Origin of the sequence: Mycobacterium sp. DBP42 (assembly GCF_005924235.1) — a bacterium.
GTDB classification, from domain to species: domain Bacteria; phylum Actinomycetota; class Actinomycetes; order Mycobacteriales; family Mycobacteriaceae; genus Mycobacterium; species Mycobacterium syngnathidarum.
Map to the genome: position 1 here is coordinate 1 of NZ_VCMY01000042.1, position 52,214 is coordinate 52,214.

General features: G+C 66.9%; 53 protein-coding genes and 2 riboswitches. Of the genes, 27 read left to right on the forward strand and 26 right to left on the reverse strand.

Going from position 1 to position 52,214, the window contains the following annotated elements:
* The 4 genes from E0T84_RS26065 to E0T84_RS26080 form a co-directional block, all read right to left on the reverse strand.
* On the reverse strand, positions 1-547 hold a 547-nt coding region (locus E0T84_RS26065; protein ID WP_138745915.1), incomplete at its 3' end, for a transglycosylase family protein.
* Between the two features lie 8 nt (positions 548-555).
* Positions 556-771, reverse strand: a riboswitch (cyclic di-AMP (ydaO/yuaA leader).
* A 216-nt stretch (positions 772-987) separates the two neighbouring features.
* On the reverse strand, positions 988-1,251 hold the full coding sequence (locus E0T84_RS26070; RefSeq protein ID WP_138745916.1) for a MoaD/ThiS family protein: 264 nt from the start codon (positions 1,249-1,251) through the stop codon (positions 988-990).
* Positions 1,252-2,328: a GTP 3',8-cyclase MoaA gene (moaA, locus tag E0T84_RS26075; RefSeq protein ID WP_138745917.1), complete on the reverse strand. Its 1,077-nt coding sequence runs from the start codon at positions 2,326-2,328 to the stop codon at positions 1,252-1,254. It abuts the gene before it with no gap.
* Entirely contained in the window at positions 2,325-2,717 is a 393-nt protein-coding gene (locus E0T84_RS26080; protein ID WP_070184578.1) for a YccF domain-containing protein, read from the reverse strand. The genes moaA and E0T84_RS26080 overlap by 4 nt, the downstream gene beginning before the upstream one ends.
* Positions 2,718-2,879: 162 nt before the next feature.
* Between E0T84_RS26080 and E0T84_RS26085 the strand changes: the two genes are divergently transcribed.
* Both E0T84_RS26085 and E0T84_RS26090 read left to right on the forward strand, forming a co-directional pair.
* Positions 2,880-3,290, forward strand: a complete 411-nt coding sequence (locus E0T84_RS26085) for a cold-shock protein (protein WP_003884584.1) — start codon at positions 2,880-2,882, stop codon at positions 3,288-3,290.
* 25 nt (positions 3,291-3,315) lie between these two features.
* Positions 3,316-4,332: a glutathione S-transferase family protein gene (locus E0T84_RS26090; protein ID WP_070184577.1), complete on the forward strand. Its 1,017-nt coding sequence runs from the start codon at positions 3,316-3,318 to the stop codon at positions 4,330-4,332.
* Here E0T84_RS26090 and E0T84_RS26095 read toward each other — a convergent pair.
* Both E0T84_RS26095 and E0T84_RS26100 read right to left on the reverse strand, forming a co-directional pair.
* On the reverse strand, positions 4,329-4,841 hold the full coding sequence (locus E0T84_RS26095; protein WP_138745918.1) for a DUF2771 domain-containing protein: 513 nt from the start codon (positions 4,839-4,841) through the stop codon (positions 4,329-4,331). The two genes, E0T84_RS26090 and E0T84_RS26095, sit on opposite strands and share 4 nt — an antisense overlap.
* On the reverse strand, positions 4,838-6,451 hold the full coding sequence (locus E0T84_RS26100; protein ID WP_249383753.1) for an MFS transporter: 1,614 nt from the start codon (positions 6,449-6,451) through the stop codon (positions 4,838-4,840). The genes E0T84_RS26095 and E0T84_RS26100 overlap by 4 nt, the downstream gene beginning before the upstream one ends.
* A gap of 141 nt (positions 6,452-6,592) precedes the next feature.
* Here E0T84_RS26100 and E0T84_RS26105 point away from each other — a divergent pair, with 141 nt between their 5' ends.
* Positions 6,593-7,387: a DUF3027 domain-containing protein gene (locus E0T84_RS26105; protein ID WP_171055182.1), complete on the forward strand. Its 795-nt coding sequence runs from the start codon at positions 6,593-6,595 to the stop codon at positions 7,385-7,387.
* Between the two features lie 3 nt (positions 7,388-7,390).
* Here E0T84_RS26105 and E0T84_RS26110 read toward each other — a convergent pair whose 3' ends face one another.
* Positions 7,391-7,843, reverse strand: coding sequence for an SRPBCC family protein (locus tag E0T84_RS26110; protein ID WP_070184574.1), 453 nt, complete (start codon positions 7,841-7,843; stop codon positions 7,391-7,393).
* Between the two features lie 9 nt (positions 7,844-7,852).
* Positions 7,853-8,116, reverse strand: coding sequence for a DUF2530 domain-containing protein (locus E0T84_RS26115; protein ID WP_138745919.1), 264 nt, complete (start codon positions 8,114-8,116; stop codon positions 7,853-7,855).
* 85 nt (positions 8,117-8,201) lie between these two features.
* Here E0T84_RS26115 and E0T84_RS26120 point away from each other — a divergent pair, with 85 nt between their 5' ends.
* From E0T84_RS26120 to E0T84_RS26130, 3 genes are read left to right on the forward strand one after another with little or no spacing between them, the layout of a single operon-like run.
* Entirely contained in the window at positions 8,202-8,633 is a 432-nt protein-coding gene (locus E0T84_RS26120; RefSeq protein WP_138745920.1) for a MarR family winged helix-turn-helix transcriptional regulator, read from the forward strand.
* A complete protein-coding gene (locus E0T84_RS26125) occupies positions 8,630-9,451 on the forward strand; it encodes an RNA methyltransferase (RefSeq protein ID WP_138745921.1) in 822 nt (273 codons plus the stop codon). Before E0T84_RS26120 ends, E0T84_RS26125 begins: the two co-directional genes overlap by 4 nt.
* Positions 9,452-9,471: 20 nt before the next feature.
* A complete protein-coding gene (locus E0T84_RS26130; RefSeq protein ID WP_070944754.1) occupies positions 9,472-9,747 on the forward strand; it encodes a DUF2537 domain-containing protein in 276 nt (91 codons plus the stop codon).
* Positions 9,748-9,751: 4 nt separating this feature from the next.
* Here E0T84_RS26130 and E0T84_RS26135 read toward each other — a convergent pair whose 3' ends face one another.
* Positions 9,752-9,940, reverse strand: coding sequence for a hypothetical protein (locus tag E0T84_RS26135; RefSeq protein ID WP_138745922.1), 189 nt, complete (start codon positions 9,938-9,940; stop codon positions 9,752-9,754).
* On the opposite strand from E0T84_RS26135, the gene E0T84_RS26140 reads away from it, so the two are divergent.
* Positions 9,933-10,868 carry a type IV toxin-antitoxin system AbiEi family antitoxin domain-containing protein gene (locus E0T84_RS26140; protein WP_138745923.1) on the forward strand — a complete coding sequence of 312 codons (936 nt, stop codon included), beginning with the start codon at positions 9,933-9,935 and terminating at the stop codon, positions 10,866-10,868. The genes E0T84_RS26135 and E0T84_RS26140 overlap by 8 nt on opposite strands.
* Before the next feature lie 75 nt (positions 10,869-10,943).
* Here E0T84_RS26140 and sepH read toward each other — a convergent pair whose 3' ends face one another.
* The 3 genes from sepH to E0T84_RS32600 all read right to left on the reverse strand — a co-directional run bounded on the left by sepH (position 10,944) and on the right by E0T84_RS32600 (position 13,111).
* Positions 10,944-11,762 carry a septation protein SepH gene (gene sepH, locus E0T84_RS26145; RefSeq protein ID WP_138745924.1) on the reverse strand — a complete coding sequence of 273 codons (819 nt, stop codon included), beginning with the start codon at positions 11,760-11,762 and terminating at the stop codon, positions 10,944-10,946.
* Positions 11,763-11,842: 80 nt separating this feature from the next.
* On the reverse strand, positions 11,843-12,949 hold the full coding sequence (serC, locus tag E0T84_RS26150; RefSeq protein ID WP_138745925.1) for a phosphoserine transaminase: 1,107 nt from the start codon (positions 12,947-12,949) through the stop codon (positions 11,843-11,845).
* 30 nt (positions 12,950-12,979) lie between these two features.
* Complete coding sequence (locus tag E0T84_RS32600) at positions 12,980-13,111, reverse strand: hypothetical protein (RefSeq protein WP_256366558.1); 132 nt, start codon at positions 13,109-13,111, stop codon at positions 12,980-12,982.
* Between the two features lie 178 nt (positions 13,112-13,289).
* On the opposite strand from E0T84_RS32600, the gene E0T84_RS26155 reads away from it, so the two are divergent.
* Positions 13,290-14,306: a diiron oxygenase gene (locus tag E0T84_RS26155; RefSeq protein WP_070184566.1), complete on the forward strand. Its 1,017-nt coding sequence runs from the start codon at positions 13,290-13,292 to the stop codon at positions 14,304-14,306.
* A gap of 30 nt (positions 14,307-14,336) precedes the next feature.
* Positions 14,337-15,995: an FAD-dependent oxidoreductase gene (locus E0T84_RS26160; protein WP_138745926.1), complete on the forward strand. Its 1,659-nt coding sequence runs from the start codon at positions 14,337-14,339 to the stop codon at positions 15,993-15,995.
* Here the strand turns inward: E0T84_RS26160 and E0T84_RS26165 are convergent.
* The 6 genes from E0T84_RS26165 to E0T84_RS26190 all read right to left on the reverse strand — a co-directional run bounded on the left by E0T84_RS26165 (position 15,992) and on the right by E0T84_RS26190 (position 21,229).
* Positions 15,992-16,552: an AAA family ATPase gene (locus E0T84_RS26165; RefSeq protein WP_138745927.1), complete on the reverse strand. Its 561-nt coding sequence runs from the start codon at positions 16,550-16,552 to the stop codon at positions 15,992-15,994. The two genes, E0T84_RS26160 and E0T84_RS26165, sit on opposite strands and share 4 nt — an antisense overlap.
* Positions 16,539-17,285, reverse strand: a complete 747-nt coding sequence (locus E0T84_RS26170) for an energy-coupling factor transporter transmembrane protein EcfT (protein WP_171055183.1) — start codon at positions 17,283-17,285, stop codon at positions 16,539-16,541. Before E0T84_RS26170 ends, E0T84_RS26165 begins: the two co-directional genes overlap by 14 nt.
* Positions 17,282-18,766 (reverse strand): ABC transporter ATP-binding protein, encoded by a 1,485-nt coding sequence (locus E0T84_RS26175; protein ID WP_070184562.1) that lies wholly within the window; start codon positions 18,764-18,766, stop codon positions 17,282-17,284. The genes E0T84_RS26170 and E0T84_RS26175 overlap by 4 nt, the downstream gene beginning before the upstream one ends.
* The gene (locus tag E0T84_RS26180; RefSeq protein ID WP_070184561.1) at positions 18,763-19,380 is read right to left on the reverse strand and encodes an ECF transporter S component; all 618 of its coding nucleotides are present in this window, start codon (positions 19,378-19,380) and stop codon (positions 18,763-18,765) included. Before E0T84_RS26180 ends, E0T84_RS26175 begins: the two co-directional genes overlap by 4 nt.
* Before the next feature lie 55 nt (positions 19,381-19,435).
* Positions 19,436-19,888, reverse strand: coding sequence for a VOC family protein (locus E0T84_RS26185; protein ID WP_070184560.1), 453 nt, complete (start codon positions 19,886-19,888; stop codon positions 19,436-19,438).
* Positions 19,889-20,110: 222 nt separating this feature from the next.
* Complete coding sequence (locus E0T84_RS26190) at positions 20,111-21,229, reverse strand: citrate synthase 2 (RefSeq protein WP_070184559.1); 1,119 nt, start codon at positions 21,227-21,229, stop codon at positions 20,111-20,113.
* A gap of 95 nt (positions 21,230-21,324) precedes the next feature.
* Between E0T84_RS26190 and pdxH the strand changes: the two genes are divergently transcribed.
* From pdxH to E0T84_RS26220, 6 genes are all read left to right on the forward strand, one after another.
* On the forward strand, positions 21,325-21,960 hold the full coding sequence (gene pdxH, locus E0T84_RS26195) for a pyridoxamine 5'-phosphate oxidase (RefSeq protein ID WP_083283844.1): 636 nt from the start codon (positions 21,325-21,327) through the stop codon (positions 21,958-21,960).
* Entirely contained in the window at positions 21,960-23,276 is a 1,317-nt protein-coding gene (locus E0T84_RS26200) for an MFS transporter (RefSeq protein WP_138745928.1), read from the forward strand. The genes pdxH and E0T84_RS26200 overlap by 1 nt, the downstream gene beginning before the upstream one ends.
* Positions 23,277-23,356: 80 nt before the next feature.
* A complete protein-coding gene (locus E0T84_RS26205; protein WP_083284542.1) occupies positions 23,357-24,028 on the forward strand; it encodes a TetR family transcriptional regulator in 672 nt (223 codons plus the stop codon).
* 93 nt (positions 24,029-24,121) lie between these two features.
* On the forward strand, positions 24,122-25,426 hold the full coding sequence (locus tag E0T84_RS26210) for a citrate synthase (RefSeq protein ID WP_070189280.1): 1,305 nt from the start codon (positions 24,122-24,124) through the stop codon (positions 25,424-25,426).
* Positions 25,427-25,520: 94 nt separating this feature from the next.
* Positions 25,521-26,975, forward strand: coding sequence for an MFS transporter (locus E0T84_RS26215; protein WP_138745929.1), 1,455 nt, complete (start codon positions 25,521-25,523; stop codon positions 26,973-26,975).
* On the forward strand, positions 26,965-27,387 hold the full coding sequence (locus tag E0T84_RS26220; protein ID WP_138745930.1) for a MarR family winged helix-turn-helix transcriptional regulator: 423 nt from the start codon (positions 26,965-26,967) through the stop codon (positions 27,385-27,387). The genes E0T84_RS26215 and E0T84_RS26220 overlap by 11 nt, the downstream gene beginning before the upstream one ends.
* On the opposite strand, the gene E0T84_RS26225 is transcribed toward E0T84_RS26220, so the two are convergent.
* Together E0T84_RS26225 and E0T84_RS26230 are read right to left on the reverse strand one after the other, a co-directional pair.
* Complete coding sequence (locus E0T84_RS26225; RefSeq protein WP_138745931.1) at positions 27,384-28,940, reverse strand: NAD(P)/FAD-dependent oxidoreductase; 1,557 nt, start codon at positions 28,938-28,940, stop codon at positions 27,384-27,386. The genes E0T84_RS26220 and E0T84_RS26225 overlap by 4 nt on opposite strands.
* Positions 28,941-28,955: 15 nt before the next feature.
* The gene (locus E0T84_RS26230; protein WP_070944766.1) at positions 28,956-29,204 is read right to left on the reverse strand and encodes a DUF2630 family protein; all 249 of its coding nucleotides are present in this window, start codon (positions 29,202-29,204) and stop codon (positions 28,956-28,958) included.
* A 31-nt stretch (positions 29,205-29,235) separates the two neighbouring features.
* On the opposite strand from E0T84_RS26230, the gene E0T84_RS26235 reads away from it, so the two are divergent.
* The 4 genes from E0T84_RS26235 (at position 29,236) to E0T84_RS26245 (ending at position 31,557) form a co-directional block, all read left to right on the forward strand.
* Positions 29,236-29,598, forward strand: a complete 363-nt coding sequence (locus E0T84_RS26235; RefSeq protein WP_070189275.1) for an FKBP-type peptidyl-prolyl cis-trans isomerase — start codon at positions 29,236-29,238, stop codon at positions 29,596-29,598.
* A 119-nt stretch (positions 29,599-29,717) separates the two neighbouring features.
* Positions 29,718-30,770, forward strand: a complete 1,053-nt coding sequence (locus tag E0T84_RS26240; RefSeq protein WP_138745932.1) for an OmpA family protein — start codon at positions 29,718-29,720, stop codon at positions 30,768-30,770.
* Between the two features lie 11 nt (positions 30,771-30,781).
* Positions 30,782-30,937 (forward strand): hypothetical protein, encoded by a 156-nt coding sequence (locus tag E0T84_RS31975; protein ID WP_165617771.1) that lies wholly within the window; start codon positions 30,782-30,784, stop codon positions 30,935-30,937.
* Positions 30,934-31,557, forward strand: coding sequence for a hypothetical protein (locus tag E0T84_RS26245; protein WP_138745933.1), 624 nt, complete (start codon positions 30,934-30,936; stop codon positions 31,555-31,557). The genes E0T84_RS31975 and E0T84_RS26245 overlap by 4 nt, the downstream gene beginning before the upstream one ends.
* Positions 31,558-31,618: 61 nt before the next feature.
* Here the strand turns inward: E0T84_RS26245 and E0T84_RS26250 are convergent, their stop codons facing one another.
* Positions 31,619-32,959 carry a HAMP domain-containing sensor histidine kinase gene (locus E0T84_RS26250; protein WP_138745934.1) on the reverse strand — a complete coding sequence of 447 codons (1,341 nt, stop codon included), beginning with the start codon at positions 32,957-32,959 and terminating at the stop codon, positions 31,619-31,621.
* Positions 32,960-32,996: 37 nt separating this feature from the next.
* Positions 32,997-33,707 carry a two-component system response regulator PrrA gene (gene prrA, locus E0T84_RS26255; protein ID WP_003884623.1) on the reverse strand — a complete coding sequence of 237 codons (711 nt, stop codon included), beginning with the start codon at positions 33,705-33,707 and terminating at the stop codon, positions 32,997-32,999.
* Positions 33,708-33,801: 94 nt separating this feature from the next.
* Between prrA and E0T84_RS26260 the strand changes: the two genes are divergently transcribed.
* The 3 genes from E0T84_RS26260 to E0T84_RS26270 are packed head-to-tail and all read left to right on the forward strand — an operon-like array spanning position 33,802 to position 39,527.
* On the forward strand, positions 33,802-35,712 hold the full coding sequence (locus E0T84_RS26260; protein ID WP_138745935.1) for an ABC transporter ATP-binding protein: 1,911 nt from the start codon (positions 33,802-33,804) through the stop codon (positions 35,710-35,712).
* Between the two features lie 36 nt (positions 35,713-35,748).
* Entirely contained in the window at positions 35,749-37,686 is a 1,938-nt protein-coding gene (locus tag E0T84_RS26265) for an ABC transporter ATP-binding protein (RefSeq protein ID WP_171055184.1), read from the forward strand.
* Positions 37,683-39,527, forward strand: a complete 1,845-nt coding sequence (locus E0T84_RS26270; RefSeq protein ID WP_138745937.1) for an ABC transporter ATP-binding protein — start codon at positions 37,683-37,685, stop codon at positions 39,525-39,527. Before E0T84_RS26265 ends, E0T84_RS26270 begins: the two co-directional genes overlap by 4 nt.
* A 92-nt stretch (positions 39,528-39,619) precedes the next feature.
* Here the strand turns inward: E0T84_RS26270 and E0T84_RS26275 are convergent, their stop codons facing one another.
* A complete protein-coding gene (locus E0T84_RS26275; protein WP_138745938.1) occupies positions 39,620-40,726 on the reverse strand; it encodes an epoxide hydrolase family protein in 1,107 nt (368 codons plus the stop codon).
* A 93-nt stretch (positions 40,727-40,819) separates the two neighbouring features.
* Positions 40,820-41,659: a LuxR C-terminal-related transcriptional regulator gene (locus tag E0T84_RS26280; protein ID WP_138745939.1), complete on the reverse strand. Its 840-nt coding sequence runs from the start codon at positions 41,657-41,659 to the stop codon at positions 40,820-40,822.
* A 58-nt stretch (positions 41,660-41,717) separates the two neighbouring features.
* Between E0T84_RS26280 and E0T84_RS26285 the strand changes: the two genes are divergently transcribed.
* Both E0T84_RS26285 and E0T84_RS26290 read left to right on the forward strand, forming a co-directional pair.
* Entirely contained in the window at positions 41,718-43,415 is a 1,698-nt protein-coding gene (locus E0T84_RS26285) for an AMP-binding protein (protein ID WP_138745940.1), read from the forward strand.
* 8 nt (positions 43,416-43,423) lie between these two features.
* Positions 43,424-45,040, forward strand: a complete 1,617-nt coding sequence (locus E0T84_RS26290; RefSeq protein WP_138745948.1) for an AMP-binding protein — start codon at positions 43,424-43,426, stop codon at positions 45,038-45,040.
* A gap of 10 nt (positions 45,041-45,050) precedes the next feature.
* Here E0T84_RS26290 and E0T84_RS26295 read toward each other — a convergent pair whose 3' ends face one another.
* Complete coding sequence (locus E0T84_RS26295; RefSeq protein WP_138745941.1) at positions 45,051-46,130, reverse strand: asparaginase; 1,080 nt, start codon at positions 46,128-46,130, stop codon at positions 45,051-45,053.
* A 100-nt stretch (positions 46,131-46,230) separates the two neighbouring features.
* Between E0T84_RS26295 and E0T84_RS26300 the strand changes: the two genes are divergently transcribed.
* The 3 genes from E0T84_RS26300 to E0T84_RS26315 all read left to right on the forward strand — a co-directional run bounded on the left by E0T84_RS26300 (position 46,231) and on the right by E0T84_RS26315 (position 50,443).
* The gene (locus E0T84_RS26300; RefSeq protein WP_138745942.1) at positions 46,231-46,671 is read left to right on the forward strand and encodes a hypothetical protein; all 441 of its coding nucleotides are present in this window, start codon (positions 46,231-46,233) and stop codon (positions 46,669-46,671) included.
* A gap of 624 nt (positions 46,672-47,295) precedes the next feature.
* Positions 47,296-47,468, reverse strand: a riboswitch (M-box (ykoK) riboswitch).
* Between the two features lie 225 nt (positions 47,469-47,693).
* Positions 47,694-48,434 (forward strand): hypothetical protein, encoded by a 741-nt coding sequence (locus E0T84_RS26310; protein WP_138745943.1) that lies wholly within the window; start codon positions 47,694-47,696, stop codon positions 48,432-48,434.
* A 14-nt stretch (positions 48,435-48,448) separates the two neighbouring features.
* Positions 48,449-50,443: a YhgE/Pip domain-containing protein gene (locus tag E0T84_RS26315; RefSeq protein ID WP_171055185.1), complete on the forward strand. Its 1,995-nt coding sequence runs from the start codon at positions 48,449-48,451 to the stop codon at positions 50,441-50,443.
* Between the two features lie 95 nt (positions 50,444-50,538).
* Here the strand turns inward: E0T84_RS26315 and E0T84_RS26320 are convergent, their stop codons facing one another.
* Positions 50,539-52,011: a carboxyl transferase domain-containing protein gene (locus tag E0T84_RS26320; protein WP_138745945.1), complete on the reverse strand. Its 1,473-nt coding sequence runs from the start codon at positions 52,009-52,011 to the stop codon at positions 50,539-50,541.
* Positions 52,012-52,214 lie beyond the last annotated feature (203 nt).

Sequence of the window (52,214 nt, forward strand, 5' to 3'; positions counted from 1 at the left end):
CCTCAGGGGCCGGCGGCAGGTTCTCGGGGGCCGGCGGCAAGTTTTCTGGAGCCGGCGGGGCGTCGGCCGGCAGCGGTGCGTCGAGCGGCGCGGCGTCGGGGGGCGGCGGCAGTTCACCGTTGACCGCAGGCACGTCCAGCGGAGCAGGAGCGGGCTCGGCGACGACGTTGCGCGGGCTGGCGCCCGAGAGGCCGCGACCGCAGGTGGGCCAAGCGCCCTTGCCCTGGCTGGCCAGAACGCGCTCGGCGACGGCGATCTGCTCTTCCTTGGTGGCCATGAAGGCGGTGGGCGCGTACTCGCCGCCGCCGTGGGAGGCCCACGTGCTCGGGGAGAACTGCAGACCGCCGTGGTAGCCGTTGCCTGTGTTGATCGCCCAGTTGCCACCGGACTCGCAGCGGGCTACCTGGTCCCACTCGCCGTCAGTGGCAGCCATGGCCTGACCGGCCATGGCGAGGCCGCTTCCACCGAGCACAGCGCCGGTAAAGGCGATCTTGGCGACATTCTTTGCTGAAGATGAGGAAGCAGGCTTGCGATGCCGTCCACTCATAAGCGTGAAGGTCCTCTCGTATGCGCCCACGAGGTCAGCTGTCGGGTTCGGGTGGGAGAGGTCACCCGGCCGGCGTCGTCGAAACGGCGACGGCTTCACCCCAAGGGGCCGCAAGCGGCTCCTGGTCCTGAGATAAATCGGTGGACCGGTTGGGTCCCCCGCCTCCATCCTTGTTGTTCGTCGTTAACCCCTGCCCGATGGATGGAGCTCGGCGCTACCGGTTGGGGTAGGTCAACTGATTAGGGTCGGTTGACTTGGGAATGAACGGTAACGGCTTCCCGCTATCCCGTCACTTTTGGCGGCCTCGGGCGTTTTGGCTCTGAGCAAACTCTAAAAGTTGTTTAAAGGTGCAGGTTATTTCGGCGTTCTCGCAGGTGGGCGAAGGGCTCCACCGCGCTGTAGCCAGCTCGTGACCATTTCGTTATGTGATGCAAATCACGTTAGCCGCCGGCGAAGGGCGGTAACACATCGACGGTCTCCGACGTTGAAAGCGGCTTGTCCATATCGCGGACCGCCACCCCGTCCAACAGGTATGAGCAGCGCTTTAGTACCCGGGCGAGTTCCGCGTCGCGACCGCTGAGCTGATCCACGAGCGTCGCGACGGTGGAATCCTTTGCCAAATCTAACGTTTCCGTATCAACTCCGGCTGCGGCTGCCACAGCGGCGAAATAACGGACCGTTACGGCCGTGGTGGGCTCTGTCATCTACCCGCCGATCGCACTCATCGGCCGGACCGGCTGCACGAAATCGGGGTCATTGATGCCGTGCCCCGCGGGCTTGGCCCACATCGCCGTACGCCAGGCCGCCTCGATGGCGTCGTCATCGGCGTCCCCGCGCAACAGCGCGCGCAGGTCGCTCTCCTCCGTGGAGAACAGGCAACTGCGGATCTGGCCGTCGGCGGTCAGCCTGGTGCGGTCACAGGCCCCACAGAATGCGTGCGACACCGAGGCGATCACGCCGACAGCGCCTGCGGGGTGATCGGCGCTCTCGGCGACCTGCCACAGCTCGGCCGGCGCGGAACCGCGCGGCGACGGATCGGGCCGCAGGTCGAAGTGGCGACGCAACGTGGTCAGGATGGCCTCGGCGTCGATCACGGTGCCGCGCTGCCAGGTGTGCCCGGCGTCGAGCGGCATCTGCTCGATGATCCGCAGCTGGTATCCGTGATCCAGGCAGTAGGCCAGTAAGCCCACCGCGTCGTCGAGGCCCGAAACCGGGTCGAGTACCGCGTTGACCTTCACCGGCTCCAGGCCGGCCGCTTTGGCGGCCGCCAGACCGTCGAGCACGTCGCCCAGCCGGTCCCGGCGGGTGATCCGGGCGAAGTGGGCGGCGTCGACGCTGTCCAGTGACACGTTGATCCGGTTCAGCCCGGCTTGTTTGAGCCCTGCCGCGCGCCGCGCCAAACCGATGCCGTTGGTGGTCAGGGTGATCTCCGGCCGCGGCTGCAATGCTGCAGCGGCGGACACCACATCCTCCAGATGGCGGGTGACCAACGGTTCGCCGCCGGTGAACCGCACGCTGGTGATGCCGAGCCGGGTGACGGCGATGCCCAACAACCGGCTCAGTTCCTCGGCGCTGAGCAGCGCCTCGCCGGGCAGCCAGTCCAGGCCTTCAGCGGGCATGCAGTACGTGCACCGCAGATTGCACTTGTCGGTCAGGGAGACCCGCAGGTCGGTGGCGATCCGGCCGTAGGTGTCCACCAGCGGGCCGGTGGTGGGGGCCGGAGCATGCGGCGCGCCACCCGACCTGTTGACGGCGGGCAGCCCGAGCGGGGTCAGCGTCATACCGCGGCCTTGAGTGAGTCGACCGGGACGATCTCCTTGCCCAGCGGCACCAGCGAGACCGGGATCATCTTGAGGTCGGCGAGCGCCAATGGGATTCCGATGATGGTGACGGCCATGGCCGCCGCGCTGACCAGGTGGCCGATGGCCAACCAGATGCCGAACAACAGCACCCAGATGACGTTGCCGATCAGGGCGCCGGGCCTGGCGCCGGGCTTCTCCACGATCGTGCGGCCAAAGGGCCACAGGGCGTAGGAGGCGATGCGCAGCGAGGCGAACCCGAACGGGATCGTGATGATCAGGACGAAGCAGATGAGCGCGGCCAGCAGGTATCCCAACGCCAGCCACAGGCCGCCGAAGACCAACCAGATGATGTTCAGAATCACTCGCATTACCGGCGTATCTCTCTTCCAGAGGTGGTTTCCAGCCTACCGAGTAATAGGGGTGAAGCACCGAGGGAGGGCCGAGTAAGATCGCTCCATCGCGTCCCGGCGCTGACGGGACGCGAGCTTTATGTGTGTAGGCAGTTCTGACAAGACGAGCGGGTGAGTGCAGTGCCGACCGGCAAGGTGAAGTGGTACGACGCCGAAAAGGGCTTCGGCTTTGTGTCCCAAGAGGACGGTGAGGACGTCTATGTGCGGTCCTCGGCGTTGCCCGCGGGTGTCGAAGGCCTCAAGGCCGGTCAACGCGTGGAATTCGGCGTGGCTGCCGGTCGTCGTGGCCCGCAGGCGTTGAGCCTCAAGCTCATCGACCCGCCCCCGAGCTTGAGCCGGGCCCGGCGCGAGGCCGAGCGTCCCGAGCACAAGCACACGCCCGACGAGTTGCACGGCATGGTTTCGGACATGATCACGCTGCTCGAGGACATCGTCCAGCCCGAGCTGCGCAAGGGCCGCTACCCCGACCGCAAGGTCGCGCGCCGGGTGTCCGAGGTGGTCAAGGCTGTGGCGCAGGAGCTCGACGCCTGACGCTGTCTGCGGGCATGCTGGGGATATGGCCCAGGGCTCGTACGTCGCAACCGGCAGCGGTGAGTTCAACCGCGATACCAACTACATCACCACCAGGATCACGGCCGATGGCCGTGACGGCTTTCCCGTCGAACCGGGCCGGTACCGGCTGATCGTCGCGCGGGCCTGCCCCTGGGCCAACCGCACGATCATCGTCCGGCGCCTGCTGGGCCTGGAAGATGTTCTGTCCATTGGCTTTTGCGGGCCTACGCACGATGCGCGCAGTTGGACCTTCGACCTCGACCCCGGCGGTCTCGATCCGGTGCTCAAGATCCCGCGGTTGCAGGACGCGTACTTCAAGCGTGACCCCGAGTATCCGAAGGGCATCACCGTGCCCGCGATCGTCGAGATCGACACGGGTGCGGTGGTCACCAACGATTTCGCCCAGATGACGCTGGACTTTTCCACCGAGTGGACGGCCTATCACCGCGAGGGTGCCCCGCAGCTGTATCCCGAGCCGCCGCGTGCCGAGATCGACGAGGTGGCCAAGCGCATCTACACCGAGATCAACAACGGGGTGTACCGGTGTGGTTTCGCCGGCTCACAGCAGGCCTACGATGCGGCCTACGACCGGTTGTTCGCCGCGTTGGACTGGCTGACCGACCGGCTGAGCACTCAGCGATTTCTGGTGGGCGACACCATCACCGAGGCCGACGTGCGGCTGTTCACCACACTGGCCCGGTTCGACCCGGTCTATCACGGGCATTTCAAGTGCAACCGGTCCAAGCTCGCCGAGATGGACGTGCTGTGGGCGTACGCGCGGGATCTGTTCCAGACGCCGGGATTCGGTGACACCATCGATTTCGTCCAGATCAAACAGCACTACTACCTCGTGCATTCGGACATCAATCCGACGCAGATCGTGCCCAAGGGTCCGGATCTGGCCAACTGGCTCACGCCGCATGGTCGGGAATCATTGGGCGGCAGGCCTTTCGGCGACGGCACCCCGCCGGGGCCGACGCCCGAGGGCGAGCGCGTACCGTCCGGACACTCAGCCGGTTAGCGCGGGTCCGCGTGCTCGCGGTCCGGCCATATCGTGCTGACCGACCACTCGGCGTGCGGCAGCGCGAACTCCTCGCCGTTTTGATCCTGGACCAGGGTCAGCAGCTGGACCGCCAGCCCGGTCAGCCGGCCCCGGTTGGGGTCGACCGTGGGGATGGTGACGGCCAGCGTGGTCTTGGGTGCGTAGTACGTGACGGTTGTGTCGATCGGATTCTCGTAGACCCGCAGCAGGCGCCACGGCGCCCGGGCGACCGCGCTGGGCACGGAGAGCTGCACCGGGCTGTCCTCGGTGACCCGCAGCTCACCCGTGTCGCGCGGTTCCTGGCAGTCATCGAGGTTGAGCACCTCGCAGTACTGGAACGGTTCGACTCGCACCGAGTGCCCGTGCGAGTACGCACTGATCTGCGGCAGCCGGTCGCCGTGTGAACTGTGCAGGCGCCAGACCCCGACCGCGGTGCCGGCGATCGCCAGCACGACCACGGCCGCCAGGACCGCCAGAGCACGCTTCATCGGGACTCCCACTGTGCTGTCGTCGGGGCGGCGGAGCGACGGCTGCCGCCTTCTCGTGCGGCATGGACCGGGCGGTTGCCGCCCAGGCCGGGAATCAGTGATTCGCCGCGGTAGCTCACGATCGTCTGCGCCAGGCCCAATATCAGCACGGCCGTGATCGTAGTGAACCCGACTGTGAGGTCTGTGTAGATCAGCACCCCGGTGGCGCCGCCGGCCACCCAGGCCAGCTGCAGCACCGATTCGGACCGGCCGAACGCCGAGGCCCGTGAGGCTTCGGGCAGATCGTCCTGCAGGGACGCGTCCAGCGAGGCCTTGGCGATGGCGCTGGCGGCCGAGGTGACGAGCGTAGCCCCGGCAGCCACCAGAAGATTTCCGGTCAGTGCGGTGGCCAGGGCGACGACGGTGACCGCCCCGGCGGCCCGTACCACCAGCTGGGCGGGGTGGCCGAGTTTGAGCCGGGCCGCGGTGATGTTGCCGCCGAAGTTTCCGATGCCGGCCGCGGCGCCGATCAGCCCGAGGATCAGCAGCTGTTCCCAACCGCTGGCATCGTGGGACTTGGCGACGAATGCGGGGTAGAGGAACAGGAACCCGACCATCACCTTGATGGTGCAGTTGCCCCACAACGCGGTGATGGTGTTGCGGCCCAACGGCTGACGTTCGGCCTTGGGTTTGTCGGGGTGCCGACGCAGCTCGTCGGCCCGGCCCGCCGATTGACCGTGGTAGCTGAGCGTGGTGGGCACCTCACCCTCGGTCACCTCGACCCATTTCGGGATCCGCATGGACAGCACGGCGCCGGCGACGCTGACCGCGACCACCATGTACAGCGCCCCGGGCAGTTGCGCCATGTTGAACAGGTACTCGGCGCCGGCGGCGATGGCGCCGCCCACGACGGTGCCACCGAGTAGTCCGAAGGTGGTCAACCGGGAGTTCACCCGGACCAGGTCGATCGACGGGGGCAACACGCGCGGGGTGACCGCGCTGCGCAGCACGGAGAAGGATTTGGACAGCACCATCATTCCGAGCGCGCATGGATAGAGCACCCAGGACGGATAGCTTCCGGTGGCGCCGTCGTAATTGGCGATCAGCACCACGATCAGCACGGTGCGCAACGCGAAGGACGCGGCCAGCGCCACTCGGCGGCCGTGCTGCAGGCGGTCGAGTGCGGGCCCGATCAGTGGGGCGATCACCGCGAACGGTGCGATGGTGATCAGCAGGTACAGCGCCACCTTGCCCTTGGACTCGCCGCTGGCCGCGGCGAAGAACAGCGTGTTGGCCAGGGCCACGGCCATGGCCGCGTCGACGGCGAAGTTCGCCACGACCGGCCAGGTCAGTGCCGTCAGCCCCGACTTGTCGGCGCCGTCGGCGGTTGCCGCACGGTGTACGAAACCGTACATGCGCGAACCCATTTCGCGACTGCGCGCCGCTGCTGCCCGGGTGACTGTGACCCTCTCGCCGGCCGCTGACCCGACACCCCGGCGCGGCGGTGTGTCGTCGGGCGCGGAATGCGCGGCGGTGTGTTGCTCATCGAGTGGCGGCAGCCAGCGGTTGGAGCTGGGCACTGATTGCCTGCGTGGCCGGCGCGGCGTCTCATCGCTGGGGTAGTTCGCCATTCCGGGATGTTCCGCACCGTGATCGGCTGGGGGCCGCGGCGGGTAGTAGGTCACCCCTCGATTCTCTCTTATCCGGCGTGCAGGTGGCCGACAGGCGACCGGTGTGGCCCGCGGTCGCCCCGATCAGGCACTATGGAGGCGATGGAAAGCGTGACCGAACCAGCCGAGCAGGCCTACGAATCCGACCGGGAAACCGGCCCGGCGGCACCGTCGCCGGAACAGGAGGCGTTGCTCTCGGGTGCCGCCGAGCAGGCTCGAGCGGCGCTGATCGAGTTCAGCGGCGAGGGCGCCGTCGGTGAGTACCTCGGTGTGAGCATCGAAGATGCCGCCTCGGCCACGCACCGATTCCTGGCTGACCTGCCTGGTTACCGCGGGTGGCAGTGGGCTGTCGTGGTGGCGGCCTATCCGGGCGCCGATCACGCGACGATCAGCGAGTTGGTGCTGATTCCGGGCCCGACGGCGCTGCTGGCTCCGCAGTGGGTGCCGTGGCATGACCGGGTCCGTCCCGGCGATCTGGGGCCCGGCGACCTACTGGCTCCGCCACCGAACGATCCCCGTTTGGTTCCCGGATACGTGGCCACCGGGGATCCGCTGATCGACGACGCTCCGCTCGAGCTCGGCCTCGGCCGGCGCCAGGTGCTCAGTGCGTGGGGCCGGGCGCAGGCGGCGCAGCGGTGGCACGACGGTGATCACGGGCCGGGTTCGGCGATGGCCCGCTCGACGCGCCGGGTCTGCCGCGACTGCGGGTTCTATCTGCCGCTCGGCGGTGCGCTGGGCGTGATGTTCGGCGTGTGTGCCAACGATCTGTCTGCTGACGGGCATGTGGTGGAGGCCGAATACGGCTGCGGGGCCCATTCGGACACCCCGCAACCGCCCGGCACCGGGTCACCGATGTACGAGCCGTACGACGACGGTGTCCTCGACACCGCCGAATAGGGCTCAGTTCTCGGCGGCGGCCTTGATCCGCGCCAGTGACGCATTCATCCCGTCGACCAGCTCATCCTCGAAGCTGGGGACTCCGCCGAACAACGCGCCGACCAGAGCGTTGGACACGGCCGTGGTGCCGTTCTCGGCGTGGCGGGATTCGGTCACCCGGGTGCCGGTGGCAGTCGGCTCCAGTTCGTAGCTCCAGATGGTGTTGTTGCCCTCCACCAGAAATGCGAGCTTCTTGTTGTCGACGACCTCGGTGATGCGTGAGGTGGTGGGCCAGAACATGAACTTGCGCCGGTTGAGGTTGAAGGTGCGGGTTCCCGGCCGCAGCGGGCCGAGGGGCCGCATGTACCGGCACTGCGGGCTCCACTGCGGCATCCGGCTCAAGTCCGAGACCAGCCCCCACACTTTGTCGACCGGTGCCTCGATGTCGATGGTGGCTTGCAGAAGTGGTGCGGCCATGGTGTCTCCTCAGGTCAATCCGCTTTGTGCGCCGCGGGATCCGCGACGCACGGCACGGCGCTGGATCAGAAAGATGGTCGTGCCGAGAACACCGATCGCCAGCCCGGCGAGCGTGAACGGCCGCCAGTGTTGCAGACCGCTGACGGTGAACGCCACGACGGTGGCGATCAACCAGCCGGCGGCGATCACCACGATCACCGGCCACGGCTCCAGCAGTGCACGCGGTAGGGCCGGTGGCTGGGGCTCCTGCGCGTCGTCGGTGTCGTCGGTCATCGGTGACCAACGTATCCGATGGCAGGGGGATTCATTGGTCCTGGTTTTAGCCCTTTACTGCGTCTGCCTCAGTACTATTTCCGATGTGAAGGATCCGGAGACGCTCCTGGCGAATGATCTGGCTCTGGCGGTAGTCCGTCTTGCGCGTCAATTACGTACGCGGCGTGCGGAATCCCCGGTTTCGCTGACCCAGTTCTCGGCGCTGGCCACCTTGGCCAAGGAGGGCGCGATGACGCCGGGTGCCTTGGCGGTGCGTGAGCGGGTGCGCCCTCCGTCGATGACCCGGGTGATCGCTTCACTGGCCGATCAGGGCCTCGTGGCGCGATCCGCCCATCCGGTCGACGGGCGCCAGGTCGTGGTGTCGGCGTCACCGGCCGGCGTGACCCTGGTCGAGGCCGAGCGCAAGGCCAGCCAGGAGTGGCTGATGGCGCAGCTGTCGCGGTTGGACCCTGCTGAACGTCAGACTCTGGTCACAGCGACCGATCTGATGTCGGCAATGGTTCTCGAAGGCGCGTGAGTCTGCTGCAGGTAATCGATATCGAGGACCCGGCCGATTCCCGGTTGGACGACTTCCGTGATCTCAACAGCGTGGACCGCCGGCCCGATCTGCCCAGCGGCAAGGGGCTGGTGATCGCCGAGGGGGTGCTGGTCGTACAGCGTTTGCTGGCCTCCCGGTTCGTCCCGCGCGCCCTGCTGGGCACCGATCGGCGCCTGACCGAGCTCGCGGCTGATCTCGACGGTGTGGATGTGCCCTTCTACCGGACGAGTGCTGAGGTGATGGCCGCCGCGGTCGGCTTCCACCTCAACCGTGGCGTGCTGGCGTCGGCCTCCCGGGCACCCGAGTTGTCGGTGGCCGAGGTGATTTCCGGTGCACGCACCGTGGCGGTGCTCGAAGGAGTCAACGACCACGAGAATCTGGGGTCGATCTTCCGTAATGCCGCCGGGCTCGCAGTCGATGCGGTCGTGTTCGGCGCGGGCTGCGCCGATCCGCTCTACCGGCGCGCGGTGCGGGTGTCGATGGGGCACGCCCTGCTGGTGCCGTTCGCCCGGGCTGCGTCCTGGCCCGGAGATTTGACATTGTTGCGCGACAAAGGGTTTCGGGTCATGGCGATGACGCCCGATCCGGCTGCCGCGACATTGTCGGAGGCGATGTCGCAGCTCGAAGGGGACCGGGTGGCGGTCCTGGTCGGCGCGGAAGGTCCCGGTCTGACCGAGCACACGATGCGGGCCAGCGATGTGCGGGTGCGCATTCCGATGTCGCGTGGCACCGATTCGCTCAACGTCGCCACCGCGGCGGCGCTCGCGTTCTACGAACGCGCCAGGCTCGGAAGCTGATGTCGCGTTAGATTGACTCCGTGACCGACGATTCCACGCCGTGGGGTACCGGCCTGACGGTGGCCGCGTTCGTGGCCGTGGTGCTCGGTGCGGCGATCGTGGTGCTCGGGGTCGGGTTGCTGCGTGTTCACCCGCTTCTGGCGATCGGGCTGAACATGGTGGCCGTCGGAGGTCTGGCCCCCACGGTGTGGGGTTGGCGGCACCGGCCGGTGTGGCGCTGGTTCGTCCTGGGTTCGGGCGTCGGGGTGGCGGGTGGCTGGTTGGCGCTGCTGGCGATCGGGCTGACCCAGGGCTGACCGCTCAGGCCACCAGTTCGGTCTTCAGACCCTGCTCACGTTGGTGGTCGGTGCACCACACTGCCGGCTTGTCAGTGCTGAGGATTGCGGTCACCAGGTAGCCGCGATCTTCAGCGCACGTAGTTATCCACAAGTACGCGGAACGGGTCTGGTCGGGGAGTCGCCGGTCGACGAGCATCGACGGCGTGGACATCGGGGACGTGCTTGGGCAGCAGTCGGGAGTTGTTTCGCGTCGGCAAGCCCTGGATGCGGGGATGCAGCAGCACGACATTCGACGGTTGCTCCGGCGTAATGAGTGGGCGCGGGTCCACGACGGCGTGTACGTCGATCACACCGGACCGTTGACGTGGCTGCAACGGGCCTGGGCCGCAGTGCTTTACGCGGCTCCAGCGGCGCTGTGCCTGGAATCGGCGTTGGCCGACGAGGGTGCGGTGATCCATATCGCAGTCTCCCGCGACCGGGGCGTGCTCGCCGAACCCCACGGAGTGCGCATCCACCATCAGGCCCACCTGCAGGAACGCGTGCTCTGGCACGTCGGTCCGCCACGGCTGCGTTTCGAGGAAGCCGCCCTTGACGTCGCATGCCAGGCCAAATCCGAGTTCGATGCCATCGCGGTGCTGGCCAACGCCTGCCAATCGCGGCGAACCACCGCACGACATCTACTACGAGCCCTCGACGCTCGTCGGCGGGTTCGCAGAAGACGCTGGCTGCGGGCGGTGATGGTCGACATTGCCGAGGGCACCTGCTCGGTTCTGGAGCACGGATACCTCAATCGCGTGGAACGGGCGCACGGGTGGCCACGGGCCGCTCGTCAGAAGCGGTCGACCTCATCGGTGGGGGTGAGCTACCGCGACGCTGAGTACGACCAACGGCTCGTGGTCGAACTCGATGGACTCTTGTTCCACAACACGGCTTCGGCGCGAAACGAGGATGTCGAGCGTGATCTCGATGCCGCGGTCGACGGCCGCTTCACCGTCCGACTGTCCTACCGTCAGGTTTTCGACCGACCGTGCCGGACCGCCGCGAAGATCGCCCAGGTGATGCGGCGCCACGGGATCAGGGTGAGTGGCCACGCCTGCGGTCCGGGCTGCGAGTTCACCGGCGTTGAGCTGGCGGCCTGACGTGGAGGGCTGTCAACGCTGAAGAGTGCGGCTACCTGATGGCCGCAAACTTCAGCACCGGCTCCTCGAGGACGATCAGGGCTGAGTGCCGGACGACCGCACGCCCAGCAGCACGTCCTCCCACGCGGGAACCGCCGGCCGCGCCCTGCGGCTGCGCTTGGGTGCCTGCGGGGCAGGGGCGGGCTCCGGTTCGGCCGGCCGGCTGAACTCGTCGGGCACGGCCGCGGCCGGGGTCTCCTGAACTTCGGGTGTTTCGTGATGGTCGAACAGGTGCGGTACCGCCGCGACGGGGCGCAACGGCCGACCGAAATCGGGGTTGATCAACTGGCGGGCGGCATCGTCTGACGCGGTGACGGTGCCACCGTGTGCTCCGGGGGAGTACCGGAAATGCGCAACGTTGTCGGACCGTCCGGCCTTCCAGGCCAGCTGCACGGTCCAGCGGCTGTCCTCGTTGCGCCAGGCGTCCCAGGCAGTGGAGTCCGGGTCGAGTCCGCGACCCACCAAGGCAGTGGTGACGGTCTCCAGCAGCGTCAGTACTGCAGGTCCGTCGGCCAGTACCGGATGTGCCGCGGTGGCCAGCTCGGCTGCCCGGGCGCGTTCCAGCAAGACCGGATGAGCGAACCGCTCGACCCGTTCGACAGGCACCCCGGCTGCTTCGGCCAACTGCTCCACCGATGCCCCGGCGCGAATCCTTGCCTGAATCTCCTTGGGTCGCAGCACGTTCTGCACCTCTGCATCGATATCGGTCTGATTCGAGGCGACCTTGTCACCGCGCATGGCGGCACGCAGCCGGTCATCGACACGCAAGCTGAACATGTCCTTGGCGGTGTCGTCGGATTCACAGATGATGCGTCTGCCGTCTACGTTCAAACCAACGACTCTGAGTTCTCGCATACCGACCAAACCTCCTGCGCGAACCCTACTGCGTTATCAGCCCGTGACCGGGCTGACACGCTGGCGGGAGTGCGACGGACTCAGAGCTTTCCGACGACCCAGTCGACGCAGCTGGTCAGCGCGCTCACGTCATCGGGGTCCACGGCCGGGAACATGCCGATTCGCAGCTGGTTACGGCCCAGTTTGCGGTAGGGCTCGGTGTCGACGATGCCGTTGGCCCGCAGCACCTTGGCGACCGCGGCGGCGTCCACCGAATCGTCGAAGTCGATGGTGCCGACCACGTGCGAGCGCAGTGCGGGATCGGTGACGAACGGGGTGGCGAACGACGTGCCCTCGGCCCACGAGTAGAGCCGCTCGGACGAATCTGCCGTGCGCTTGACGGCCCAGTCCAGGCCGCCGTTGCCGTTGAGCCAGTCGAGCTGCTCGGCCAGCAGGATCAGCGTCGCGATGGCCGGGGTGTTGTAGGTCTGGTTCTTGAGGCTGTTCTCCACCGCGATCGGCAACGACAGGAAGTCGGGCACCCAGCGGTCCGTTGCGGCGATCGACTCGATGCGGGCCAGGGCCGCGGGGCTGAGGATGGCCAGCCACAGGCCGCCGTCGCCGGCGAAGTTCTTCTGCGGCGCAAAGTAATACGCGTCGGCATCGGTGATGTTGACGGGCAGGCCGCCGGCGGCCGAGGTGGCGTCGATCAGCACGAGCGCATCGCCATCGGGCCGCTGCACCGGCACCGAGACGCCGGTCGAGGTCTCGTTGTGGGCCCACGCGACGGCGTCGACGGACGGGTCGGACTGCGGCTGAGGTGCGGTGCCCGGGTCGGTCTTGACGATGATCGGGTCGCCGATGAACGGATTCTTCGCCACGCACGAGGCGAACTTGGAGCTGAACTCGCCGTAGGTCAGGTGCAGCGAACGCTTGTCGATCAGGCCGAAGGCCGCGGCATCCCAGAACGCGGTCGAGCCGCCGTTGCCGAGGATCACCTCGTAGCCGTCGGGAACCGAGAACAGCTCACGCAGACCGTCGCGGACGCGGCCCACCAGGTTCTTGATCGGTGCCTGCCGATGGGAGGTGCCGAACAGGTCCCCGGCGGCGGCCAGCGCGGTCAGTTGCTCGGGGCGGACCTTGGAGGGGCCACATCCGAAACGGCCGTCGCGGGGCAGAAGGTCGGCAGGGATGATCAGTTCAGCCATGGGACCAGCCTAAAGTCGGCGGTTACCGCGTCAAAATTCGGGCGTGGCCGGGCGGTCGGTGGTGGCTGGGGCCGCTCGGTTTTCGGCGGCGATCCGGTGCCGATCGGCGGTGGTGTGGCCCGCAAAGGCCTCAATGGCAATCTTTTGCAGTGTGTCGGTCACCACAGCCCGGCCTGTGGACGCCACAACTACCTGGTCTTTTACCTTCGGGTTGGCCACCCCATGCCGCATGTCGGCAAACTCGTCGAATCAGGCATGGACATCTACTCGATACCTGCGGTACCGTTGTACAACAAGTGGGTAGATGTAAACCTCAGACGATTAGAGAGAGGTCTGCAACATGGCTCGGACCAAGATGGTCAGGCGTTGGCGCAAGAACATGGACGTCAGCGACGACACCCAGTACGTCGACATGCTCTCTACGCTGTCCGAGGGCTCGGTGCGGCGCAACTTCAACCCGTACAAGGACATCGACTGGGATTCGCCGGAGTTCGCGGTGATCCCGAACGATCCGCGCTGGATCCTGCCGGCGACCGACCCGATGGGTGGCCACCGCTGGTACCAGGCGCAGCCCGTTGAGCGGCAGATCGAGATCGGCATGTGGCGTCAGGCCAATGTCGCCAAGGTCGGCCTGCACTTCGAGAACATCCTGATCCGCGGCCTGATGGAGTACTCGTTCTGGGTGCCCAACGGCTCGCCGGAGTACCGGTACTGCCTGCACGAATCCGTCGAGGAGTGCAACCACACCCTGATGTTCCAGGAGATGGTGAACCGGATCGGCATGGACGTGCCGGGCATGCCGCGGCTGCTCAAGTGGCTGCAGCCGCTGATCCCGCTGGCCGCCGGCCCGCTGCCGATCCCGTTCTTCTTCGGTGTTCTCGCCGGCGAGGAACCCATCGATCACACGCAGAAGAACGTGCTGCGTGAGGGCAAGGCCCTGCACCCGATCATGGAACGGGTGATGGCGATCCACGTCGCCGAGGAGGCCCGCCACATCTCGTTCGCGCACCAGTACCTGCACAAGCGGGTGCCGAACCTGCGCCGCCGGCAGCGCTGGATCCTGTCGCTGTTCGTGCCGCTGACCATGCGCATCCTGTGCTCGGCGATCATCGTGCCGCCGCGCGCGTTCTGGAAGGAATTCGACATCCCGCGCTCGGTGCGCAAGGAGCTGTTCTTCCGTTCGCCCGAGTCTCGCAAGATGCTGCGGGATATGTTCGGCGATGTCCGGATGCTCTGCCACGACACCGGCCTGATGAACCCGATCGCCAAGCTCATGTGGCGGATCTGCAAGATCGACGGGGCGCCGAGCCGCTACCGTAGCGAGCCACAGCGCGAGCACCTGGTCTCAGTCGCCTAAAGCTCGTCCCGGAGGGTTCGAAGGTTTGTTATGCCCCATGTGATCACCCAGTCGTGTTGTAGCGACGGGTCCTGCGTCTACGCGTGTCCGGTGAACTGCATTCATCCGTCGCCGGATGAGCCGGGCTTCGCGACGGCAGAGATGCTCTACATCGATCCCGATGCCTGCGTGGACTGTGGCGCGTGCGTGAGCGGGTGCCCGGTCGGCGCGATCGCGGCCGATACCCGGCTGACCGACAAGCAGCTGCCGTTCATCGAGCTCAACGCCGCCTTCTACCCGAAGCGCGAAGGTAAGTTGCCGCCGACGTCCAAGCTGGCGCCGGTGATCGCGGCGCCGAAGGTGGATGCTCGTGGGGGCACGCCGCTGACCGTGGCGATCGTGGGCTCCGGTCCGGCCGCCATGTACGCGGCCGACGAGCTGCTGACGCAGCGGGGCGTGCGGGTCAATGTCTTCGAGAAGCTGCCGACGCCCTACGGGCTGGTGCGGGCGGGTGTCGCTCCGGACCACCAGAGCACCAAGCGGGTGACCCGGCTGTTCGACGTGATCGCCAAACATGCCGGGTTCAAGTTCTTCCTCAACGTCGAGGTGGGCAAGCACCTGTCACACGCCGACCTGTTGGAACACCATCACGCCGTGCTGTACGCGGTGGGTGCACCCAACGATCGCCGGCTTGCCATCGACGGCATGGACCTGCCGGGTACCGGAACGGCCACCGAGATGGTGGCCTGGATCAACGGGCATCCCGAGTTCACCGACCTGCCCGTGGATCTGAGTCATGAGCGGGTGGTCATCGTGGGCAACGGCAACGTCGCCTTCGACGTGGCCCGGATCCTCACCACCGATCCGGATACGTTGGCCCGCACCGACATTTCCGACCATGCTCTGGCGGCCCTGCGCACTTCGAAGGTCTCCGAGGTGGTGATCGCGGCCCGCCGCGGCCCCGCGGAGTCGGCTTTCACCTTGCCGGAACTGATCGGCTTGACCGCCAGCTGCGACGTCGTGCTCGATGAGGCCGACCATCAGTTGGTGGTGGCAGATCTGGCTCGCACCACCGACCCGCTGACCCGCAACAAGCTGGAGATTCTGGCCAAGCTGGGTCATGCGTCCGCGCCGTTGACCAAGCCGAGGATCCGGCTGGCCTACCGGCTCACCCCGCAGCGCGTGCTCGGCGAGGACCGGGTGACCGGAATCGAATTCGGTGTGACCGGAACCGATGATGTGCGCACGCTCGACGCAGGGCTGGTACTGACCTCGATCGGCTACCGCGGCAAGGCCATTGCCGACCTTCCGTTCGACGACGATGCCGCCGTGGTGCCCAACGACGCCGGACGTGTTCGTGACGCGGCAGGCGCCTACGTGGCCGGCTGGATCAAGCGCGGTCCCACCGGCTTCATCGGCACCAACAAGTCGTGTGCGGCGCAGACGGTGCGTCAGTTGGTCGACGATTTCAACGCCGGCGTGCTGACCGATCCGGTGCACAAGCAGTCCGCGTTGGAGAGGCTGGTGCGGACGCGCCAGCCCGCCATGGTCGACGCGGCCGGGTGGCAGGCGATCGATGCCGCCGAGATCGCCCGCGGTGGCGAGGATCGGCCGCGTGACAAGTTCACCTCGGTCGACGAGATGATCGCGGCCGCCGCGACGGCCCCGAAACCGACGATGCGGCAACGGGTTCTGGCAGGACTGCGCTAGCGCCGCCGGCCGGGCGCGGTGAACTCGAATCCGTCCGCGGCCGGTACAGCGATCAGGTCGGCACACGCCCTCGGCTGAAACCTGGCGATGAACTCGTCCTCCTGGGCTGCCCACCGGTCCCAGTGCGGCCGGTAGGTGTCTCCGTCGCGTTCCAATGCCCGACGCTTGCGCTCGGCATCGTCGGCGTCGACCCAGATACCCAGGTCCGCACACGCCCGGGCAGCCGGGGTGAGCGCGCCGATGCCCTCGACGATCAAGCGTTGCCCCGACTCGACCCGGTGCCAGCCGCTGGGTGCAGCCGTAGTCCAGTCCCATTGCCGCCAACGTCCGGTGTGCCCGGCCGCCCGCGGCTCGAGCAGTGATCGCTGCAAATGGTCTGCGGCCCAGAGCAGTCCGTCCCAGCCCGGGTAGATGTCGTCGAGCCGAACGACGACACTGCCGGCCCAGATGTCGTGCAGCTCGGCGGCCAGCGTCGACTTGCCGGACCCGGAACGGCCGTCGATCAGTACCGTTGTCGCGGCCGCGTCGAGGCGGCGCAGGATGTCATCGAGAGCCAATGAAGTTCCATGTCCCGCACACCACCGACACCGTGATCGCGGCGGCGGCGATGACGAATCCCGCAGCGATCAAAGCGAACTCGCGTGCTCCGAAGGGAGATGGGCGGGCCCACGTCCGGTCCGGGTAGGCGCCGAACCCGCGGGCTTCCATCGCGGTGGCCAGCTTCGATCCGCGGCGCACGGCGAACACCAGCAGGGCGAACGCCTGTCCCGCGATCCGCTGCACCCTGGCGTGGTCGGCCACGCCGCGGGCTCGGCGCGCGTAACCGAGGTACCGCCAGTCCTGTCCGAGCAGGCCCACCATTCGCAGGCCGGCCAGCGCACCGACAACGAATCGGGCAGGCAGATGCAGCACCTGCCCTAAACCGTCTGCCAACTCGGTCGATTCGACGTCGATGAACAGGATGACCGAGGGCAGGGCGATCGCCAGGACGCGGAGAAACGTGGCCAGGGCGAGCGTGATGGACCCGTCGCTGATCGTGACGAGGAAGAAGTGCCAGTACACCGTGCCGCTGGTCTGCCCGTAGAGCAGGATGGTGACGGCGGTGAGCGCGGCTGCGATGAGGACCACGGCGGCACGGGTCAGCGCCGCGCGCAGCTTGACGCCGATGACGGCGAACAGCACGAGCTCACCGATCAGCGCGGTCAGCGCCGAAAGCCAGTCCACCGAAAACACCAGGGCCCCCGCGATGATCAGGGCGGTGAGCAGTCGGGCGACGGGGTTGATGATCACAGCGTCGTCCCCGCGGTGGGGTCCCACTCCGGCAGCTCGATCCGGGCGTCGGCGAGTAGGGTGGCGAAGTCGAGATCGTGGGTGGCCGCGACGACGGCCGTTCCGGCATCGGCGATCTCGGCCAGTAGGCGGGTCAGTTCTTCCCAGGTGCGCCGGTCCTGCCCGAAGGTGGGTTCGTCGAGGATGATCACCTTGGGTGCGGTGGCCAGCATCGTGGCGACCGACAGGCGGCGCTTCTCTCCGCCGGACAACGTGTAGGGGTTCACCTCGGCGAGGTGGCCGAGGCGCAGGCGCTCCAGGAGTTCGTCGGTGCGCGCGGTGGTTTCGGTGTGGCCCAGCTTGATCGCTTTGGGGCCCAACGTGAGTTCATCGCGCACCGTGCCGGTGAGGAACTGGTGCTCGGGGTCTTGGAACACGCTGCCGATCCGGGTGAGCAGTTCCTTGGACCTCCACTTGATGGGTTGGCGGCGCGAGGGGGACGGTGCGAAGCCGGCGTGCGCCTCGAGCCGGCCGGCCGGCACCGGCAAGAGCCCGCCGATGGTCAGCGCCAGCGTCGACTTGCCTGCGCCGTTCGGGCCGGTGATCACCGTGATCTGCCCGGTCGAGATCTCGAAGTCCAGGTCGACGTGCATGGGCGGATCACCGGGGTGGGCCAACGCCAGACCCGCTGCCTGCAGTAATGATTCGGATGCAGGAAACCGGTGGCGGTCGATCTCGGGCAGCGGGGTGTCGGGTACCCAGACACCGGATCGAACCAGGTAGTGGTGGTTGCGCCGGATGGTCTGTTCCGGGGTGCCGTCGGCGATCACCTCGCCGTCGGTGCCGAGCACGATCACCCGGTCGATCACCGGCAGCCACATCTCGGTGCGGTGCTCGATGACGATCAGTGTCGCGCCGGTGCGGGCTGCGCATTCCGCGACGGCGTCCCGTACCTCGATGACACCCGCGGGGTCGAGGTTGGCCGTCGGTTCGTCGAGCAGGATCAGGCCGGGGTTCATGGCGATCACCCCGGCCAGGGCGAGGCGCTGTTTCTGTCCGCCGGACAGCGTTGAAGTGGATTGGGAGAAGCCGAGATTCAGCCCGACCGCGTCCAGCGCGGTGTGCACGCGGGGCCAGATCTGCTCGCGTTGAACGCCGAAGTTCTCCATGCCGAAGGCGACGTCGTCACCGACCCGGGACAGGATCACCTGGGAGTCGGGATCCTGCAACACCATTCCGATCCGGTGGCGTTGTTCGCTCGGCGGCCGACCGTCGACCAAGAGGCTACCGGCCTGCCGCCCTTCGTCGGCCCCGCCGAGCAGCCCGGCGATGCCGTGCAGCAGAGTCGATTTCCCCGCTCCGGACGGTCCGAGCAACAGCACACGTTCGCCGGGTTCGAGCGCGAGCTCGAGGTCGCGCACGGCCCAGGCGGTGCGTCCGGCGTGGCTCCAACCCCAACTGTGCGCCGTGACGGTGGCACCGGAGCCGTGCGGTGAGCTCATCGAGCGGCGGGGCCGATCCGGCCCGACGCGAACCGGCCCAGCGCTCCGGTCTTCGCCAGACCTCTGACCGCGAACCACGAGAGCAGTCCGGCGACGAGGGCGCCGGAGACGATGGCCGAGACGGTGTAGATCGCGGCGAAGGCGTTCGCCGAGCCGGGATACCACAGGATGAGGTCGTTGATGGCCAGCGCCAATCCGGCGACAGCCCCGGCGAGCAGTGCGACGGGCAGCCCCCAACGGCGGTACAGGAACGCCGCGAAGACCAGTTCCGCGCCGATGCCCTGCACCAGTCCCGATTCAAGGGTGAGCACGCCCCACTGGTTGCCGACCAGTGCCGACACCGTGGCGGCGACGAGCTCGCCGTACAGGGCAGCTCCCGGCTTGCGGATCACGAGCGCGGTGAGCACCCCGGCGAACAACCAGCCTCCGGCCAGCAGCGCCTGCAGGCCCGGAAGCGCTGCTGTCAGCGGTGCGCTGATCGGGTTGGAGGCGATGTTCCACACCACGAACACCAGCCCGGCTGCCGTTGCGAGGACGCTGGCGACGACGATGTCGACGACTCGCCAGTTCAGCGCGCGGGCAGCCGGCGTGGTGTCGGCGGGCTGAGTGCTCATCGGTCTCCTTCGTGGCATATCGCGAGGAGACCAGTATGAACGCGTGGCGGGCGGGTTACTGCCCCGACTGCATGGCCTGGGCGATCTCCTCGGGACTGACCTCGCGGACCGGCTGCCCCAGTGACCACTGGTGGCCGAAAGGATCGCGCACCATGCCGTAGCGGTCGCCCCAGAACTGGTCTTCCAGCGGCATGACGACCTCTGCGCCGGCGTCGACCGCCTGGGCGAACTTGGCCTCGACATCGGTCACGGTGAGGTGGATTGTCACCGGGGTGCCGCCCAGGGCCTTGGGTGTGGACGGCTTGCCGTCGTTGTACTCGGGAAAGTCGTCGTTGAGCATGACCGTGGACCCGTTGATGGTGAGCGCCGCGTGGACCAGCTTGCCTTCGGGCCCGGGCACCCGGCCCAGCTCGGTGGCGCCGAATGCCTTGACGTAGAAGTCGATTGCTGCGGCGGCGTCGTCGACAACCAGATGCGGCAAGACTGCGGGTGTTACTTCGATCGCCATGATCTTCTCCTGGGTTGGTGAGTGGACTCAATGCAGACCCGCGCGGCGGGCGGATCTCATCGCCAGACACGTCCCATGCAACCACCCGGGTCTGACATGTGCACTGACGCCGAGACGACGCCGCGTGACGGAGCGGCCCCTGATCTCGTCGGCAACCGCGGTACCGGTACGGAAATCCGCCGAAAACATCTGCCGCAGAAGCGAATATGTCGTGACCGCGGGTTACGAGGTGGCGATCTTGTCCCATCCGGCAACCGACTCCACGCTGCGCGGTTCGGGGCCGACATAGACGGCGGCCGGGCGCACGAGTTTGCCCAGCCGCTTCTGTTCCAGGATGTGCGCGCACCAGCCCGCGGTCCGTCCGCAGGTGAACATCGCCGGCATCATCGAGGCAGGCACCTGGGCGAAGTCCAGGATCACCGCGGCCCAGAACTCGACGTTGGTCTCGATGGCCCGGTCGGGGCGGCGCTCACGCAGCTCGGACAGCGCAGCCTGTTCCAGGGCTGCGGCCACCTCGTAGCGGGGTGCCGCGAGGCGTTTGGCGGTGGCCCGCAGCACCCGCGCCCGAGGATCCTCGGCGCGGTACACGCGGTGCCCGAAGCCCATCAGCTTGTCGCCGCGATCCATGATGCCCTTGACCACCGCGCGGGCGTCCCCGGTCTTTTCGACTTCTTCGATCATCGGCAGCACCCGGGCCGGGGCGCCGCCGTGCAGGGGACCGCTCATCGCGCCCACCGCGCCCGACAGCGATGCCGCGACGTCGGCGCCGGTGGAGGCGATCACCCGGGCGGTGAACGTGGAGGCGTTCATCCCGTGTTCGGCCGCGGTCACCCAGTAGGCGTCGATTGCCTCGACGTGCTTCGGGTCGGGGTCTCCCTGCCAGCGGGTCATGAAACGCGCTGTGACGGTGTCGCATTCGTCGATCGTGCGCTGGGGCACGGCGGGCTGGTAGATGCCGCGGGCTGACTGTGCGACGTAGGACAGCGCCATCACCGAGGCCCGGGCCAGCTGGTCGCGAGCGGTGTCGTCGTCGATGTCCAACAGCGGTGCGTAACCCCAGATCGGTGCCAGCATGGCCAGCCCGGCCTGGACGTCGACGCGCACGTCGCCACTGTGGATGGGCAGCGGGAACGGCTCGGCCGGGGGTAGTCCCGTGCCGAAGCTGCCGTCGACCAGCAGCCCCCACACGTCTCCGAACGTGACGCGGTGGGCCACGAGGTCTTCGATGTCCACACCCCGGTAGCGCAGTGCACCACCGTCCTTGTCGGGTTCAGCGATCTCGGTGGTGAAGGCGACGACGCCTTCGAGGCCGGCAACGAAGCCATCCGGTACAGCGGGCATGTCCAGATTCTTGCACCAAGCTCAGGCGTAGCGTTATCGCGGTGGCAAGACCTCCCGGACAGACTCCTGACCACCACGAGCATGACTTGGCCGGCATGCGGGTGGACTACGTCGAGAAGGACGGCTGCGGCGATCTGGATGTCGATTGGCTCGGCGAGGACCCGGCGACCGGGTGGCTGACGCTGCTGCGCGCGTGGCTGACCGATGCGTACCGCGCCGGGGTGGCCGAGCCCAATGCCATGGTGGTGGCCACCACCGACGACGAGGGAAGACCGGTCACCCGAACGGTGTTGTGCAAGAGCATGGACGAGACCGGCATCACGTTCTACACGAACTATGACTCCGCCAAGGGAACCCAGCTGGCTGTGAATCCCTACGCGTCGGCGACGTTCCCGTGGTACGGCCTGGGCCGCCAGGTGCACGTGCGCGGTCCGGTGACCATGGTGAGCCGTGAGGACACCGAGGCGTACTGGTCCAAACGCCCGCGAGGTTCACAGCTCGGTGCCTGGGCGTCGCAGCAGTCCGCTCCCATCTCGTCGCGTCAGGAGCTGCTGGGCCGGCTTGCCGAGGTGACGGAGCGGTTCGCCGGCCTCCAAGCCGTTCCGGTGCCGCCGAACTGGGGCGGTTATCGCGTCGCCCCGGAGAGTGTCGAGTTCTGGCAGGGGCGGGAGGACCGGGTGCACAACCGAATTCGCGTGATCGGGGATCGAGTGGAACGCCTGCAGCCCTAGTGCGTAGGTATTTCGCCGACACCACCCCGCTGCGCACACCGGATTTCCGGCGGCTGTGGTTGGCCGGAATCCCGACGGTCATCGGCGCCAATCTGACCATCTTCGCGGTGCCGGTGCAGCTGTACGTGCTGACCGAGAACTCGGCGTACGTGGGGTTGTCCGGTCTGTTCGCACTGGTGCCCCTGGTGGTCTTCGGGCTGTGGGGCGGTGCCTGGGCCGACGCGATGGACCGCAGGCTGCTGCTGATCATCGCCTCGATCGGGTTGGCCGGGGCCTCGGTGCTGTTGTGGCTGCAGGCCGCGCTGGCCATGAACAACGTGTGGGTGGTGCTGTGCCTGCTGGGCGTGCAGCAGGCGTTCTACGCGGTGAACAGCCCGACGCGTTCGGCGGCGATTCCGCGGATGCTGCCGGCCGAGCAGCTGCCCGCAGCGAACTCGCTGAACATGACGGTCATGCAGTTCGGCGCGATCGTCGGGCCGCTGATGGCCGGGCTCCTGTTGAACTGGGTGGACCTGTCCACGCTGTATCTGATCGATGCCGTGACCTGTCTGGCACCGATCTGGGCGACTTTCCGGCTGGCGCCGATGCCCCCGGCGGGTACGGAGCAGGGTGCCTCGCGTTGGGGCCTGACTGCGGTGCTGGACGGCTTCCGCTATCTGGCCGGCAACCGGGTGGTGTTGATGTCGTTCGTCGTCGATCTGGTGGCCATGATCTTCGGGATGCCGCGCGCGCTGTTCCCGCAGATGGCGCACGAGAGTTTCGGCGGACCGGTCGAGGGCGGCACCACGATGGCGTTGCTGGCCGCGGCGATGTCGGCCGGCGCGGTGGCCGGCGGTGTGTTCTCGGGCTGGCTGCCGAGGATCCGCAGGCAGGGGCTGACCGTGGTGCTCGCGATCGTGGTGTGGGGCCTGGCCATGGTCGGGTTCGGTATCGCGGGTGGGTCGGCGCACGGGCGGGCCGGGCTGTTGTTGTGGATTGCGTTGGCGTTCCTGGCGATTGGTGGTGCCGCCGATATGGTGTCGGCCGCATTCCGGTCGACGATCCTGCAACAGGCGGCCTCCGATGAGCTGCGGGGCCGGCTGCAGGGCGTGTTCACGGTCGTGGTTGCCGGGGGGCCGAGGCTGGCCGACACATTGCACGGGGCGGCGGCAGCAGCGGCGGGGACGACGGTCGCCGCGGCCGGCGGCGGCGCCATGGTGGTCGTGGGAGTGGTGATCGCGGCACTGGCGGTGCCTGCGTTCGTGCGGTACCGGGTGGAAGTGAGCGGAGCGAGCACGGGTGCGCGGCAGGATCAGTCCGAGCCAGACAAAGTCTGACCATCGGCGAATGGCGTCCAGCGTCAGATAGTTGCCGAAATGGACCGAAAAGCAGTCCTTTGGCCGCTAGCATCCGTTTCGTGGTTGACGTTGTGCGGCAGGCGGCGATGGGCTTGCGTGAGCGTAAGAAGCAACGTACCCGGGCGACATTGATCGAGGCTGCCATCGATTTGTGTGACCGCCAGGGTTTCGAGCAAACCACGGTTGAACAGATCGCCGCGGTGGCCGATGTGTCCCCGCGCACGTTCAGCCGCTACTTCGCGACCAAGGATGCCGTCGTGTTGGCGTTCGTCGATGAGGTGATCGAGATCGTCGCGATCGCGCTCGCCGCGCAACCGGCCGAGATCCCCCATATGGAGGCGCTCTACCGGGCGCACGTGGAGGCGTTCCTCAACACCAAGACTGCGCCACCCACTCAGCTCACGTCGGATCGGCTGTTGGCTTCGGCGCGCATCGTCACGTCGTCTCCGGCGCTGATGCAGTCCGCTTCGGAGTTCCGGGCGGACGCGGTCAACGTGGCGCTGGCAGAGCGGATGGGGGTGTCCGGCGACGACCGCCGGCTCAAGCTGACGGCCGTGGTGTGGGGTTCGATCCTCATGACCGCCATCGCTGACCTGGGATCTCAGGCAGGGTGGGACTCCCTGACCGTCGACGATGTCGTCGCCCGGATCGAGGCGACGTACGCCGATTTCCGGGCCGTCGCGGCGGGCGTTCAGGAGGCGCCCGAATCGGCGCTCAGCCAGCTTTCCTGACCCGTTGGTAACCCCCCGCGGGCAGCGTTGATCGATTGCGACTACCTTTTGTAGAGCAGTTGTCGGTTCCCAGGACGCGATGAAGGGATTCCCGTGGCCGAAAACCCGTCGAGTGGGCAGGAGCTTGCCACTCTCAAGTACCCCGGTGGCGAGATTGATCTCGATATCGTCCATGCGACCGAGGGCAGTGACGGCATCGCACTTGGTCCGTTGCTGGCCAAGACCGGCTACACCACGTTCGATGGTGGCTTCGTCAACACCGCTTCCACCAAGTCGGCGATCACCTATATCGACGGTGATGCCGGCATCCTGCGGTACCGGGGCATCCCGATCGAGCAGCTGGCCGAGAACTCCACGTTCATCGAGGTCAGCTACCTGCTGATCTATGGTGAGCTGCCGACGGCCGAGCAGTTGGAGACGTTCACCACTCAGATTCAGCGGCACACCCTGCTGCACGAGGATCTCAAGCGGTTCTTCGACGGCTTCCCGCGCAACGCGCATCCGATGCCGGTGCTGTCGAGTGCGGTCAACGCGTTGAGCGCCTACTACCAGGATTCGTTGGATCCGCTGGACAACAAGCAGGTCGAGCTGTCGACGATTCGTTTGCTGGCCAAGCTGCCGACGATCGCGGCATATGCCTACAAGAAGTCCGAGGGGCAGCCGTTCCTGTACCCGGACAACTCGTTGACGCTGGTGGAGAACTTCCTGCGGATGACGTTCGGTTTCCCGGCCGAGCCGTACGAGGTGGATCCCGAGATCGTCCGCGCGCTGGACATGCTGTTGATCCTGCACGCCGATCACGAGCAGAACTGTTCGACCTCGACGGTGCGACTGGTGGGCTCGTCGCAGGCCAACCTGTTCACGTCGATCTCCGGCGGTATCAACGCGCTGTGGGGCCCGCTGCACGGTGGCGCCAACCAGGCCGTGCTGGAGATGCTGGAGAAGATCCGCACCGGCGACGACGACGTGCAGACCTTCGTCAAGAAGGTCAAGAACCGCGAAGACGGCGTGAAGCTGATGGGCTTCGGTCACCGGGTGTACAAGAACTACGACCCGCGGGCGCGCATCGTCAAGGAGCAGGCCGACAAGATCCTGGGCAAGCTGGGTGGCGACGACGAGCTGCTCGACATCGCCAAGCAGCTCGAAGAGATCGCGTTGACCGACGACTTCTTCGTCGAGCGCAAGCTGTACCCGAACGTCGACTACTACACCGGCGTGATCTACCGGGCGATGGGCTTCCCGACCCGCATGTTTACCGTGCTGTTCGCACTGGGCCGGTTGCCGGGATGGATCGCGCACTGGCGGGAGATGCATTCGGAGCCGAACAAGATCGGCCGTCCCCGCCAGATCTACACCGGCTACACCGAGCGCGGGTACGTCGACATCAACAAGCGCTGAGCTTCCCTCCGCTCGGCAATCCTCGCCAGCGCAGCGGCACCGGCGCCCTGGCGTCGACTTGCCTCATCGATAGTTGTAGTTTCACAATAGTTGTGTGAATACAACTGTCGGCTCGCTCACTGCACGGCGCAAGGCGATCATCCTCGTCTCGTGCTGTCTGAGCCTGCTGATCGTGTCGATGGACGCCACCATCGTCAACGTCGCGATCCCGAGCATCCGTGACGATCTGGCCGCGTCACCGTCGCAGCTGCAGTGGATCGTCGATGTCTACACGCTGGTGCTGGCCTCGCTGCTGTTGCTGGCCGGCGCCACCGGCGACCGGTTCGGCCGCAGACGGACATTCCAGCTCGGCCTGACGATCTTCGCGGTGGCATCCCTGCTGTGCAGCCTGGCGCCCAACGTCGAAACCCTCATCGCCGCGCGATTTCTGCAGGCCATCGGCGGTTCGATGCTCAATCCGGTGGCCATGTCGATCATCACCCAGGTGTTCACCGGCCGGGTTGAGCGGGCCCGCGCGATCGGTGTCTGGGGCGGCGTGGTCGGTATCTCGATGGCACTGGGCCCGATCGTGGGCGGGGCACTGATCGAGTACGTCGATTGGCGCGCGGTGTTCTGGATCAACCTGCCGATCTGCGCCCTGGCCGTTGTGCTCACCGCGATTTTCGTGCCCGAATCCAAGTCGTCGACGATGCGGGATCTCGACCCGATCGGCCAGGTGCTGGGCGTGGCGTTCCTGTTCGGCGTGGTGTTCGTGCTCATCGAGGGACCAGGATTCGGCTGGGCGGATACGCGCACCCTGGCTGTCGCCGCCGTCGCTCTGGTGGCGCTGGTGGCCTTCCTGCGGTACGAATCGCGCCGCACGGACCCGTTCATCGATCTGCGCTTCTTCCGCAGCGTGCCGTTCGCCTCGGCCACCGTGATCGCGGTCTGTGCCTTTGCCGCCTACGGGGCGTTCCTGTTCATGATGTCGCTGTACCTGCAGACGCAACGTGGTTACTCGGCGATGCACACCGGCCTGATCTACCTGCCGGTCGCCGCGGGCGCGCTGATCTTCTCGCCGCTCTCGGGCCGACTGGTCGGGCGGTACGGCAGCCGTCCGTCGCTGTTGGTGTCGGGGGCGACGATCACCGTGGCCACGGTGCTGCTGACCCGGTTGAGCGGCGATACCCCGGTGTGGCAGCTGCTGGTGATATTCGCGGTGTTCGGCATCGGCTTCTCGATGGTCAATGCACCGATCACCACCACGGCCGTCAGTGGTATGCCGCTCGATCGTGCCGGTGCGGCCTCGGCGGTCGCGTCGACAAGTCGTCAGGTCGGTGTGAGTGTCGGTGTGGCACTGTGTGGTTCGGTGGCAGGTGCCGCGCTCGCCGGCACCGGTGTGGATTTCGCCTTGGCGGCCCGTCCACTCTGGTTTGTCTGTGCCGCACTGGGCTTGGTGATCTTCGCGCTCGGCGTCGTCTCCACCACACCGCGGGCATTGCGTTCTGCCCAGAGCCTGGCGCCACTGATCGGTGAGCACCATGTCCCGGAGGTGACCCGTGTCCGGTGACGGGCCGACCCGGTTGGCAGATGAGGTGTGGGCTGCTTTGACGACGTTGGTGTTCGACCACCGCGACCGCTGGAGGCGGGCCGTGATCGAGCGAACAGGACTGCCCTTCAGCCGAATCCGCGTATTAAAACGGCTTGCGCGTGAGCCGCTGACAGTCAAGCAGCTGGCCTACGCGGCGACAGTTGACGCCCCCGCCGCCACGGTCGCCGTCAACGACCTTGAGGAGCGGGGGCTGGTGGTGCGTGAGGTCGACCCCGCCAACCGGCGCAGCAAGCTGGTCTCGCTCACCGATGACGGCCGCGCGCTGCTGGCCCGCATCGACGAGGTCGAAGATCCGGCGCCGCAGGCGCTCGCCTCACTCGACGCCGAGGACTTGGAAGCGTTGCGCGCCATTCTGTCGCGGGTTCGCTAGCCTTCGAGCACCGCCATCGCGGCATTGTGTCCGCCGACACCGGAGACCGCTCCGCCGCGTACCGATCCCGAGCCGCACAACAGGATCCGGTCGTGGGCGGTGGCCACACCCCAGCGCTGGGCCGGCGTCACCAGCGGAGCGTCGTCCTCGGCGAACGGCCAGCGCAGCGCGCCGTGGAAGATGTTGCCTGCGGTCATCCCCAGCGCTTGCTCGAGATCGGCGGTGGTCTTGGTCTCGATGCACAGCCGGCCTGCGCCATCCTCCATGAGGACATCTTGGATCGGTTCGGCCAGAACCGAATTCAGCGAAGTCAACACCGCCGAGGTCAACCGGTCGCGAGTCCGGTCTGGATCGCCGGCCGACAGTGAGTGCGGAGTGTGCAACCCGAAGACGGTCAGCGTCTGTGCCCCCGAGGCGCGCAGATCCTCGGACAGGATGCTGGGGTCGGTCAGGGAATGACAATAGATCTCGCACGGCAGCGGGTCCGGAACACGCCCGGCGGTTGCGGCGCCGTAGGCCCTCTCCAGCTGGCTGAACGTCTCGTTGATGTGGAACGTACCGCCGAATGCCTGCTCGGGCGTGACCTGCTGGTCTCGGAGGCGGGGGAGCCGGCGCAGCATCAGGTTGACCTTCACCTGCGCGCCGGGCGCGCTCTCGGGCGCCGGTTCACCGAGCAGGTCGGCGAGTACGGCCGGGGTGACGTTGGCCAGCACACGTTCGGCGCAGACCTGCCGCGCCGATCCGCCGTGCCGGTAGCGGACCTCGCCGTCCGGGGTGACCGCGTAAACATCTGCCCCGGTGATGATCTCGGCGCCGAAGCCGGTCGCGGCGGCGGCCAGTGCTCCGCTCACCGCGCCCATTCCGCCGACGGGGACGTCCCAGTCGCCGGTACCGCCGCCGATCAGGTGGTAGAGAAAGCACACGTTCTGGATCAGGCTGGGGTCATCCAGAGCGGCGAACGTGCCGATCAGGGCGTCGGTGGCCATCACGCCGCGTACCAGATCGTTCGACACCGCAGCGGTGATCGCCTCGCCGATAGGACGTTCGATCAGCGCCTCCCAGGCCGCGGCGGTCTCGGCGTCGTGTCCGTTGAGCACGTTTCGGCGGATCTCGCTCCGGTGGCACAGCGGGTGCAGCAACGTCGGCCAGATGCGCGACGTGATCAGTTGGCACCGTCGGTAGAAGTCGCTGAACCCGTGCGCGTCGGTGCCGGCGCCGATCGCGTCGAATGTCGGCTGCGGCCCGATCAGTAGGCCGGTGGCGCCCCCGGTCGCCGGATCCGGGGTGTAGGACGAGATTCGCCGGCGCGACAGCCGGATGCGGGCGCCCAGATCGGTGATGACGCGTGAGGGCAGCAGGCTGACCAGGTACGAGTATCGCGACAACCGGGCATCGATGCCGTCGAAGGCATGCGCCGAAACCGCTGCGCCGCCGACGTGGTCGAGGCGTTCGAGCACCTGAACTCGACGTCCGGCCCGGGCCAGGTAGGCAGCGGCCACCAAACCGTTGTGCCCGCCACCGATGACGACGGCGTCCAACGCTTTTTCCGTCACGTCACGCCCGGCCGGTCAGCCTCGGTAGTCTTCGACTTCGTCGGCCCCGCGTGTCTGGGCCAGGCCGGGGTCCTGACCTGTCTCGCGCAGCGCGCGGCGCTGCCGCAACAGGTCCCAGCACTGGTCGAGGGCGACTTCCAGTGATCGCAAACGTTGCTGTTCTTCGGTTTCGTCGATTTCCCGCCGCTGCAGTTTGGTCCGGAGCTCCTGCTCTTCGGCAACGAGCCGGTGAACTTCGGCGAGGATGTCCTGATCTTTGGCCACACAACCAGTCTGCCGGACTACCGTTGATCAGGTGAGTACAAAACCTGACATCGAGTTTCCCGATGGCCCTGCCCCTACTGAATTGGTCATCACAGACCTCGTGGTCGGTGACGGCCCAGAGGCTGTGCCCGGCGCCACTGTCGAGGTGCACTACGTGGGTGTCGAATACGACTCCGGTGAGGAGTTCGACAGCTCATGGAATCGCGGAGAGTCCATTGAATTTCCATTGCGTGGCCTAATCCAGGGCTGGCAGGACGGAATTCCCGGCATGCGAGTCGGCGGTCGTCGCCAGCTCGTCATTCCGCCTGCCCAGGCCTATGGGCCTGCGGGTTCAGGACATCGACTTTCGGGAAAGACGTTGATCTTCGTTATCGATCTACTCGGCGTCCGTTGACGTTTCCGTAGGTTCGGAAAGTATTGGCCGAACCTAACCGTTGATTTCCATTTACTGCTACCGTCAACCTGTTTCGCTGCTGTAGATAACTGTTCGTCGACTTCAGGGAGTGCCCAAAAATGTCGAGTTCGGACGAATCTCGGACAATCACCGGCTGGCAAACAGCCTCCAAGCTATATCGACGACCACCGGGTGTGGGCTGGTTGTTGGCGCTGGCGGCAGTTCCGTTGTTGCTGGGGCTGATCGGATGGGGCGGGCTCGACCGCTCGGACAAGGACACCGATCTGACGCTTCCCGATGTGAATCCCACGGCGACTTTGACCGCTCCGGGCGTGAATACCCCGGACGTCAACGCACCCAACGTGAATTTGCCGAATCTGTCGTTCGCACCGTTGTCGATCTCCCGTAACGGCAATGACTTCAATCTCACCGGTGATCTTCCGGACGCGGCGGCCAAGGCCTCACTGCTGGACTGGTTGCGCGGAAAGTTCGGCGCGGACGTCAATCTGGTCGACAATCTCAATCTGCGTCCGGGTGTGAACACCCCCGACGTGTCGGCACTGGGCAAGGTTTTCGACGCTGCGGCCGAGGGTATTCCGGACTTCAATTTCAGCATCGACGGGGACAGGTTGACGCTCACCGGTACCGCGCCGTCGGCGGAGGTGCGCGACGCGGTCGAGGCGGCCGCCAAAGAGGCGTGGCCGAACATCAAGGTCGTCAACAACATTCAGGTTGCGGCCGCACCTCCGGCCCCCGCACCTCCGGCGCCTGAGGCCGGTGCACCGGGTGCGCCCGGCGGTACCCCCGGACCCTGCGCGGCGCTGCAGGACGATGTGAGTGCGCTGCTGCGTACTCCGATCAACTTCAGCACCGACGGGTTCGCGGTGGCGCCGGCATCGCAGCAGTTGTTGACGCAGGTCGCCGACAAGATCAAGTCGTGTGAGGGCGCGCGGGTGACCGTCACCGGTTACACCGACAGTTCGGGCAATGACGCGATCAACGTTCCGCTCAGCGGCAACCGCGCCAAAGCCGTTGCAGATTATCTGGTTTCGCAGGGGTTGCCGGCCGACCATGTGACGTCGTCCGGTGCCGGCTCGGCGAATCCGATCGCCAGCAACGACACCCCCGAAGGCAAGGCGCAGAACCGCCGCGTCGAGATCACGGTCAACTAGGGAGAATCGACATGGACTTCGTAATCCAATGGTTGTGGTATCTGCTCGCGTTCGTGGTGGGGTCACTGGTTGCCTGGCTGATCACCGTGGTGACCGTCAAGCCCACCAGTGAAGAACAGGCGTTCGCCGAACTGCCCGGCTCACGTGAGATTGGAGCAGGACGATGAGTGATGTGAACTGGTGGTTGATGGCCCTGGCTTTCGTGCTCGGGCTGGTGTTGACGCTGGCGCTGACCTTGCGCAGGGTCAAGCGGGAAGTGCCGGTCTACGGTGCCCTGGGGCGCCGCCCGGACACCACGACCGGCGCCGGCGCCAAGGCCGCGGCGGCCGGTGGGACTGCCGCAGGCGCAACGGCTGTGGGCGATGACGCTACGACCAAGCTGCCCAAGGCCGGTACGGGTGATGAGCCCACCACTCAGCTGCCGAAGGCCGCCAGTCCCGGTGCCGCAGCGGCGGGTGCGGCCGCCGCCGGCGCGGCGGGGGCGGCGGGGGCAGCCAAGTTCGCTTCCGGCGGTGGTGCTCATGAGGCCGCCGACGATGCAGCCGGTGAGGACGTCGAGGTCGTCGAGGAGACACCGTACGGTGCCGGCTCGGTCCGGGTCTCGGGTGCGGGCACGCCGAGCGGGTATCTGATCAAGGGCAACGAGGATTCGATGCTCTATCACTCGCCGGAGAGCCCGTCCTACTCGGTGACGATCGCCGAGATCTGGTTCGCCGACGTCGAATCCGCCGAGAAAGCCGGGTTCAACCGTTGGGACAGCGGCAAGTCTCAGCGCGAGAAGAAGTAGGAAGCCACACGGATCGCCCGCCTCTGCCAACGGAGGCGGGCGATTTCGTACCGTGCTCAGGCTAGTGCGGGCCGGGCAGGCGCAGCAGCAGGCGTGCCCCGCCCAGCGGGCTCGATTCCAGAGTCGCTGTTCCGCCGTGTAATTCGGCCTGCTGAGCCACCAACGCCAAGCCGAGCCCGGAGCCCGATCGCGACGCTGTCGACCCACGGGAGAAGCGGTCGAACACCATTGCGCGTTCTTCCTCGGGCACGCCCACCCCGTCGTCGTCGACGGCGATCTCCACGCCCTGGCGCGAGCTCACCGCTGACAACTGCACTCGCGTGGCGCCGCCGTGCTTGACGGCGTTGGCGATCGCGTTGTCGACGGCCAGGCGCAGCCCGGTCGGCAGGCCGATGATGATCACGGTCGGTGACGGCGCCAGCGACACCTCGAGGTCGGGGTAGACGCGCATGGCGTCGTGGGCGGCGCGGTCGAGCAGTTCGGTGATGTCGACGGTGACGTGGTCGTCTGTGGTGGACAGCTCACCCTGGGCGAGGCGTTCCAGCGCGCCGAGGGTGGCTTCGATCCGTGACTGGGTGCGGATGACGTCGCCGACGACTTCCTTGCGTTGATCGTCGGGCATGTCGAGGGTGGACAGCACTTCCAGGTTGGTCCGCATCGCGGTGAGCGGGGTGCGTAGTTCGTGGGCGGACACCGAGGCGAAGTCACGGGCCGAGGCCAGCGCGGCCTTGGTGCGGCCCTGTTCGGACCAGATGCGTTGCAGCATGCCGTTGACGGCGTCGGCGATCTCGACGGCCTCACTGGCACCGCGCACTTCGACGTCGGGAGCCTCGTCGCTCGCCTCGATCTCGCGGGTCTGCTCGGCCAGCCGTTTGAGTGGGCGAACCGCGAATGCGGCCAGCACCCAGCCCAGCACGGTGGCCGCACCGACGGCGAACACGCAGATGATGATCACCCGGCGATGCAGGTTGTTGGTGTCGGCGATGGTGGCGTCGTACGTCGCACCGACGGCCACCCACATCGGTCCGGGCGCGGGGATCTGCACGGTGCGTACGCGCCAGCGCACACCGTCGATGTAGGTGTCGGCGTAGCCGTCGGGCAGTTCGGGCAGGACCACGTTCGAGTTCGACGACACGTCCCCGGCCTGCCGGACGGTGATCACCGCGTCCTGGTCGCTGGGCGAGCGGGGGATCTCGCCGAGACCGCGCGGCAGGAACGGAATCGCGAATCCCGCCGCCTCGTCGAGGCGGCGGTCCAGGCGTTCCTTGCGGTCGTTGGTGATGCCGACCCAGACGATGGTGCCGACGATGACGACGACGATCGCTGCGCCGATGGCGGTGGCGAACGCGACCCGGGTCCGCAGCGAGGGTGTGCGGCGGAAGATCCGGGTCAGCGGTCTCATGTCGGCTACGGCCGTTGATTCTTCGCGCGAGCGCTCATCACTGCGTCCTGAGGACGAATCCGACGCCGCGGACGGTGTGCAGTAGTCGCGGCGCGCCGCCGGCTTCGAGTTTGCGGCGCAGGTAGCCGATGAACACGTCCACCACGTTGGTGTCGGCGGCGAAGTCGTAGCCCCAGACCAGTTCCAGCAACTGTGCCCGGGACAGCACGGCGGTCTTGTGCTCGGCCAACACGGCGAGCAGGTCGAACTCGCGTTTGGTCAGGTCCACGTCCACGCCGTTGACCCGGGCGCGGCGGCCGGGGATGTCGACCTCCAGCGGGCCGACCTGGATGGTCTCGGAGGAGAAGGTGGCCGAGGCGCCGCGCCGGCGCAGCAGGGCCTTGACCCGGGCCACCAACTCTTGCAGCACGAATGGTTTGACCAGGTAGTCGTCGGCGCCGGCTTCCAGGCCGGCCACGCGGTCGTCGACGCTGCTGCGGGCCGAGAGCACACAGACCGGTACGTCGTTGTCCATTGCGCGCAGCGCGGTCACCACGCTCACGCCGTCGAGTACGGGCATGTTGATGTCGAGGACGATCGCGTCCGGGCGGGTCTCGGTGGCGCTGCGCAGCGCCTCGGCTCCGTCCACGGCCGTCGAGACGGTGAACCCGGACAGCCGCAGCCCGCGTTCCAGGGAGGCGAGCACGTCAGGGTCGTCGTCTACGACGAGGACCCGGGGCGAGGCCATGCCACCGGTTGCGCTATCCATAACCGCCATCTTGCCCGATGAACTACGGCGAATCGCGTAGGCACCCAGGGAAGTCTTTGACCTCAATAATTGTTCAGGTTTTACGGTGATGCTCATGAGTATGGAAACGGTGGCCAGGCAGTCGCTGTATCGGCAGGCGCATGCGCGCGACGGCGACCTGCGCACATTGGCCGATCGGCGGCTGTTGTCGCGGATCTGGCGGTTCTCCGCGCGCCACCACCGCACTCTCGGTGGGTTCGTCGCGATCAGCGTGGTCAGTGCGCTGCTCACGGTGACGACGCCGGTGCTGGCCGGCCGGGTGGTCGACGCGATCACCCAGGGTGGGCCGTCGTCGACGGTGGTTCTGCTGGCCGGCACCATCGCGGTGATTGCGGTCGCTGAAGCCGCGGTGGCCTTGCTGACCAGGTGGTTGTCGTCGAACATCGGCGAAGGTTTGATCCTGGACCTGCGCACCGCGGTGTTCGACCACGTGCAGCGCATGCCGGTGGCTTTCTTTACCCGCACCAGGACCGGCGCCTTGGTCAGCCGGCTGGGCAACGACGTGATCGGCGCGCAACGGGCCTTTTCCGACACGCTCTCGGGCATCGTCGCCAACGTGGTGACCCTGACCCTGACGCTGATCGTGATGCTCAGCATCTCGTGGCAGATCACCCTGCTGTCGTTGGCCCTGCTGCCGTTGTTCGTGCTGCCGGCACGTCGCATCGGGGCCCGGATGGCCGGGATGTCACGCGAGGCAGCCGGCCACAACGCCACGATGAACACTCAAATGACCGAACGGTTCTCAGCTCCGGGAGCCACGCTGGTCAAGCTGTTCGGCAGCCCGGAAAACGAGTCGCGTGAGTTCGCGGTGCGTGCCGACCGGGTGCGCGACATCGGGGTGCGCACGGCCATGCTGCAGTCGACGTTCATGAACTCGCTGACGCTGATGTCGGCGCTGGCCCTGGCCCTGGTGTATGGGCTCGGCGGGCTATTCGCGATCGGCGGACAGTTGCAGGCCGGCGCAGTGGTGTCGTTGGCGCTACTGCTGACCAGGCTGTATGCGCCGTTGACCGCCCTGGCCAACGCGCGGGTGGAGATCGCCAGCGCGTTGGTGTCCTTCGAGCGGGTCTTCGAGGTGCTCGATCTGGTGCCGTTGATCACCGAGGAGCCCGATGCTGTCGAGGTGCCGGATGGTGCCGTCGCTGTCGAGTTTGACAACGTCCGCTTCTCGTACCCGTCTGCGGACAAGGTGTCGCTGGCCTCGCTGGAGGAAGTGGCGACGCTGGACGACCGCGGTGGTGACGAGGTACTGCACGGCATTTCGTTCACGGCCGAGCCCGGGCAGATGGTGGCACTGGTCGGGTCGTCGGGGGCGGGCAAGTCGACCATCGCCTCGCTGCTGGCCCGGCTCTATGACGTCGACTCCGGGTCGATCAAGCTCAACGGGGCCGACGTGCGTGACGTGACGTTCGCGTCGCTCAAGGACACCGTGGGCATGGTGACGCAGGACGGGCACCTGTTCCACGAGTCGATCCGGTCGAACCTGGTATTCGGAGCACCCGACGCTCGATCCGATGTCGCCGTCGGGGCGGCTCCGGAAGAAGGCCAGCTCTGGGAGGCGCTGCGCCGGGCCCGGCTCGACGATGTGGTCGCCGCGATGCCCGACGGCTTGGACACGGTTGTCGGTGAGCGCGGATACCGTCTGTCCGGAGGGCAGCGGCAGCGGTTGACCATCGCGCGCCTGCTGTTGGGACGATCACGGGTGGTGGTGCTCGATGAGGCGACGGCGTCGCTGGATTCGGCCTCGGAGGCCGCCGTGCAGCAGGCCCTCGCCGAGGCGCTGGGCGGGCGGACGTCGCTCGTCATCGCCCACCGGTTGTCCACGGTCCGCGCCGCCGATCTCATCTTGGTCGTCGAGGACGGGCGCATCGTCGAACGCGGCACCCATCGCGAGCTGCTGGCCCGCGGCGGTCGCTACGCCGAGCTGTATGACACACAATTCTCCGAGGAGGTCCCCGCGGCATGAGGTTAATCGTTTGCCCCTGATGGGAAGATTGATCCAGTGAGTCAACCCGCGATCGCCCCCTCTACGAAGCGGATCCGGACCAGTTCAGATCTGTGGCGGCTGTTGCCTTATCTGTTGCCGTACCGGGCCCGCTGGATCGTGATGGTCGTGGTCGCAGTGGTCAGCCTGGCCGCGACGGTGGCGATTCCGCTGATGACGAAGGCCGTGATCGACGGTCCGGTACGCCACCAGGATCCGCACGGGCTGTGGGTACTGGGTTCGGCCGCGGTCGCGGTCGGCATCACCGAGGCGGTGCTGTGGTTCATCCGGCGCTGGATGGTCGCCCGCGCAACCATGGGCGTCGAGGCCGATATCCGCAAGGATCTCTATGCCCGGCTGCAGATCCTGCCGATGAGCTTTCACGGCCGCTGGCAGTCCGGCCAGCTGCTGTCGCGGGTGATGAACGATCTGTCCACCATCCGGCGGTTCCTGTCGTTCGGTTTGGTGTTCCTGATCCTCAACACCTTGCAGATCGTCGTGGTGACATCGATCCTGCTGGCGATGTACTGGCCGCTGGGTGTGGTGGTGCTGGTATCGATCGTGCCCATCGCCGCCACCGTGTTGCACTTCGAGCGGGAGTACACCCGGTTGTCGCGGCTCGCGCAGGACCAGACCGGCCACGTCGCAACCCATGTCGAGGAGGCTGCGCTCGGGCTGCGGGTGGTCAAGGCCTTCGGCCGGGAGGATTACGTTTTCGACCGATTCGACGAACAGGCCACGCGGCTGTACGACACTCAGTTCGCCAGGGTGAGCGTGTCGGCGAAGTTCTGGACCCTTCTGGAGGTCATCCCGAACCTGACGCTGATCGTGGTGCTGGGGTTCGGTGCGTACGCGGCAGGCCACGGCCACGTCACGATGGGCACGCTGGTCGCCTTCATCACGATGATGTTGTCGCTGGTGTGGCCGATCGCGTCGCTGGGCTTTCTGCTGTCCATGACGCAGGAGTCGTTCACCGCGGCCAACCGCATCGCCGAGATCTTCGATGCGCCGACCGAAATCACCGATGGCCCGGTATCCGAGCTTCCCCGTGGGGGCCGGCTGGAACTGCGCGACGTGGGTTTCCAGTTCCCCGACGGCGGCAGAATGGCGCCGTCCGGCGAGCCGGACAATTGGGCACTGCGCCACGTGGATGCCGTCGTCGAGCCGGGACAGACGCTGGCCCTGGTCGGTGCGACGGGATCAGGCAAATCGGTACTGGCAGCGCTGTTCTCGCGGTTGTATGACGTGACCGAAGGCCAGATCTTGATCGACGGGCGCGATATCCGGGAGCTGAGCTTGCCTGCACTGCGGCAGACGGTTGCCACCGCATTCGAGGATCCGACGCTGTTCTCGATGTCGGTGGCCGAGAACTTACGGCTGGGCCGTGCTGATGCGACCGACGAGGAGTTGGGCCAGGCGGTCGAAATCGCGGCTGCGCACTTCGTCTACGACCTGCCGTTCGGTCTGGACACCCGCATCGGCGAGCAGGGCATGAGCCTGTCGGGCGGTCAGCGCCAACGCCTTTCGCTGGCCCGCGCCATCCTGGCCGCGCCCAAGATCCTGGTGCTCGACGACACCCTTTCGGCACTGGATGTGCACACCGAGGCCGTCGTGACCGAGGCGCTGGGCCGGGTGCTGCGCGGGGTGACGGGCATCATCGTGGCCCACCGCGCGTCGACCGTGCTGCTGGCCGACAAGGTCGCGCTTCTTCACAGGGTTGGTTCTTCTGGGGCGACCATCACCCACATCGGGAGTCACTCGGAATTGCTGGCACAGGTACCGCAATACCGTTACCTGCTGGCTGCCGATGACCAACTCGACGACGCTTCCGAGCGCAGCTGCGAATGGGAGGACGACGAGGAGTTGGGCCGGTTGCAGCGCGGGCATGCCGAGCGCGCCGCCATCGATGAGGCGGGCGAGCCTCCGCGCCTGGCTGAGGAGGTGCACCGCCGATGACGACCACTGAATGGCGCGGCCAGGTTGTGGACGACGACGCCAACGGCGTCGGTGTCGAACGCTCGGCGCTTCCTATCGACGAGAGCGTGCCAAGGCGCCGCGAGGCCCGGGCGTTGCTGATGTCCTTGCTGCGCCCGTATCGATGGACGGTTGCGGTGCTGGCGCTGGTGGTCGTGGTGGAAAACGCGGCCCGGCTGTCGGTTCCGATCTTGGTGCAGCGCGGTATCGATCGCGGCATCCCCCCGATCCTCGACGGCGGCCCGGCCCGTGAGCTGATGTTCATCGTCGCGACGTTGTGCGCGGTGGTGATCGTGCAGGCGGTCAGTCGGATGTTCTTCCTGCGCCGCTCCGGGCGGGTCGGCCAACGGGTGCTGCTTGAGTTGCGCCGCCGGGTGTTCCGGCACTTCGGCCGCCTCGATGTGGCCTTCCACGATCGCTACACGTCGGGCCGGGTGGTGAGTCGCTCCACCAACGACGTCGAGGCTATCCAGGACATGCTGGAAACCGGTTTCGACAGCCTGATCACCGCGGTACTGACGTTGTTCGGCACCGCGGTCCTGCTGGTGGCCCTCGATTGGCGGCTGGGCTTGATGTGCCTGGCGGCGTTCCCGATCCTGGTCGCCCTGGTGTGGTGGTTCCGCAACGAGTCGGCCAAGACCTACCGCCTGGTGCGCGAAAGCGCCGCACTGGTGATCGTGCAGTTCGTCGAGACCATGACCGGCATCAAAGCGGTGCAGGCCTACCGGCGTGAGTCGCGCAATCAGGAGATCTTCGACGACGTCGCCGACGAGTACCGGGCGATCAACGAGAAGACCTTCAAGCTGCTGGCGGTCTTCATGCCCGGGGTCAAGCTGGTCGGCAACCTCACCACCGGGGTGGTGTTGCTCTATGGCGGCTACCGGGTGCTGCACGGCGAGATGACCATCGGCACGCTGGCCGCATTCCTGCTGTATCTGCGGATGTTCTTCGAGCCGATGCAGGAGATCTCGCAGTTCTTCAACACCTTCCAGTCGGCGTCCTCGGCATTGGAGAAGCTGGCCGGAGTGTTGGCGCAGCGGCCCGCGATCGCCGACCCGCAGGTGCCGGTTGCGCTGCCAGCCCCCAAGGGCGACATCGCGTTCAACGACGTGCGGTTCGAGTACACACCCGGCCGGCCAGTGTTGCCCGGGCTTGAGCTCGCGGTGCCCGCCGGTCAGACGCTGGCGCTGGTGGGCACCACCGGTGCGGGCAAGACCACCATCGCCAAGCTGATCGCCCGGTTCTACGACCCGACGGCCGGATCTGTGACTTTGGACGGGGTGGATCTGCGTGAGCTCGCGCAGTCCGAGCTGCGCCGCCACGTGGTGATGGTGACCCAGGAGAACTTCATGTTCTCCGGCACGGTGGCCGACAACATCCGGTTCGGCCGGCCCTCGGCCACCGACGCCCAGGTTCGGGAGGCTGCTACGGCGGTTGGTGCGGACCGGTTCATCGAGGCATTGCCGGACGGATATGACACCGATGTCGCCAAGCGCGGTGGCCGGCTGTCGGCGGGCCAGCGTCAGTTGGTGGCGTTCGCCCGGGCGTTTCTGGCTGATCCGGCGGTGCTCATCCTGGACGAGGCGACGTCCTCATTGGACATTCCGAGCGAACGAATGGTGCAGCGCGCGTTGGAAACCGTGTTGGCCGACCGCACCGCGCTGGTGATCGCGCACCGGTTGTCCACGGTGCAGATCGCGGACCGGGTCCTGGTGCTCGAGCACGGCCGCATCATCGAGGACGGCGCGCCGCGTGACCTCATCGGCCGCGCCGACGGTGCCTACGCGGCGTTGCACCGGGCCTGGGTCGATTCCCTGGCCTGACTTTCGTCGCTACTCCGCGCCGTTTTCTGCAGCGGGGTGGTTGCCACTCGAAATTCGCAGCCCTGCAGTAGAAAACGGCGCGGAGTGCATCCTCAGCGCACGGTGTCGAAGAAAGTCTTCACGTCCTCGACGAACAGCTCGGGCTGTTCGAAGGCCGCGAAATGCCCGCCGCGCGGCATCGTCGTGAAGTGGGTGACGTTGTAACCGGTCTCGCACCAGCTGCGCGGGGCGCGCAGGATCTCCAGCGGGAAGGACGCGATACCGGTGGGCAGGCTGACGTATTCGCCGCCGGCGAAGGTGTTGTGGCTCTCCCAGTACAAGCGCGCCGACGAGGCCGCCGACGCGGTGAGCCAGTAGAGCATGACGTTGTCGAGCATCTCGTCTTTGGACACCACATTCTCGGGATTTCCGTCGCAGTCCATCCAGGACCAGAACTTCTCCACGATCCAGGCCAGCTGACCGACGGGGGAGTCCACCAGGCCGTAGCCGACGGTCTGCGGCCGGGTGGACTGCTGCTTCATGTAGCCCGAATCCCATTTGCGGTAGTAGTCGATCCGGGCCAGCGCCTTCTGCAGGTCCTCGGTCATCTCGCCGATGCCCTCGGCGGGCGGCTGCGCGATCGGCATGTTCACGTGGATACCGACGCACGATCCGACGTTGCGCCCGATCTGCGTCGTCACCGCCGCACCCCAGTCACCGCCCTGGGCGCCGTAGCGGTCGTATCCCAGCCGCGTCATCAACGTGTCCCAGGCTCGCGCGATCTTCTCGATGCCCCAGCCGGTGGCGGTCGGCTTGCCGGAGAACCCGTAGCCGGGAAGTGACGGGCACACGATGTCGAATCCGGCCTCGGTCAGCGGCTCGATCACCTTGTGGAATTCGACGATGGAACCGGGCCAGCCGTGCGTGATCAGCAGCGGGAACGCGTTCTCACGGCCGGAGCGCTGGTGGATGAAATGGATGTCGAGGCCGTCGATTTCGGTGGTGAAGTGGTCGAACCGGTTCAGGGCGGCCTCGCGGACGCGCCAGTCGTAGTCTTTGGCCCAGTAGTCGGCCAGTTCCTTGGTGTAGTCCAGCGGGATGCCCTGGGACCAGTCGTCGACGCACTCGGGCTCGGGCCAGCGGGTCCGGTTCAGCCTGGCCTTGAGGTCGTCGAGGTCGGCGTCGGGAATGGCGATGCGGAAGGGAGTGATCTGAGGCATACGGTCATCCTCCCAGTACCGAGCCGACCGTTGTGCTGAAGATCGCGGCCACCTGGTGACCTCAATCTTCAGCACAAGTGTCCCGCCCCTTCGTCAGGGGATCTGTCGCAGCCGCCTGGCCTTGGACACCGCCTCATGGCGATTGCGGGCTCCGAGCTTGGCTGCTGCACTACGCAGATAGCTCTTCACGGTTTCCGGCTTGAGCGAGAGACGCTGCGCTGCTTCGGCATTGGTGCACCCGAGGGCGACCTGCGCCAGCACGTCGACCTCGCGGGAGGTCAGCGGGGCGCTGGCCGGGGGATCGCCGCGCAGCGCGACCGCCAGCCGGTCGGCGAGCTCCCGTAACGGCCCGGCCAGGTCCGGGGTGTCGGCGGCCAGCCGGCGCAGGTCGGCGTGCACTTCGCGGATCTGCTCGGTGTCGGCCGGCTGGCTGGTGAAATTCGTCAGCGCGGTCTCGCGCATCCGCATGCGCCGGTCCACTTCGTCGCGGACCCGCAGCTCGTCGCTCAACCGTTGCGCTGAGGCGACCATCGCCGCGGCGGTGCGATCGCCGATCGGCGCGCTGGTGCGGTGGGCTCCGTACAGCACGGCCCGGGTCGTGCCGTCGACGAGCACCGGCACCGCCAGGATCGAGCGGATGCCCTCGGACAGCACCGGCTCGTCGTAGTCGTGGGTGATGGTCGAGGCGCGTCGATAGTCGGTCACCGAGATGGGACGGCGAGAGACCACGCTGGCCCCGCCCAGCCCGGCGCGCGGCAACACCGCCAGCCCGCGCATGGCGCCGGTGCGGGTGCCGAAGAACTCGCTCAACAGCAGGGTGTCGTCGTGTACTTGCCCGCCGAAGGTCAGCGGAAGCCCGGTGTCGGTGGCCATCCGGCGCAGCTCGGCGCGTACCGCGTCGGCGTCGCGAGGGCGCAGCAACCAGGGGCGCATCGTGGGTACACACTTTCGGGGGTAGCGGGCGGCAAGTGTGACGTAGAGCATAACTGTCATGAATGCCGTCGCGAGCAACACGGACCGCTACCGCGGTGCCCGTGACCAGCTGGTTGCCGCCATCGCCGATTATGAGCGGGCCGTCGACGAGTTCGCCTGGCCGCAGATCAGCGGCACCTTCAATTGGGCAGTCGACTGGTTCGACGCCATCGCCAGGGGCAATGACCGCACCGCGCTGTGGATCGTCGAGGAGGACGGTTCCGAGCGGCAGGTGACCTTTGCCGAGATAGCGCAGCGGTCCGACCGGGTCGCGGCCTGGCTGCAGGGGCTCGGCGTGGGCAAGGGCGACCGCGTCCTGTTGATGCTCGGCAATCAGGTCGAGTTGTGGGAGGCCATGCTGGCCATCGCCAAGCTGGGCGCGGTCATCATGCCGACCACCGGGGCGCTGGGCCCGGCGGATCTGTCCGATCGCATCGCCCGCGGCGGCGCGCGGTTCGTCATCGCCAACGCGGCCGACGCGGTGAAGTTCGCCGGGGTGCCGGGCGACTATGTGCGAATCGCGGTCGGCCAGGCCTCGCCCGGTTGGCATCGCTACACCGATGCGAAGGACGTGGCACCGCGCCGGTTCGAGGCGTGCACCACGGTCGACGACCCGATGCTCATCTACTTCACCTCGGGCACCACGAGCAGGCCGAAACTGGTCGAGCATTCCCAGGTGAGCTACCCGGTCGGCCATCTGACCACCATGGCCTGGATCGGCGTCAGGCCCGGCGACGTGCACCTGGCGATCAGCTCGCCCGGCTGGGCCAAGCACGCCTGGAGCTGTTTCTTCGCGCCGTGGATCGCCGAGGCGACGATCTTCGTCTACAACTACGCGCGTTTCGATGCCGCGGCACTGTTGGGCCAGTTGCGGCGGGCGAAGGTCAACACCTTCTGCGCCCCACCCACGGTGTGGCGCATGCTGATTCAGGCCGACCTGGGGGCGCGGCCCGAAGGATTACGAGAGATCCTGGGCGCCGGTGAGCCGTTGAACCCCGATGTGATCGCCCGGGTGGAAAAGGCCTGGGGGCTGACGATTCGCGACGGGTTCGGCCAGACCGAGACCTCGCTGCTGATCGGTAACACCCCCGGCCAGCCGGTGAAACCCGGTTCGATGGGCCGTCCGATGCCGGGAGTTCCGGTGGTGCTGGTGGATCCGATCACCTCGACGCTTGCCGAGGAAGGGGAGATCTGCCTGGACCTGGCGGCACACCCGCGGAACCTGATGACCGGTTATCTCGGTGACCCGCAACGCAATGAGGCCGTGATGGCCGGCGGCTTTTACCACACCGGTGACGTCGCTGCGCGTGACGAGGATGGCTACATCACCTACATCGGGCGCACCGACGACGTGTTCAAGTCCAGTGACTACAAAGTGTCGCCTTTCGAGTTGGAAAGTGTGCTGATCGAGCATCCGGCCGTGGTCGAGGCCGCGGTGGTGCCCCAACCCGATGACACCCGGTTGTCGGTGCCCAAGGCGTACATCGCGCTGGCCGATGGCTGGGAAGCCGACGCGGACACGGCAAGAGACGTCATGGCCTATGCCCGTGACCATCTCGCGCCTTATCTCAAGGTGCGCCGGGTCGAGTTCTTCGACCTGCCGAAGACGATCTCGGGCAAGATTCGCCGCGTGGAGTTGCGCAAACGTGAGGAAGCGGCTCATGAAGCGGGCCAACCGATTTCCGCCGAATACCGATACGAGGATCTTGTGGAATGAATACGGCGCTGAGTTCCTATGATCGTGGCCCTGCCGAGGTACCGGTGCTCGAAGAGACGATCGGCGCGCACTTCGAGCGCATGGTGGCGGCCGATCCGGACGCCGAGGCGCTGGTCGAGGTGGCCACCGGGCGGCGCTGGACCTACGCCGCTCTGAACGGCGAAGCCGACTCGGTGGCGCGCGGGCTCATGGCCTTGGGTGTGCTGAAGGGCGACCGTGTCGGTATCTGGGCGCCCAACTGTGCCGAATGGGTGATGCTGCAGCTCGCGACGGCGAAGATCGGCGCGATCCTGGTCAACATCAACCCCGCCTACCGCACGCACGAGCTGGCGTACGTACTCAAGCAATCCGGTATCCGAACCCTGGTGTCGGCGACAGCCTTCAAGTCCTCCGACTACGTGACGATGGTGGCCGAGGTGCGGGCGGACTGTCCGGCGCTGAAAGACATCATCTTCCTCGGCACCCTGGACTGGGATCGGCTGCACACAGAGCAGGTCGGCGAGGACCAATTGCGGGCGCGGACCGATGAGCTGACCAACACCGACCCGATCAACATCCAGTACACCTCGGGGACAACAGGATTCCCCAAGGGAGCGACGCTCAGCCATCGCAACATCCTGAACAACGGGTTCTTCGTCGGCGGGCTGATCAATTTCGAGCGCGGCGACCGGGTGTGTATCCCGGTGCCGTTCTACCACTGCTTCGGCATGGTGATGGGCAACCTCGGGGCGTTGACCCACGGCGCGACGATCGTCATCCCCGCACCGGGATTCGATCCCGGCAGCACGCTGGCCACGGTCGAATCGCAGCGGTGCACCGCGCTGTACGGGGTGCCGACGATGTTCATCGCGATGCTCGGGCATCCCGATTTCGCCCAGTTCGACCTGTCCTCATTGCGGACCGGCATCATGGCGGGCTCGGTCTGCCCGGTCGAGGTGATGAAGCGGGTGGTGGCCGACATGCACATGGCGGAGGTGGCGATCTGTTACGGCATGACCGAGACGTCACCGGTGTCGTGTCAGACGCTGGTCGACGACGATCTGGAGCGCCGTACCGCCACCATCGGGCGGGTCCATCCACACCTCGAGATCAAGATCGTCGACCCGGATACCGGTGAGACGGTCGAGCGCGGACAACCCGGGGAGTTCTGCACCCGTGGGTATTCGGTGATGCTGGGCTATTGGGATCAGGACGCCAAGACTGCCGAGGCGATCGATACCGAAGACTGGATGCACACCGGCGATCTGGCGGTGATGCGTGAGGACGGCTACTGCACGGTGGTCGGCAGGATCAAGGACATGGTGATCCGCGGCGGGGAGAACGTCTACCCCCGGGAGATCGAGGAGTTCCTCTACACCCATCCCGACATCGACGACGCCCAGGTGATCGGCGTCCCCGATGCCAAGTACGGCGAGGAGATCTGCGCCTGGGTCCGGATGAAGCCGGGTCGGGCGCCGCTGGACGCCGAGTCGCTGCGGGCCTTCGCCACCGGGAAGCTGGCGCATTACAAGATTCCGCGCTATGTGGTTGTGGTGGACGAGTTCCCGATGACGGTGACCGGCAAGATCCGCAAGGTCGACATGCGGGACGAGAGCGTCAAGCTGCTCGGCCTCGGCCCTGAGTAGGTCTCAGATATCAGCCCCAGCGCTTGATCACGTCGCCCACCGGCTGTTTGGCGGCCAGCGCAGCCATCATCAGTACCCGCGCCTGGCTCGGCCGAAGGTGGCGAACCATCACGGCGCCGGCCTTGACCATGTCGTCACCGGGACCGTATTCGGCGATGACTTCCCCTGTCGGGACCCGGCTGGAGATCCCGAATGCCACACCGGCGGGCGCGTGTCGGCGTACCGCGTCCACGACGCCGTCACCGGCGTTCCCGGAACCCAATGCCTCCACGATGATTCCGCGGGCTCCCGCGGCCACCGCCGCATCGATGGGCCCCGCGCCATCGCCCGGATAGGCCGCGACAACATTGACCCGCGGCGCTCCGGCCGCCGGCACGTCGCCGACGAAAGGCCGCTGCGCGGGATGGTCCAGCTTGAAAGTGTTCTCGGCGACCGAGCCGATCGGTGGGGTGCCGCCGAAGGCGTGAAGGTCCTGGGTGTTCACCTTGTGGGTGCCCAGCGCTTGAAAGACGTCGCCGGCGAACATGATCATCACGCCCTGGTCGCGAGCGGCCGGACTGGACGCCACGGTCAGGGCGTCCCGCAGGTTTGTCGGCCCGTCGGCATCCGGGGCGTCGGAGCTGCGCTGCGCACCGGTCAGCACGATCGGTGCCGGCCCGTTGTAGGTGACATCCAGCCACATCGCGGTGTCTTCCATGGTGTCGGTGCCGTGGGTGATGACCACGCCGGACGCCCCATCGGCCACCGCCTTCTTGGCGGCCGCGCCGATCACATCCCAGTCGGCCGGCGTCAGTTGTGAGCTGTCCTTCTTCATCACGTCCACGACCTGGACATCGAGGCCGGCCGCCAGATCAGCGCCGCTGACTGTCGGGCGGCGCACGCCGTTGGCATCTGTGCTCGTCGCGATGGTCCCTCCGGTGGTGATCACCACGACCCGGCCCGCTGCCGGTTCGCCGTTGCCGGCCTCGCCGGTAGTCGTCGTGTCGGTCGACGTCGTATTGGTCGCACACGCGGCCGTCAACGCGACCGCGAGAAGGACGGTGGTCATCGTCCGTCGCGACCGGCAGCGGCGGGCTACGAAGTTCGTCATGGCGCAGACGCTACGGCGATACGCGAATGCGCACCGGCGTTTCGGGAGCTCATCCGCTTTTTGGCGGCGTCGACGTGTGATTGCTGCGACGATAGGAGGCATGTCCGTCACGCACGCCTGCAGCGTTCTGGGGCGACGCTCCTGTGCACTGTTGGCTGCCTGTTCGGCGACGCTGCATGTGGTGATGCTCGGGATGACCGCCAATCTGGTGGCCGCCGTGGTGCTTGCGGCGATGATCGTGGGTTGCCTGTACTGCGCAGGTCACCTGTGGCGCAGTGGCACTCCCTCCGTCTGGTGCACGATTGCGTTGATGAGCCTGGCGATGATCGCCCTGCACACCCCGATGCCCGCCCATCATCATGGCGCGGTGGCCACGGTCCCGGCTTCGGCGGTGATGACGACGGCGACGTTGATTGCATTGCTCGAGGTGATCATCGCCGCTGCCGTTCTGACGGTTTGCACCCGGCACCGCTCGGTGATCAGCCCGTCGGCGGGACGAACTGACTCACCACCAGCCGCGCGCACTGCTGAAGTATCTTGACCGCCAAGGTGTCCCGCTCGTGGTCCGGACGGTCCGCCACAGGTCGCACCGAATCGGCTGACGGAAGCCGCATTCGGTGCGACCTGAGGTGGGGTTCGGGTACGGATGGATCAGTTCGCGTCGATCGTGACGTGAAAGATCGTCAGGTCAACGGGATCTGGGATGCTCGGCTATCGAGCGCGGTGAGAGCCACCGCCCAGGGAAGCGGTCAAGACCGCTACCGGGGTGTTGCTCATCCTCAGGTTGTGCCGCTCCTGCGGGGTCAGTGACGCGCGCGTGTGGATCCACGCGATCGGACCTCTGATCAAGCCGTGAGCATGACGAAGAAAAGTGTTGCGCTGCATCGGATCATCTCCATGAGAATCGGAGCTATCCGTGTCGGCAGGCACGCGGCGGCCGCCCACCGCGGGCATCCGAGGTGGGGGATCTACGCAGCCTTCGACGGCGGATAGGTGTTTACGGACAGACGTTGTCGAATCGGTCTGGGATACGGACTGTCACTTGACGTCATTTCGTCTTCACCTCCTCGCTGTCAGGCGCACGCAACGCCGTTGGTCTTGACGCATTCGTCAGCTGTAGACCTGAAGAGGAAGTGGGGCGCATGGCCAGACAACGTGGCGGGCGCGAGCACTTCCTCATCAGAGCTTTGGCACTACACGACGTGTCCCACCAGAGGTGGGAAGCCACTTCGGGTCATCCCTTAGGCCGGGAAGACCTGTCCTAACCCTGGGCGTCTCTCGACGTCGTCGGATCAGTGGCCTGTGTTCGAGTAGGAGCCTCACCTAACGAAGCGCGACATTCATTAGAAGCCTTACCCGCGGAGGTTGTCAACGCGGTTTGCGGTCGGATCGACGATGGCTCCAAATCAGTTGTGTCAGTGCGGTACTGAGCTGGCCTGTCCGAAGCGTGACCGCCGTCACCCGAAGTCTCGGAGGGTGTGGACAGCGTTCACTCAGGAATCGCCAGGCTGGCGGAGTTTGCGGTTGCCTGTGCGCGCCCGCCCGATGTGTTGTGATGTGCCTATGCCTGAGCAAAGTCCCGAGAGTGATCCCGGCGAGGACGAGCAAAAGCCACCGGCCCTCACCGCGCGGGCGATCGCGATGCACGGCCCCTGGGGTCCGGTGTACGGGCCCATCGATCTCGATATCGACGAAGGCGGCGTCACCGTGCTGGCCGCCCCGGCGGGCACCGGCCGCACCGCGCTGTTGATGACACTGGCGGGCCGGATGAAGCCGGCGCGTGGACAGCTGACCGTGTTCGGGCGCACCCGCGCCACCGACATCTTCCGCTGCGCGGCCCTGGCCGGGATCGACGAACTCGACACGGTGTCCGAATCGGTGACCGTGCGTGATCTGGTGACAGAGCAACGTCGGTGGGACGCGCCCTGGTACACGCTGGTGGGCCGCGCCGACGAAGACGATCTGGCGGCCATGTGTGCCCCGGTGTTCGGGGAGCTGCCGTTGCCGTCGCTGACGTCCTACTTCGACGGCCTCACCGAGCTCGACCAGATCCTGTTGCGCATCGCCCTGGCCAACACCGCGAGCCCGCCGCTGTTGGTGGTCGGCAACCTCGACCACCTCACCGATGACCGCAACCGCGACATCGTGCTGGGTCGTCTGATCGCGCTGGGGGAGAAGCAGACCGTGATCACCGCGACGGTCAACGGGGTGCCCGGCCATCTGGCCTCGGCTGTGCGGGCCCAGTTGACAGTGCCCAACACCACGCTGGCCGAGCTGGCCGGTTCGCAGAAAGGTGGCGAGTAACCGTGCTAGCCGGAATGTCGTTGGGTACCGACCTGAAACGTTTCTCGCGCGGGACGATGCCGCGGATCGCGCTCGTGACGGTGATCTTGCTGCCGCTGTTGTACGGCGCGATGTACCTGTGGGCGTTCTGGAACCCGTTCGGCGAGGTGAACAAAGTTCCGGTGGCGTTGGTCAACGAGGACCGGGGCACAGTCGTGGAGGGTGAGCAGGTCAAGGCCGGGGACGAGGTCTCCGATGCGCTGGTTGATTCGGGTCAGCTTCAGCTGCACCGGGTTTCGGCGCAGGAGGCAGCTGACGGGGTGGCCGACGGCAAGTACTACTTCTCGATCACGCTGCCGCAGGATTTCAGCACCAGCATCACTTCTCCGTCGGGTGGGTCGCCGCACCAGGCCAACGTGCGCTTCACGTTCAACGACGCCAACAACTACCTGGGCTCGATCATCGGCCAGAATGCCGCCCGTGAGGTGCTCAACCAGATCAACGCGAAGATCGGCGAACGCACCCTCGGCACCGTCCTGACCGGACTGACGGATGCCGGAACAGGCCTGATCAAGGCTGCCGACGGCGCGCAGCAGCTGGCCACCGGTAGCGCAGCGGCCAACGACGGCGCACACCGATTGTCCACCGGGGCCGACGCCTTGACGGCCGGCCTGGTCACCGCGCGCGACGGGTCCTCCCAACTGGCCGCGGGCACCAGACAGTTGTCGACTGCGGTCGACACCGCAACCGATCCACTACTGACCGTGCTGGACCGCGTCAGTGGACTCGGATTGGACCCCAACGAGGTCGGCCTGGCCGCACAGCGGCTGTCGGGGGCGGTGCGCTCGACCACGGACCGGATTGCCGCGCTCAACATCGACCAGGCCCAAGCCGCGGCGATCGTCGACCAGGCGGTCGGATTCCTGCGCAACAACCCTGATCCCGCCGTGCGTGACACCGGGGAGTTCCTCGCCGGAGCGCAACGGCTGCTGCAAGCTCGCGGTCTTGACCCCACCACAGACGAGGGCTTGATCCGGTTGCGGGACAACGCTACCCAGCTGGAGAGCGAGCTGGGTGACCCGAACAGCAAGCTGCGGGTGTTCATCAACAAGGCCCTTACCGGTGGTCTGCGTTCCGATGTCGTCAAATTGCGTGACGGCGCGCACCAGCTCAACGACGGTGCCCAGCGGCTGAACAGCGGGCTGGTGCAGCTGGCCAACGGGGGTCGCCAATTATCCAACGGGGCAGGAGAACTCGCGGCCGGCACGGAGAAGCTGCAGGCCGGCAATCAGCAATTGGCCACCGCGCTCAAAGAGGGATCGACCCAGGTCCCGTCCTGGACTCCGCAGCAGCGCACCGAGGTGGCGCGCACCCTGGCCGCACCTGTGGCGCTGGACATCCAGACCCACAATCCGGCCGCCACGTTCGGTACCGGCTTCGCTCCGTTCTTCTTGCCGTTGGCGCTGTTCATCGGTGCACTCATCATCTGGATGTTGTTGAAGCCGTTGCAGTCCCGGCCGGTGGTCAACGGCCTGGGCGCGCTGCGCGTGGTGCTGGCCTCCTACTGGCCCGCCCTCCTGATCGTGGTCTGCCAGGTCGTGGTGATGTATGTGGTGGTGCATTTCGGGGTGGGTCTGCAGGCCAAATACCCGTTGGCCACGGTGGCTTTCCTGCTGCTGGTCGCGGGCACGTTCCTGGCATTGATCCAGGCGTTCAACGCGCTGTTCGGGGTATCGGTGGGCCGGGTGGTGACGTTGGCCTTCCTGATGCTGCAACTCGTCTCGGCCGGCGGTATCTATCCGGTGGAGACCACGGCCAAACCATTCCAGATCCTGCACCCCGTCGACCCGATGACATACGCGGTCAACGGTCTTCGCCAGTTGATCGTTGGCGGCATCGATTCGCGGCTGTGGATCGCCATCGCAGTGCTGTCCGGCGTGCTGGCCGTTTCGCTGGCGGCCAGCTCTTGGGCCGCGCGAAGAGACCGGCAATACACCATGGACAGGCTGCACCCGCCGATCGAAGTCTGAGCCTCGCAAAAGCTCCCGAGAGCAACGCTATGGTCGTGAATCCTCGAGCCGAGCGACCACAGCGTTGATCTGGGCGGTGCCGGAATCGGAGAAGCTCAGGCCAACCCGGTCCGCCGGTAACGGTCCAGCCGGGTCTGCAGTCGCTGCTCGCCGGGCACCGCACGCAATTGGGAGAGCTCGCTGCCGATGGCGGTCGACAGTCGCTGGGTGAAGGCCCGTGGCTCGTCCGCAGCGTCGGGATGCTCGGGCACGATCACATCGACGATGCCGGCCCGCAGCAGATCCGTCGACCGAACCCCTTGTGCGGCAGCCAGTTCCGGGGCATGCGCAGTGTCACGGAAGACGATCGCGCTGGCGCCCTCGGGCGGCAGGGGCGCCAGCCAGCCGTTGGCCGCGGCCAGCACCCGGTCGGCGGGCACCATCGCCAGGGCGGGCCCGCCGCTGCCCTGGCCCATCAGCACCGACACCGTCGGGGTGTCCAGCGTGACCAATTCGGCCAGGCAGCGGGCGATCTCGCCGGCCAGCCCACCCTGCTCGGCCTCGATCGACAAGGCCGGGCCCGGGGTGTCGATCACCAGGACCAGCGGCAGCTGCAGTCCGGCCGCCAACGCCATGCCGCGCCGGGCCTCGCGCAGCGCGCCGGGCCCGACCAGCCCACCCTCGCTGCGTCGCTGGCCGAGCACCACCGCGGGCTGTCCCCCGAAGCGGGCCAGGGCCAGCAGCATCGTCGCGGCCTCGCCGCGTTCGGTTCCGGAGAGCAGCACCCGGTCCGTGGCTCCGTGCCGCAACAGGTACCCCACGCCGGGGCGGTCGGGCCGCCGCGAGGCCAGCACCGATTCCCAGGCGGGCACGTCGGGCAGTGGTTCAGGGGCTGTGGGCGCAGGGGGTGGGACAGGAGTGTCCACGACCACCCGCAGCGTGCGGTCCAGGGTGTCGCGCAGCAGCGCGAGCGGCACCACCCCGTCGATCACGCCGTGGGCGTGCAGATTCTCGGCGGTCTGCACACCGGAGGGGAACGGTTCGCCGTACAGGTGCTCGTACACCCTGGGCCCGAGGAAGCCGATCAACGCGCCGGGCTCGGCGGCGGTGACGTGCCCGAGTGAACCCCAGGAGGCGAACACCCCGCCGGTGGTGGGATGCCGCAGGTAGACGAGGTAGGGCAGGTGGGCCTGCTTGTGCAGTTCGACGGCGGCGGCGATCTTGACCATCTGCAGAAAGGCCACGGTGCCTTCCTGCATCCGGGTCCCGCCGGAGCTCGGGGAGGCCAGGATCGGCAGCCGCTCGGCTGTGGCTCTCGTCACCGCGGCGGTGATCCTTTCGGCGGCGGCCACCCCGATCGATCCGGCCAGGAAATCGAACTCGCAGGCCACCACGGCCACGCGGCGGCCGAAAATGGTGCCTTCGCCGGTCAGCACGGATTCGTCGAGCCCGGTCTTCGCCGATGCCTCGGCCAGTTCGCGCTGGTAATCCTCGGAACGGGCCACTTCAAGGGGCGCCGTATCCCAGCTCTGGAACGAGCCCTCGTCGAGCACTGCATCACGAAGCGCGCGGGCGCCGATCCGACTCACGCGGCCAGCCTATATAAAGCGTGTCGAACAGCTCGGTGCGTTCGGCACCGCCCTTCTCGGGCGTCCATTGGTTCAAGCCGCGGGTGCGGTGTGAACGTTGGTTCCCGCGTCACTCGGGCTGGTTTCACCAACACCGCGGTGTTGGTCAGCGCCGTCCCGTCGGCGGGCATTGGTGGCCCGGCCTCCTGCTCGGGGGTCCGGGG

What these genes read in the sequence shown, in the direction of transcription:
- E0T84_RS26300 (WP_138745942.1), top strand. Translation starts at nt 46,231, where the DNA reads ATGTCCGTCACGCACGCCTGCAGCGTTCTGGGGCGACGCTCCTGTGCA.
- E0T84_RS26260 (WP_138745935.1), top strand. Translation starts at nt 33,802, where the DNA reads ATGAGTATGGAAACGGTGGCCAGGCAGTCGCTGTATCGGCAGGCGCAT.
- E0T84_RS26240 (WP_138745932.1), top strand. Translation starts at nt 29,718, where the DNA reads ATGTCGAGTTCGGACGAATCTCGGACAATCACCGGCTGGCAAACAGCC.
- E0T84_RS26155 (WP_070184566.1), top strand. Translation starts at nt 13,290, where the DNA reads ATGGCTCGGACCAAGATGGTCAGGCGTTGGCGCAAGAACATGGACGTC.
- E0T84_RS26190 (WP_070184559.1), bottom strand. Translation starts at nt 21,229, where the DNA reads ATGCCCGCTGTACCGGATGGCTTCGTTGCCGGCCTCGAAGGCGTCGTC.
- E0T84_RS26315 (WP_171055185.1), top strand. Translation starts at nt 48,449, where the DNA reads ATGTCGTTGGGTACCGACCTGAAACGTTTCTCGCGCGGGACGATGCCG.
- E0T84_RS26115 (WP_138745919.1), bottom strand. Translation starts at nt 8,116, where the DNA reads ATGACCGACGACACCGACGACGCGCAGGAGCCCCAGCCACCGGCCCTA.
- E0T84_RS26180 (WP_070184561.1), bottom strand. Translation starts at nt 19,380, where the DNA reads ATGAGCACTCAGCCCGCCGACACCACGCCGGCTGCCCGCGCGCTGAAC.
- E0T84_RS26110 (WP_070184574.1), bottom strand. Translation starts at nt 7,843, where the DNA reads ATGGCCGCACCACTTCTGCAAGCCACCATCGACATCGAGGCACCGGTC.
- E0T84_RS26185 (WP_070184560.1), bottom strand. Translation starts at nt 19,888, where the DNA reads ATGGCGATCGAAGTAACACCCGCAGTCTTGCCGCATCTGGTTGTCGAC.
- E0T84_RS26100 (WP_249383753.1), bottom strand. Translation starts at nt 6,451, where the DNA reads ATGGCGAACTACCCCAGCGATGAGACGCCGCGCCGGCCACGCAGGCAA.
- E0T84_RS26285 (WP_138745940.1), top strand. Translation starts at nt 41,718, where the DNA reads ATGAATGCCGTCGCGAGCAACACGGACCGCTACCGCGGTGCCCGTGAC.
- E0T84_RS26250 (WP_138745934.1), bottom strand. Translation starts at nt 32,959, where the DNA reads ATGAGACCGCTGACCCGGATCTTCCGCCGCACACCCTCGCTGCGGACC.
- E0T84_RS26135 (WP_138745922.1), bottom strand. Translation starts at nt 9,940, where the DNA reads ATGTCCACGCCGTCGATGCTCGTCGACCGGCGACTCCCCGACCAGACC.
- E0T84_RS26070 (WP_138745916.1), bottom strand. Translation starts at nt 1,251, where the DNA reads ATGACAGAGCCCACCACGGCCGTAACGGTCCGTTATTTCGCCGCTGTG.
- E0T84_RS26295 (WP_138745941.1), bottom strand. Translation starts at nt 46,130, where the DNA reads ATGACGAACTTCGTAGCCCGCCGCTGCCGGTCGCGACGGACGATGACC.
- E0T84_RS26175 (WP_070184562.1), bottom strand. Translation starts at nt 18,766, where the DNA reads ATGAGCTCACCGCACGGCTCCGGTGCCACCGTCACGGCGCACAGTTGG.
- E0T84_RS26270 (WP_138745937.1), top strand. Translation starts at nt 37,683, where the DNA reads ATGACGACCACTGAATGGCGCGGCCAGGTTGTGGACGACGACGCCAAC.
- serC (WP_138745925.1), bottom strand. Translation starts at nt 12,949, where the DNA reads ATGGCTGAACTGATCATCCCTGCCGACCTTCTGCCCCGCGACGGCCGT.
- E0T84_RS26080 (WP_070184578.1), bottom strand. Translation starts at nt 2,717, where the DNA reads ATGCGAGTGATTCTGAACATCATCTGGTTGGTCTTCGGCGGCCTGTGG.
- E0T84_RS26105 (WP_171055182.1), top strand. Translation starts at nt 6,593, where the DNA reads ATGGAAAGCGTGACCGAACCAGCCGAGCAGGCCTACGAATCCGACCGG.
- moaA (WP_138745917.1), bottom strand. Translation starts at nt 2,328, where the DNA reads ATGACGCTGACCCCGCTCGGGCTGCCCGCCGTCAACAGGTCGGGTGGC.
- E0T84_RS26095 (WP_138745918.1), bottom strand. Translation starts at nt 4,841, where the DNA reads ATGAAGCGTGCTCTGGCGGTCCTGGCGGCCGTGGTCGTGCTGGCGATC.
- E0T84_RS26310 (WP_138745943.1), top strand. Translation starts at nt 47,694, where the DNA reads ATGCCTGAGCAAAGTCCCGAGAGTGATCCCGGCGAGGACGAGCAAAAG.
- prrA (WP_003884623.1), bottom strand. Translation starts at nt 33,707, where the DNA reads ATGGATAGCGCAACCGGTGGCATGGCCTCGCCCCGGGTCCTCGTCGTA.
- E0T84_RS26090 (WP_070184577.1), top strand. Translation starts at nt 3,316, where the DNA reads ATGGCCCAGGGCTCGTACGTCGCAACCGGCAGCGGTGAGTTCAACCGC.
- E0T84_RS26275 (WP_138745938.1), bottom strand. Translation starts at nt 40,726, where the DNA reads ATGCCTCAGATCACTCCCTTCCGCATCGCCATTCCCGACGCCGACCTC.
- E0T84_RS26160 (WP_138745926.1), top strand. Translation starts at nt 14,337, where the DNA reads ATGCCCCATGTGATCACCCAGTCGTGTTGTAGCGACGGGTCCTGCGTC.
- E0T84_RS31975 (WP_165617771.1), top strand. Translation starts at nt 30,782, where the DNA reads ATGGACTTCGTAATCCAATGGTTGTGGTATCTGCTCGCGTTCGTGGTG.
- E0T84_RS26245 (WP_138745933.1), top strand. Translation starts at nt 30,934, where the DNA reads ATGAGTGATGTGAACTGGTGGTTGATGGCCCTGGCTTTCGTGCTCGGG.
- sepH (WP_138745924.1), bottom strand. Translation starts at nt 11,762, where the DNA reads ATGCGAGAACTCAGAGTCGTTGGTTTGAACGTAGACGGCAGACGCATC.
- E0T84_RS26280 (WP_138745939.1), bottom strand. Translation starts at nt 41,659, where the DNA reads ATGCGCCCCTGGTTGCTGCGCCCTCGCGACGCCGACGCGGTACGCGCC.
- pdxH (WP_083283844.1), top strand. Translation starts at nt 21,325, where the DNA reads ATGCGGGTGGACTACGTCGAGAAGGACGGCTGCGGCGATCTGGATGTC.